Origin of the sequence: Streptomyces sp. NPDC048269, from assembly GCF_040652395.1 — a bacterium.
Lineage (GTDB): Bacteria > Actinomycetota > Actinomycetes > Streptomycetales > Streptomycetaceae > Streptomyces.
On sequence record NZ_JBEZLW010000025.1, the window covers coordinates 1 to 57,671 of the forward strand.

A 57,671-nucleotide genomic window follows, 5' to 3' on the forward strand; every position below is an offset into this window, starting at 1 on the left:
GCTCCTCGTCCGTCAGCACCAACTCGGCCTTCGGCCGCCCCATCGCCATACCGAAAGCCTACAACTGAACAGAACTCCAGACTCAGAACACTAGGACGGGGCCGTGCAGAAGCCGTCGGTCTCGACCCAGAAGCGGTAGAGGTCGCGGCCGCAGTACGTCTCCAGGTCCGACACGCCGAGCCCGGACAGCACATCGCGCACCACCTCGAAGAAGAACGCGTTGACCTCCGGGATCCACAGCAGCGCGAAGACCGCGATCAGGCCGAACGGCGCCAGCGGCGCCATTTCGCGGCGCACCTTGTACGACAGCCACGGCTCGATCACCCCGTAGCCGTCGAGCCCCGGCACCGGCAGGAAGTTCAGGATCGCCGCCGACACCTGGAGCAGGGCGAGGAACGCGAGTGCGAAACGGAAGGCCGGCGGGACGCCGTCGAGGGCGTCGAGCCAGAACGGGGCCGTGCACACCACGGCGAAGGCCACGTTGGTCAGCGGGCCCGCCGCCGAGATCAGGCTGTGCTTCCAGCGGCCCTGGATGCGGTCGTGCTCGATGTACACCGCGCCGCCGGGCAGGCCCAGGCCGCCCAGGATCACGAAGAGCACCGGCAGGACGATGCTGAGCAGCGCGTGCGTGTACTTCAGCGGATTCAGCGTCAGGTAGCCCTTGGCACCGACCGAGAGGTCGCCGCCGTGCAGGGCGGTCCGGGCGTGCGCGTACTCGTGCAGGCAGAGGGAGACGATCCACGCCGAGGTCACGAAGAGGAACACGGCGAGCCCGGTGCTCGTCGAGTACCCCGTCCACACGGCCCAGCCGGTGACCGCCATGACGGCGACGATGCCGAGGAACACGGAACTGATGCGCCGCTCGCCGCGGCTGCCCTGATGACCCATGCGGCGAAACCTATCCCGGCGCCCGGACACAAATGGGGTCGGGTCCGGGCCCGGCTCCGGCGACAATGGGCCGGTGCGTTACGCGATTCTCGGCACCACCCAGGTCATACGCGACGACGGGACCCCCGTCGCCGTCGGCGGAGCACGCCTGCGGGCGCTGCTGACCGGGCTCGCGCTGCGCCCCGGGCGGGCGGTCCCGGCGGACCTGCTGGTCGCCGAGGTGTGGGACGGCGATCCGCCGGCCGACGCGGTGGCCGCCCTGCAGGCGCTGGTCGCGCGGCTGCGGCGGGCGCTGGGACACGAGGCCGTACGGTCCGCCGAGGGTGGCTACCTGCTGGCCGCCGACCGCGAGGACATCGACCTGTACCGCTTCGAGCGGCTGGCCCGCGCCGGCGGCGCGGCCCTGGAGCAAGGCGACCCGGCCAAGGCCGCGGCCCTGTACGAGGAGGCCCTCGCCCTGTGGCGCGGGCCCGCCCTGACGGACCTCCCCGACCCGGCCGCGGAGTCCGCGCGCTGGGAGGCCGTACGGGGGGACGCGCGGCGGGGCCGGCTCGCCGCGGCCCTGGCCCTGGGCGGGGCGGAACAAGTACTGCCCGAGCTGACCGCGCTGTGCGCCCGGCAGCCGCTGGACGAGCCCCTCCAGGCCCTCCGCGTCCGGGCCCTGCGCGACGCGGGCCGCCCGGCGGAGGCCCTGGCGGCGTACGACGGCGTCCGCCGGGACCTCGCCGCCCGCCTGGGCACGGACCCGGGCCCGGCCCTGCGCGCCCTGCACGCCGAACTCCTGAACCCCGTGCCGGAACCGGAACCCGCACCCGCACTCGCTTCCGAACCCACCGCCGCCCCCCGGCCGGCTGCCCAGCCCCAGCTCCCGGGCGCCCGGACCCAGCCTGCGCACCCCGGCCGGCCATCGGCGCAGCCGGACCGGCAGCCGGGGCCGGGCGGAGGGAACCTGCGGGCTCGCCTCACCACCTTCGTCGGGCGCGAGGACGACATTCGCGCCATCGGCGACGACCTCGCCCGGGCCAGGCTCGTCACGCTGCTCGGACCGGGCGGGGCCGGCAAGACCCGGCTGTCCCAGGAGGCCGCCGAGGCACAGGACGAGGACGGCTGGCCCGACGGGGTGTGGCTCGTCGAGCTGGCCCCCGTCGACGGACCCGCCGACCCCGAGGACGTCGCCGAGGCCGCGCTCGCCGCGCTCGGCGCGCGCGAGACCAAGCTGCGCGGCGCCGCCGCCGAGGAGATGCGCGCCCTCACCGACCGCGCCGGGGACGCCCCCCTCGACCGCCTGGCCGAACACTGCGCACGACGGCGGCTCCTGCTGCTGCTCGACAACTGCGAGCACGTCATCGCCGCCGCCGCCGAACTCGCCGAACGGCTCCTCACCCACTGCCCCGGCGTCCGGATCCTGGCCACCAGCCGCGAACCCCTCGGCGTACCGGGAGAGACGCTGCGCCCGGTGGAACCGCTGCCCGACCCGGTCGCGCTGCGGCTGCTCGCCGACCGCGGCGCCGCCGCCCGCGCAGGGTTCACCGTGGCCGAGGACCCGGCCGCGGCTGCCGAGATCTGCCGCCGGCTGGACGGGATGCCGCTGGCCATCGAGCTGGCCGCCGCCCGGCTGCGCCTGCTCACCCTCCGCCAGATCGCCGACCGGCTCGACGACCGCTTCCGGCTCCTGACCGGCGGCAGCCGCACCCTGCTGCCGCGCCAGCAGACCCTGCGGGCCGTCGTCGACTGGTCCTGGGACCTGCTCGACGACCCCGAACGCGTCGTCCTGCGCCGCCTGTCCGTCTTCGCGGGCGGCTGCGACCTCGCCGCCGTCGAGACGGTGTGCGCCGAAGGAGGCCTCGACGTCGCCGACACGCTCGGCTCCCTCGTCGACAAGTCCCTCGTCGTGGCCGCCCCCGGACCCGACGGCTCCGGCATGCGCTACCGCCTCCTGGAGACGGTCGGCGAGTACGCCGCCGAACGCCTCGCCGAGGCCGGCGGGGACCGTGAGGCCACCGAGCGCCGCCATCTCGTCCACTACCGCGAACTCGCCCGCACCAGCGAACCCCTGCTCCGCGGCCACGGCCAGCGCGCGGCCGCCGACCGGCTCGCCACCGAGTACGAGAACCTCCGTACCGCCCTGCGCCGGGCCGTCGCCGCCGGCGACGCCGACGAAGTGCTGTGCCTCACCCACTCCTTGGGCTGGTACTGGCACATGCACGACCTGCGCTCCGAGTCCCGGCACTGGTCCGACGCGGCCGCCGCGCTCGGTCCCGACCCGTTCGCGCTGCCCGTCGTCCCCGCGGAGCCCGTGTACCAGCGGCTCGTCGACACGCCCCCGCCCTACAGCGGCGAACTGCTCACCGAGGCCTGGCGCGCCGTCCACCTGCTCCGGCTGGCATCCCGGGACCAGACCAACGACAGCTGGAACAGCCCGGCCGTCCGCGCCCGGGTCGACAGGGTGATCGCCACCTATCGCCCCGGACTCCCGCAGACCTGCCGGACGCCCTCCTCCCTCTGGATCTACGCCGTCATGATCGCGGGCGATCCGGGACTGCTCCGGCGGGTCATCGAGGCGACCGTCGATACCGCCCGCGAGCTCGGCTACCGCTGGGAGCTCGCCTCCGCCCTCCAGCTGCGCGCCAACATCCTTGCCAACAGGGCCGACTGGGCGGGCGACGCGTCGCGCGACGCCGACGAGAGCCTGGCCCTCTTCCGTGAACTCGGCGACGCCTGGGGCTGCGCCGAGGCGCTCTCCGCCCGCGCCGAGTCCCTGGAGAAGCGGGGTGAATACGGCCTGGCCGCCGCCGACTTCCGCGAGGCGATCGCGTACGCGGAACGCCTGGGCGCCAAGGCGCAGGTGACGGTCCTGCGCGTACGGATGGCCGGGACCCTCACCGAGTGCGGCCGGATGGAGGAGGCCGAGGAGATCCTCGCCGAGATCGTCGCCACGGTGCAGCAGTACGGCAACGAGGCCATGCCCGCCGCCCGGATGTTCCTCGCGGGGATCCTCGGCCGCACCGGCCGGATCGCGGAGGCTCGCGCCCAGTTGCAGGCACTGCGGGACGAGTTCGCCCTCGGCGCGTTCGCCATCTTCGACGGCTACCTGCTCGGCACGCTGGCCTGGCTGGCGAACCAGGAGGGCAACTACGAGGAGGCGCTCTCCCTGCTGCGCCAGGCCATGGGGACCGCCCAGGATCCGCTCGCCCGGATGGTGGCCCCGCAGATGCCCGCGGTCTACCTGTTGACCGCGGCGCTCTCCCTGGTCTCGCTCGGCGGCCCGCGGCGGGAGTACGACGCGGCCAGGCTGCTCGGCGCCCACCGGGCGCTGCTGCCGCCCGGGCACTTCCCCGTCACCACGGAACGCGAGGACTCCGCCCGGGCCGAGGAGCTGGCGCGGGCGGCGATGGGCGACGCCGTGTACGAGGCGGCGTACGCCGAAGGCGGCGGCCTCACCCTGGAGGAGGCCACCGCCCTCATCTGACCCGGCCCCCGGCCGGAGCCCGTCCGGGACGCGATCCGGAACGGACCGGTCCGCGGATCAGGTCTTCTGGCGGAACTTGCGGACCGCGATCGGCATGGTGATCGCCGTGATGCCGACCGACCAGGCCAGGGTGATCCACACCGAGTTGCCGAGCGGGGTGCCGTTGATCAGGGCGCGGGCCGCGTCGGCCAGGTTGGACAGCGGGTTGTAGTCCGTGAAGGCCTGGAGCCAGCCCGGCATCGTGATCGGCGGGGCGAAGATCGAGCTGCCGAACTGGAGCGGCATCAGGACGATCATCGCCATGCCTTGCACCGCCTGCGCGGTCTGCAGGGTGAGGCCGAGCAGGATGAAGATCCACATCAGCGAGGCGCCGAAGACCGCCGACAGCCCGATGGAGAGGAGCAGGTCCAGCACCGAGCCCTTGATCGACAGGCCGAGCAGGAAGCCCATGCCGAGCAGGATCGTGATGGCGACCATCATCCGGCCGAGCTCGACGACGATCTTGGCGATGAGCACCGAGGACCGGGCGATCGGCATGGACCGGAAGCGGTCCATCACTCCCTTCTTGAAGTCGTCGTTGACTCCGGTGCCCACCCCCATCGCGATGTTCATGCCCATCATGGCCATCAGGCCGGGGACCACGTAGTTGACGTAGTCACCCTGGTTGCCCTTGCCGGAGATCGCGCCGCCGAAGACGAACACGAACAGCAGCGTGAAGATGATCGGCATGAACAGGACGTCGAACATCGACTCCGGGTCCTGCTTGATCTGCAGGGCGTTGCGGCGCACGAGGGCGCCGATGTGCCGCAGGTTGGCCCGCAGGCCGATCCGGCCCTCGCCGGACAGGGTGTCCGCGGGGCCCGGGGAGGCAGCGGTACGGGTGGGCTTCGTGGTGGTTACGGTGCTCATGCCGCGACCTCCTCGGTCTTCTCGGTGGGAACGGAGTCCTCGGGGGAGGCCGGCTCCTTTCCGGTGATGGACAGGAACACCTCGTCGAGGCTGGGCAGGTACGTGCCGAGGTCGGCGATCGCGTACCCGCGGGCGGCCAGCAGACCGACCACGGCGGTCAGTTGCTCGTCGGTCAGGATCGGGACGAGCAGCACGCCCTCGTCCGGCACGGCCTGGGAGCCTGCCACACCGTCGAGCCCGGCCTCGGCCAGCGAGCGGGCCATGCCCGGCAGGTCCGAGGAGTCCACGGGGCGGATCTTCAGGGTCCGGCCGCCGACCCGGGCCTTGAGTTCGTCGACCTTGCCGTTGGCGATGACCTTGCCGTGGTCGATGACCGTCAGCTCGCTGGCGAGCTGCTCGGCCTCCTCCATGTACTGGGTGGTGAGCAGAACGGTGGCCCCCTCGGCGACCAGCCGCTGGACCTCGTCCCAGACCTCGTTGCGGGTACGGGGGTCCAGGCCGGTCGTCGGCTCGTCCAGGTAGAGCACGGCCGGGTTGCCGATCAGCGAGGCGGCGAGGTCGAGCCGCCGCCGCATGCCGCCGGAGTAGTTCATGGCGGCCTTCTTGGCCGCATCGGTCAGGGAGAACCGCTCCAGCATCTCGTCGGCGCGGCGGCGGGCGTCCTTGCGGGACAGGTCGAGCAGCCGCCCGATCATGTAGAGGTTCTCCCAGCCGGAGAGCTTCTCGTCGACCGAGGCGTACTGGCCGGTCAGGCCGATGGTGCGGCGCAGCTGCCGCGGCTGGCGGACCACGTCGTAGCCCGCGACGGTCGCGGTCCCGGAGTCCGGGACGATCAGGGTGGACAGGCAGCGCACCAGGGTGGTCTTGCCCGCGCCGTTGGGCCCGAGGACCCCGAGGACGGTGCCCTCGCGGACCTCCAGGTCGACGCCGTCGAGGGCCTTGGTCTCGCCGTAGTGCTTGACCAGCCCCCGTACTTCTACGGCGTTGGGATTCTTGTCGTTTCGCGTCATGTCCACCATGGGACCAGCCGGCACTGACAAACCACCGACAGCCGACCGACAGCCGACCGACAGGCAGCCGGCGGAGAAGCCGACAGCCCGCCGACTCCGTGTCGGCGGGCTGTCGGATCTGTCGATCACATACGCACGTCCGTGTCCGTGTCCGCGTCCGTGTCCACGTCACGGTCCGCGTCACACGTCCGGTCACACGTCCGCGTCAGTGGAAGGCGTGCTCCGGCTGCGGGAACGCTCCGCCGACCACGTCCTCGGCGAAGGCCTTCGCCGCGTCTCCCATGGTCTGGCGCAGGTTCGCGTACTGCTTCACGAACCGCGGCAGCTTCCCGCTGGTCAGCCCCATCATGTCGGTCCACACCAGTACCTGCGCGTCGCACTCCGAGCCCGCGCCGATGCCGACCGTCGGGATGTGCAGGGACCGGGTGACCTCGGCGGCCAGCTCGGCCGGGACCAGCTCCAGCACCACCGCGAAGGCGCCCGCGTCCTGCGCGGCCTTGGCGTCGCGGAGCAGCTGGTGCGCGGCCTCGTCACCGCGGCCCTGGACCCGGTAGCCCATGGCATTGACGGACTGCGGGGTCAGGCCCAGGTGGGACATGACCGGGATGCCGGACTGGACGATCAGCTCGGTCTGGTGCAGCGAGCGCTCGCCGCCTTCCAGCTTCACCGCTCCCACGCCGGCCTCCTTGACGAGGCGGGTGGCGCTGCGCAGGGCCTGCACGGCGCCTTCCTGGTACGACCCGAACGGCATGTCGCCGATGACGAGCGCGCGGCTCGTGCCCCGGACGACGGCCGCCGACAGCATGGTCATCTGGTCCATCGTCACCGGGACGGTGGAGTCGTAGCCGAGGTGGCAGTTGCCCATCGAGTCGCCGACGAGGATGACCGGGATGCCGGCCTCGTCGAAGACGGACGCGGTCATCGCGTCGTAGGCGGTGAGCATGGGCCACTTCTCGCCGCGTTCCTTGGCGAGGGTGAGGTCGCGGACGGTGATGCGCCGGGTGCCCGTGCCTCCGTACAGAGTGGGGGAGGCCGTCGAAGCGGGTTCGCGGGCAGGCGAAACGGCATGCGTCATTGCAACTGCTCCTTGTGTCATCTCGAGGCGCCCTCACGGCGTCCCCGGACTCACCCACCATGGTGGCATCCGCGTGGCCCGCGGCGGAAGTGGTGGAGGGCGCGCGCCCGGCCCGCGCGAGCGAATATGCGCGTTTCGTGACAACCGGAACCCCTGGCGTACGGCCGTTCGTCCTCCCGGACGTACGACCGCCACAGGAGGCGGTCGTGACGGAGAACACGTAAGGCTTCGTACATCGCCTAGGGTCAAGGGGCGGAGACGGAGCGCGAGCACGGCAGTGAGGGCAGTGGCATGGCACAGGCGTACATGACGGAAATGGGGAACGGCGGCTCGGAGCCCGAGCCCTCCGGATCCCGCTTCCGGCGCCGGCTGGCCGATCTGCGCGGTGACCGGGGCATCTGGCGGCGCGGGCTGGTGCTGACCGGGATCGCCGTGCTGATCGCGCTGGTCATGATCTTCCACGCGGAGCTGCCCAACGACGTGGGCAACCTCGGAAGCCTCACGGAGACCTTCCTGCCCTGGCTGGGCCTGGCCGTGCCGGTCCTGATGGCCGCCGCCGTGTACCGCCGCTCCGCGACCGCGCTCATCGCGATACTGCTGACGGCCGCGGTCTGGGTGAACCTGTTCGGCGGCCTGGTCACCGACAAGTCCGGCTCCGGCGGCAACCTCATGGTCGCCACCCACAACGTGGACGCCGACAACGCCGACCCGCGCGGCACCGCCGAGTCCGTGGCGAAGTCCGGGGCCGACGTGCTGGCCCTGACCGAGCTCAAGGGCAGCGCCGTCCCCGTCTACGAGAAGGCCCTGGCGGGCACGTACAAGTACCACGCGGTCGAGGGCACGGTCGGGGTGTGGAGCAAGTTCCCGCTGAGCGCCGCCCGGCCGGTCGACATCAGGATGGGCTGGACCCGGGCCATGCGCGCCACGGTGGACACCCCCTACGGCCAGGTCGCCGCGTACGTCGCCCACCTGCCCTCGGTCCGGGTCAAGCTGAACGCCGGTTTCACCGCCAACCAGCGCGACAACAGCGCCGACGCGCTGGGCGCCGCGCTGGCCGCCGAACCGCTGAAGAAGGTCATCCTGCTCGGCGACCTCAACGGCACCATGAACGACCGCGCCCTGTCCGAGGTCACCTCGCAGATGCGCTCCACGCAGGGCGCGGCCGGCGACGGCTTCGGCTTCAGCTGGCCGGCCCAGTTCCCGATGGCCCGGATCGACCAGATCATGGTCCGCGGGATCAGGCCGGAGGCCTCCTGGACCCTCCCGCGCACCGCCAGCGACCACCTCCCGGTCGCGGCCCGGGTCACCGTCAAGCCGTAGGACGCGCAGGTTCCGCAGGTCCCGCAGGTCCGTACGTGCCGCCGGGGGCCGGGCCACGGCCCCCGGCGCACGTACACGGGCGCGCTACGCCTGCTCGCGCCAGCCGTTCGTGATGGGCAGCCGGCGGTCCTTGCCGAAGCCCTTCGCGGAGATCTTCGTGCCCGGCGGGTACTGGCGGCGCTTGTACTCCGCCGTGTCCACCATCCGCAGGGTCCTGGCCACCAGCTCGCGGTCGAAGCCGGCCCCGACGATGGCCTCCATGCCCTGGTCGCGGTCCACGTACAGCGCGAGGATCGCGTCGAGCACCGGGTAGTCCGGCAGTGAGTCCGTGTCCACCTGGCCGGGGCGCAGCTCGGCGCTCGGCGGCTTCACGATCGAATTCTCCGGGATCGGCGGGGTCTCACCGCGCTCGGCCGCGGCCCGGTTGCGGTACTCGGCGAGCCGGAAGACGTCCGACTTGTAGACGTCCTTGATCGGGCCGTACGCGCCGACCGAGTCGCCGTACAGGGTGGAGTAGCCGACGGCCAGCTCCGACTTGTTGCCCGGGGCCAGCACGATGTGGCCCTCCTGGTTGGAGACCGCCATCAGCATGGTGCCGCGCAGCCGGGACTGGAGGTTCTCCTCGGCGAGGCCGGTGAGGCCCAGCGAGCCCATGTACGCGTCGAACATCGGCGCGATCGGCACGGTCCGGAAGTTCAGGCCGGTCCGCTCGGCCAGATCGGCCGCGTCGTCCTTGGAGTGGTCCGAGGAGTACTTCGAGGGCATCGAGATGCCGTGGACGTTCTGCGCGCCGATCGCGTCGCAGGCGATCGCGGCGACCAGCGCGGAGTCGATGCCGCCGGAGAGCCCGATCAGGACGGAGCGGAATCCGTTCTTCTTCACGTACGCGCGCAGGCCCACGACCAGCGCGTCGTAGACCTCCTCGTCGTCGTCGAGGCGGTCGGCGTAGCCACCGGTGACGACCGGCTCGTACGGCTCCACGGGCTCCTCGGAGAGGATGACGCGGTCGATGCGCAGCCCGTCGTCCACCACGCCCTCCGGGGCGTCGGCCCGCGCGGCGGGCAGGTCCAGGTCGACGAGGACACAGCCCTCGGAGAACTGCGGCGCGCGGGCGATGACCTCGCCGCCGGCGTCGACGACGATCGAGTCGCCGTCGAAGACCAGTTCGTCCTGGCCGCCGATCATGGCCACGTAGGCGAGGGTGCAGCCGGCCTCCTGGGCCCGCTTCCGGACCAGTTCGAGTCGCACGTCGTCCTTGTTGCGCTCGTACGGGGAGGCGTTGACCGAGATCAGCAGCCCGGCCCCGGCGGAGCGGGTGGCCGGGACCCGGCCGCCCTCCTGCCAGAGGTCCTCGCAGATGGCCAGGGCCACGTCGATGCCGCGCACCCGGATCACCGGCTGGGTGTTGCCCGGCACGAAGTACCGGAACTCGTCGAACACCCCGTAGTTGGGGAGGTGGTGCTTGGCGAAGCGCAGCACCACCTCACCGCGGTACAGAACGGCGGCCGCGTTCTCCGGCGAGCCGGCCGGCTTGCCGAGCCGGGGAATGGCCTTCTCGGTGCGGTCGAGGTAGCCGACGACGACCGGCAGCTCGCCGAAGCCCTCGGCCGCCAGCCGCTCCGCGAGCTCGCGCAGCGCGGTGCGGGAGGCTTCGACGAAGGAACCGCGCAGGGCGAGGTCCTCGACGGGATACCCGGTCAGCACCATCTCCGGGAACGCCACCAGGTGGGCGCCCTGCTCGGCGGAGTGCCGGGTCCAGTGGACGACCGAGTCGGCGTTGGCGGCGATGTTGCCGACGTGCGAGTCGATCTGATTCAGAGCGAGACGAAGTTGAGGCACGGGCCCAGTCTAATCGTCTTTCTGACGCGATGTCCTGGCGATGTCCTGGATCCGGCCTGATTCCGGGCCCGGCGGCTGCGCCTCACGGGCCTACAGCTGGTAGCCGAGGACCGTCATCATCCCGGACTCCGAGTGGTAGACGTTGTGGCAGTGCGTCATCCACAGGCCCGGGTTGTCCGCGTCGAAATCGGCCGTCAGCCTCCCGCCCGGCAGCAGGATGGCGGTGTCCTTGCGGGCCCCGCCGGCCTCGCCGCCGAGGGCGAAGGTGTGCCCGTGGAGGTGCAGCGGGTGCCACATCGGCGTCGCGTTCCTGAACTCCAGCCGGACCCGCTCGCCCGCCTTCACCGGATGCCGCTGGTCGGGTGTGTAGGGCGTGCCGTCGAAGGCCCAGTTGTACCGCCTCATGGAACCGGTCAGCCTGAGCCGGACCGTACGGTCCGGCTCGCGCGGCGCCAGCGCGGCCGATTCGGCGGGCCTGAGAGCGTCCGCCATCAGCGGGGGCCCGTCCAGCTCGGCCGGCCGGGTCGCGGCGGTGGGCGCCGCACCGCTGCCGGTGCGCAGGACCGCGAGCGCCGACCGGCCCTTGCCCTCGGCCAGCGCGGTGAGCGGGAACACCCCGTCCTTGGCGGTGACCAGGACGTCGTACCGCTCGCCCATGGCCAGCAGGAGCGAGCCCGTCGTCGCGTGCTCGACCGGGAAGCCGTCCGTGTGGGTGACCGTCAGTTCGTGGCCGCCGAGGGCGATCCGGAACGCGGTGTCCCCGCCGGCGTTGATGACGCGGAGCCGGATCCGGTCGCCGGGGCGGGCGGTGAAGACCGACGGGTCGTCCGCTGCCCTGCCGTTGACCAGGTAGTACGGGTAGGCGACGTCGCCCGCTTCCCTGCCGAGGACGTCGCTGTCGGCGCCCACGAGCAGGTGCGGCGGCCGGCCGGGGGCGCCCGGAGCGGCCGCGGGGCCGAGCGTGGCGGCGGGGGTGCCCGGGGCGCGCTCCGTGCCGTGGGCGTGGCCTCCGCCGGTCTGGCTCCTGCGGAGTCCGGCGAGGACGGCGTCCGGGGTGACGCCGTCGACCCCGTCGATCCAGTCGTCCAGCACCACCACCCACTCCTTGTCGTACGCGAGGGGCTCCTTGGGGTCCTCGACGATGAGCGGGGCGTACAGCCCGCGGTCCTGCTGCACACCGGAATGGGGGTGGAACCAGTACGTCCCCGGGTGCGTGACGGCGAACCGGTACGCGAAGGAGCCGCCCGGGGCGATGTCCCGCTGGGTCAGCCCGGGGACGCCGTCCATGTCGTTGCGCAGCGCGAGGCCGTGCCAGTGCAGGGAGGTGGCCTCGGGGAGGTTGTTGGCCAGCGTGAGGGCGAGGGTGCCGCCCGCGGTGACCCGTACCTCCTTGCCCGGCAGCCGGCCCTCGTACGCCCAGGAGCGGACGGTGTGGCCGCCGCCGAGGTCGAGCGTGGCGGCGGTGGCCGTGAGCTTGACCTCGGTGACCGGCCCGGTGGCCTTGCGGGCGGTCTCGGCGGCCTTGACCTCCGGTCCGGCCGGATCCACGTACCCCGGGGGCCCGTCGGCGGCGGAGCCACCGTGGGGCGCGGCGCCCTTTCCGGAGCCCGGGCCCGAGCCCCGTCCGGCGGAGCCCGCGCAGCCGGTGAGCAGCCCCGAACCGGCGACGGCGACGGCTGCGGCGGATGCGCCGAGCACGGCGCGACGGGTGGGAAGTGAACGCATGGGAGCACCTAACGGGTGGGGGAGGGCAGGCCGATGGCGAGGGCGGGGCCCGTCCGTTGCCCGCGCCGCCACCGGCGGAACGCGGGCCGCGCCCCCGAGCGGCGCGGCTCGCCGGTCACTGCCCGTCATGGCTCCGGACGCTACCCGGGGCGGGTATCCGATCCCAGGAGCGACGCCCCGGTCCGCATAGGATTAGTCACACCATGTCCACGAATGGCCGCTCTCTGCGCTCTCCGCGCTCCCGGAGCTCTCGGCGCCCGCGGCGCTCCCCGTGGGCGGCCCGGCCGGTCGCCGCGCTCCTCGGCCTGGGCGCCGCCGCCTACACCGCGTGGGTGCTCGAAGTCGTCCTCTCCACCGGCCTCAACCCCATCGAGACGTACGTCAGCGAGCTCGCCGCCCAGGACCAGCCGCTCGGCGGCCTGTTCCGGGCCACGGACTTCACCGCCGGGCTGCTCGCCTTCACCGGCGGGCTGCTCGCCCTGCTCCGGCTGGTGCGGCACGCCGAGTCCCGCCGCCCCTGGGCGGTCACGGGCTGGACCGGGGTCACCCTGTTCGGCGCGGCCACGGCCGCCGACGCCTGGCTGCCGCTGAGCTGCGCGCCCACCGTGGACCCCGTGTGCGCCGCCCGGGAGACCGCCGGACTGGTGCCCGCCACCCATCAGGCCCATGCCGTCAGCAGCAGTCTGGCCATGACGGGCGCCCTCGTCGGGCTGGTGGCCCTGACGGTCGCCGCCCGCCGCTACGGCTGGTTCGCCCCCCTCGCCCGCCACGGTCCGGCGCTCGTCGTCCTCGAACTGCTCGCCACCGTCTGGACCCTGTCCGCCATCGCCCTGTTCACCGCCGGCCGCGGGACCTGGGCCCTGGGCGCGGGGCAGCGGCTGCAGGTCCTCTTCGTCGCGCTGTGGCTGGGCGTGCTCGCGTACTCCGTCCACAAGGCGGGCCGCACGTGAGCATCCGGTACGGGGGAGGCGCCGGCCGGTTCGTCCGGGTGGACGGGGTCCCGCTGCACGTGGTCGTCGAGGGCCGCGGGCCCGTTGCCTTGCTCGATGCCGGGCTCGCCATGGCCTGGTTCGACTGGGACGCGGTCGCCGCGCTGCTGGTCGCGCAGGGCCGTACCGTCGTCCGCTTCGACCGCCCCGGGCACGGCCTCAGCGCCTCGGCCGCCGCGCCGCCGACCGCCGCCGGGGAGGCCCACCGGATCGCCGGACTGCTGGACGCCCTCGGCCTCACCGACTCCCCCACCCACCCCGTCGGCGGCCCCGTCACGGGCCCCGTTACCGGCCCCGTCACGGGCCCCGTCACCGTCGTCGGGCACTCGATCGCCGGGTTCCACGCCGAGGCCTTCGCCCGCCTGTACCCGCAGCGCACCGCCGCCCTGGTGCTGCTCGACTCCAGCGTGGAGGAGGCACCCCGTACGGTGCTGCCCGCCGCGCTGCGCACCGGGGCCGCCCGCGCGGTGGGCCGGGCGCTGACGGCCGCCGGACTGCCCGCCGCGCTGGGTCCGCTCGCCCGGCGGCTGACCGTACGGGCCTCACGCACCGGCGGCGGCGACCCGGCCGCGCGGGAACTCGTACGCCGCTGCTACCGAACCGGCCGCGTCTGGCGCGGCGCCCTGCTGGAGAACTCCCGCTACCCGGACATGGCCGCCGAGGTCCTCGCCCTGCGCGAGACGCACCCCCTGACCGCGCCCGCCACCGTCCTCGCGTGCCACGACGGCTCGTCCGGCCGCGGCGCCCTCCGCTGGCTCGCCCGCCAGGCGGACCTCGCCGCCCGGCTCGGCGCCCGCTTCGAGGTCGCCGAGCCCGCCGGGCACCTGGTCATGCTGGACCGCCCGGCCCAGGTGGCCCGGGCGGTCCGCACCGCCGCCGGTCAGCCGCGCGCGTAGACCATCTCCGCCCAGCCGGCCATCTGCTCCTCCGAGAGGTGCTTCGCGAGATCGGCCTCGCTGATCATGCCGACGAGCTTCTTGTTCCTGATCACCGGAAGCCGGCGGATCTGGTGGCTCTGCATCTCCTCCAGTACCTCGGAGACGTCCGCGCCCGCGTCGATCCAGCGCGGCGTGCCCTGGGCCATGTCGCCGGCCGTCACCCTCGACGGGTTGTGGCCCTTGGCCACACAGCCCACCACGATGTCGCGGTCGGTGAGGATCCCACAGAGCCGTTCCGTCTTGTCGCTGATGGGCAGCGCGCCCACGTTCAGCCGCGCCATCATCTGGGCGGCCCGGTCGAGGGTCTCGGTGGCGGGGATCCACTGGGCCCCGGCGTGCATGATCTCTCCGGCGGTGGTCATTGCGTAAACCTCCTGAGCGCCGTCCTCGGCGGGTGCGGATGCGCCCGCCTCGGCGTCCTCGTCCTCATTCGGCCGCTCGGCCCGCCGCGACCGCTCGCGGAGGCGTACACGCCCGTACGGGTGAGAGGGCGTCCACCCACCACCGTACGGGCGTGTCGCGTCACCCGCGCGGCGCGGCTCCGCGCTTGCCCAGCATGTCCGCCATCAGGGTGAGCTCGGAGCTCTGCGCGTCGGCCATGCCCTGCGCCAGGTCCCGCTCGACCGGGGTGCCGCACTGGCGCGCACAGCCCTCGGCCATCTCGACGCCGCCCTTGTGGTGGTCGGTCATCAGCTGGAGGTAGAGCACCTCCGCGTCCCGGCCGCTGGCCGCGGTGAGCTGTGCGAGCTCCTCCTTGGTGGCCATGCCGGGCATGAGCGCGCCGGGCTTGGCGGCCGCGGCGTGGCCGGAGTGGCCGCCGTTCTGGCCGTGGTCGCCGTGTCCGTCGTGGCCGGTGTGGCCACCGTGCTCGCCGTGCCCGCCGTCCTCGCCGGAGGTGCCCATCCAGGACATCGGCGGCTCGCCGGCCACCACCTTCGGCAGCCCCCACAGGTCCAGCCAGCCGAGCATCATGCCCCGCTGGTTGGCCTGGGTGTTGGCGATGTCGTACGCGAGGCTGCGCACCGCCTCGTCCTGGGTGCGGTCCCGCACGATGAACGACATCTCCACCGCCTGCTGGTGGTGCACCGCCATGTCGCGCGCGAAGCCCGCGTCCGGCGAGTGCAGCCCCGGCGTGCGGGCCGGCGTACCGGAGTCACCGCTCGCGGCGGCGACCGTGGCGGCCGCCGCGCACAGCAGCGCCAGCAGCACGGCCGTGCCGGCGGCCCAGTACGTACGAGGGGTACGGCTCACTTGCCTGTCACCCCGTTCGCGCAGGCCGCGCCCGGCTCGGGGGTCTGCGGGCCCTGCACGTACCGGGTGAAGAACTGCGCCACGCGCGGGTCGTCCGCCTTCTCCACCGTCAACTGCTTGCCCCACGCGCTGAGCATGATCGTGCCGGCTTGCTCCTTGACCGGGCTCATCAGCGTGTACGGGGTCTTGCCGACCGTGTCGGCGAGCTTGTCCAGCTCGGCCTTGCCGGCCTTCTCGTTGTACGTCACCCAGACCGCGCCGTGCTCCAGCGAGTGCACGGCGTTCACCTCGGGCACCGGATTGTCGTAGACGTCGCCGTTGCAGTTCATCCAGCGGGGGTGGTGGTCACCGCCGACCGGGGGGTTCATCTCGTACTTCACCGGGGTCTCGACGTGGTTGCGGCCGAACTTCGCCGCGTCCCAGGTCTGCTCGCCGTCGACCGGCGTCTTGCGGGCCAGTTCCGCGGCATCCTGCTTGCGCTGCTCGGTCTGCCTCTGGTCGATCATCACCCACGCGCCGAAACCGGCCAGACCGGCGACGACGACCACCGAGGCCGTGATCGCGATGGCCTTGTTGCGCCGGTCGCGCGCCTTGTCGGCCCGGCGCATCTGGGCTATGCGCGCCTGGCGTGAGTGCTGGTCGGTGGTGTTTCCGGACTTGCTGGCCATGGTGCCCTGGTTCCTTCTGCTGAGGGGGGTGGATGGACGCGAAACCGGACCCGTCAGGTCCGCAGCACCTGGAGGACATACGGGCCGGGGGCGCGGGCGAGCGGCTCGGGAGGCCGGATCCGGCCCGCCCCGCCGGTCACGGCGACGGGCGGCGGATCCCCGCCGGCCACGGTCACGGCGGGAGGCGGCACGGGCAGCACGCCCGGGATCACGTGCGCGAGCGGCGAGCAGCCCGGCTGGTGGTCCGGGGACACGCAGACGGCTTGCGCGGCGCCGTGCGCCCCGCTGTGCGCCCCCCTGTGTACCCCTGTTTGCGCCCCGCCCTGCGCCGCCGTGTACTCCGTCGGGACGTGGTGTTCACCCGGCCGCGCGCAGAGCAGGAGCACCCCGGCCAGCACACCGGAGGCCGCGAGGAGGACGGCGCGCAGCAGCCCGGGACGTGTCTGACGCCCCCGTCGCGTGTACTGCCGGCCCCCCATGGGCGCAGATGGTAATGCTCATGACGGGTCCGAGGTCAGTGCGGGGGTGCCGCGAGCTTTGCCAGGTGCGTAATCTGGCGGAAACCACCGCTGGCGATACTGGGTCCGCCCGACTGTGCCCGAGCCCTCGCGGCGGTGGTGCACAGGCCGTCTGAACTGCGAGGATGAAGGCATGGACAAGCAGCAGGAATTCGTCCTCCGGACGCTTGAGGAGCGCGACATCCGCTTCGTGCGCCTCTGGTTCACCGACGTACTGGGCTTCCTCAAGTCCGTCGCGGTCGCCCCCGCGGAGCTGGAGCAGGCCTTCGACGAGGGCATCGGCTTCGACGGCTCCGCGATCGAGGGCTTCGCGCGGGTCTACGAGTCCGACATGATCGCCAGGCCGGACCCGAGCACCTTCCAGATACTGCCGTGGCGCGCCGAGGCCCCCGGTACCGCCCGGATGTTCTGCGACATCCTGATGCCGGACGGCTCCCCGTCCTTCGCGGACCCGCGCTACGTCCTCAAGCGCATCCTCGCCAAGACCTCCGACCTGGGCTTCACCTTCTACACCCACCCGGAGATCGAGTTCTTCCTGCTGAAGGACAAGCCGCTCGACGGCACCCGGCCCACCCCCGCCGACAACTCCGGCTACTTCGACCACACCCCGCAGAACGTGGGCATGGATTTCCGCCGCCAGGCGATCACCATGCTCGAATCGATGGGCATCTCCGTCGAGTTCAGCCACCACGAGGGCGCCCCGGGCCAGCAGGAGATCGACCTCCGCTACGCCGACGCGCTCTCCACGGCCGACAACATCATGACCTTCCGCCTGGTGATGAAGCAGGTCGCCCTGGAGCAGGGCGTGCAGGCCACCTTCATGCCGAAGCCCTTCTCGGAGTTCCCCGGCTCGGGCATGCACACCCACCTCTCCCTCTTCGAGGGCGACCGCAACGCCTTCTACGAGTCGGGCGCCGAGTACCAGCTCTCCAAGGTCGGCCGCTCCTTCATCGCGGGCCTGCTGAAGCACGCGGCGGAGACCGCGGCCGTCACCAACCAGTGGGTCAACTCGTACAAGCGCATCTGGGGCGGCTCCTCCCGCAGCGCCGGCGCGGGCGGCGAGGCCCCCTCGTACATCTGCTGGGGCCACAACAACCGCTCGGCCCTGATCCGCGTCCCGATGTACAAGCCGGGCAAGACCGGCTCCTCGCGCGTCGAGGTCCGCTCGATCGACTCGGGCGCCAACCCGTACCTCACGTACGCCGTCCTCCTGGCCGCCGGCCTGAAGGGCATCGAGGAGGGCTACGAACTCCCGGCGGGCGCCGACGACGACGTCTGGGCCCTCTCCGACGCCGAACGCCGCGCGATGGGCATCGAACCCCTCCCGCAGAACCTCGGCGAGGCCATCTCCCTGATGGAACGCAGCGAACTGGTCGCCGAGACCCTCGGCGAACACGTCTTCGACTTCTTCCTGCGCAACAAGAAGCAGGAGTGGGAGGAGTACCGCTCGGAGGTCACGGCCTTCGAACTCCGCAAGAACCTCCCGGTCCTGTAAGAGCAGGTCAAAGCCCCTGCGGTCCGCGCGACACTCCGGGCCGGTGGTCACCGACCACCGGCCCGGAGTCGTCTCATTCCCCCTGGGCCGTCTGTGGGCCGTCGGCCGCAGATGTCGGCGGCGGGTGCGGCCCGCCGCTGGTCAGGGCGTCGTGGTGATCTTCTTGACGGTACGAGGGGAACCCCCTTCACCCCCCGGAACCTCCCCTGGCGAGCAGGCCAGCACCCCCGTCACCCCCGGAACCTCCCCAGGCGAGCAGGCCAGCACCCCCGTCACCCCCGGAACCTCCCCGTCCCCCGACGAGCACGCCAGAACCTCCCTTACCTCCGTCACCTCCACCTCCACCGATGAGGCCGGTGGGCTCGTCGGTGGACTGCTCGTTCTTGTGGATCGTCTTCACGGTCCTGGGCGTCTTGGTGATGGTCTTGACGGTGCGCGGGCTGTCGGTGTCGGTGGTGACGCCCGAAGGTGCCGAGGTGGGGGCGGCGAAGGCGGTGGAGGTGAGTGAGGCTGCTCCGCCGGCCAGGAGGGTGGCGATCAGGATGGAGGCGAGGCGTCGGGGCCGGGTGACGGTCATGGGGAGGGGCTCCTCGGGCCGGGGAATGTGGGGGTGGGATGTGGTGGGCCGGAGTTGCCCGTCCGCCGTTCTTCGGCGTCATCCGTCACTCCATTGCGCCCCACCCACGTTCCTGGGTCACGGCCCGGAAAGTCGGGACTTGACAAACCCGGAGGGCGGTCCTTCATGCCCTTCGCCGTGACGGTCAGCCGCCGGGCACCACCGGGCCGTCTGTGGGCCGTCGAAGGCTTGCCAATGGCTACAAATGGCGACCGCTGATGACCACTCGATCTCTGCTTCTCCGCAGTCATCGAGAGTCATCCCTGGTCCGGACGGAAGTCAGTGAGATCCTCCGCAACAAGAAGCAGGAGTGGGAGGAGTACCGGAGCGAGGTAACGGCCTTCGAGCTCCGCAAGAACCTTCCGGTCCTCTAACCGCAGGTCACAGCCCCTTGCGGGCCGCACACGACACTCCGGGCCGGTGGTCACCGACCACCGGCCCGGAGTCGTCTTGCGTCAGCTGCCGGGGAGCTGTTCCTGCAGCCAGTCGGAGACGACATCGCAGTGCTGCCCCGCTTTTCCTGCGAATGGCGCGACGCAGTGCCTGGTCAGCGGACCGCGCGGTGCCAGGGCGGGGTCGCGGGGGTGCGGGGGGTCGACGTGATGTGGAGCTGCGCGTCCAGGCCGAGGACCGCCGTGGTGGCGCCGGAGAGTTCGAGGACGGCCGCCGGCGCGCCCGCGTAGAGCATCGCGGACTCCGTCCAGGCGGGCGGCCCGCCCAGGCTCGTCGTGCTGATCGTGCCGCTGTCCGCGCGGCCCGAGATGAGCCGGCCCGCGACGCCGACCGCGCCGTAGCCGGCCCTGCCGCCCGCCTCCGCGACGCTGGACACCTGGAGCTTGCCGGAGCCTGCCGTGACCAGGGCGGTGCGGACGACCCCCGAGTCCGGGCGGCGGAAGTACAGGCGGACGCCCGCGCCGTCCGGGGCCGCCGAGAGGGGGACCGTCGTGGCGGGCAGGCCGGTCTCCGACGGCCCGGTCAGCGGGGCGCCCGGGGCGGACTGGGTCCAGGCCAGGACCGACGTGGTGGTGGTGGCGTACACGTGGCGGCGTCCGGCCGAGTCGACCGCCGTCACCGGATCGCCCTGCAGGTCCTCGCCGCCCAGGCGCCGCCAGGCGGAGAAGCGGCCGTCCGGCTGGCGGGTGGTGGCGCGCAGCGTGCGGCGGGCGTCGCGGATGTAGACGGTGAGCCGGCCGTCCGCGTCCACGCCCGCCGAGGGTGCGCTGATCGCCGAAGTCCCGTCCTCGTCCGTCACCTCGGGGGTGCCGAGCGACTGCCACGGGCCGAACGGGCCGTCGGGCGCGGACTGTACGGCGTACACGACCTCGCGCAGGTAGCCGGTCGGCACCGGGCCGAAGGTCGTACGGGTGGCGAGGACCGCGATCCGCCCGTCCGGGAAGCGGGCGGTGGCCGCCCCCGGGTCGATGCCCGTGCCCGGGAGGAGGGCCGGGCCCGCCCAGTCGCCGCCGGGGGCGCGGGTCCAGTACGCGGTCTGCCCGTCCAGCGTGGCGAACGCCCAGAGCCGGCCGGGCGTGCCCTCCACCAGCCAGGAGCTGTGGTCGGCGCGGGTGTAGCGCAGCGACTGGGCCCAGTTGTGGCCGGTCGGGTTGCCCGCGACCTTCCGGTCGCCGCAGCCCGAGGGGGAGCCGCAGTAGTCCTGGTGGTCGTGCCAGGCGTACGTCTTCAGGTAGCCGGTCTTCGTCTCGGCCGTCTGCGGGTCCAGCGCGTGCGGGAGGGTGCTGTTGTGGTAGCCGAGGTAGTTCTGGACCGAGAAGTGCGGGCGGTCCGTGACCTGGGCGGCGTACGCGGTGGTGGCGGCCTGCACGAAGCGGGCCCCGTACATGTGGTCCTGGTGGTCGGTGTACTTGCCGGTGCCGGCGTCCCCGTACCGGCCCGGTGTCGGGTCCTGCATCCGTATCGTCGTCGGGCGGTAACGGGCCAGGACCCCGGCTATCGCCTGTATCAGCTGGTCCTTCGTGTACGTGAACTGCTGCTTGACCGGGGTGCCGGAGGTCAGCTGGGCGCCCAGCGCGGCTATCTTGCCGTTCCACAGGCCGCGCAAGCTGTCGGGGGTGTCCCCGCCGGTGCTGCGCGCCTCGCGCAGCTGCAGCCACACCAGGCTGACCTGCGGCTTCGCTATGAGGACGTCGAGCTCGGCCTGGCCGCCGCCCGCGGTGGGCATGACGGAGCGCTTCCACGCGCTGGTCCGGTCACCGGTCGCCATCTGGGCGTAGGCGGAGCGGATGCCGTTCTGCCGGGCCTCCGCGTAGTGGGTGCGGTCGGCGGGCTGCTCAGGGTCCTTGACGCCGGCGCCGTTCGCCTCGTTGCGGCCGTCGGCCTCGCCGGAGGTGAGGTAGGCGGTGGTGACCGGGATGCCGGACACCAGCGACCGGCTGAGGTCCGGGTTCATGAAGAACAGGTCGTCGTCGGGGTGGGCGACGATCTGGACGACCGACCCGGCGGTGACGCTCGCGGGCAGGGCGGCCGTGGCCGGGTTCTTCTCCGGGGTGGCCTCGGCCGGCGTCTGCTGGCCGGAGGCCACGGCGAGCACGCCGGTGGTACCGGCCGTCAGCACGGTCAGCAGGGCCGCGAAGCGGCGACGGGTCAAAGGCATCGGTCACGCCTTGGGTTCGTTCGGGGTGCGGGGAAAACCGCTGAGCAGTCAGAGAGAGGCCAAATCGGGGAACTTGGTTCACCGATTTCGCCGAAGATGCCTGCTTTCCGAAAACGACCGGACGTGAATGTGCCGTGGGGAGCTTTTGGTCCGGGTATGTGACCTAAAAGTGGACTCTGTTCGTCCGCGACCGGGGTCAACCGGCTTACGGCTAGGGGGCGTCGGGGAGGAGCGTCGCTACGGAGCCGAGTTGCGCGGGCCCACCGGCTGCCACGGGGCCAGGTGCGCGTCCGGGGCGTCCGCCGACGAGGTCACGTACAGCCGCGCGTCGAGCCCCATCACGGCCAGACTGACCAGGTTCCTCCCGGTCATCGTCGAGGACGGTGCGCCGACGAACATCAGCGGCGACCGCTCCCACGGCCGCCCCCACCCGACGTCCGAGCCCAGCTGCCCGCCCGCTGTCCGGCCCGCCAGCACGTGCCCGCTCGCCGCCAGCGAGCCGAAGCCCTGGAGGCCGCCGAGGTCGGTCAGGTTGTTCAGCTTGAGCCCGCCGTCGGCCGTCATCAGGGCGGTACGGACGTTGCCGGACCCCGGCTTGCGGAACCACAGCCGCACCCCGCCCTCGCGGCCCTCCGCGGTGAGGGGGAGCGTGGTGTCGGGCAGCCCGGTGGCGGTGGCCGGTCCCAGCGCGGCGCCCGGCTTCGGCTGGACCCAGCCCACCACCGTCTTCGAGGTCGAGGCGAACACCATCCGCTGCCCGGCGCCGTCGGTCGCGGTGGCCGGGGTGCCGTGCAGGTCGGCCCCGCCGTACTTCTCCCACGGTCCCCAGCCGCCGCCCGGCTGCTGCACCCGACCGCGCAGGGTGCACGCGCCGTCGCGGACGTACACCGCCGGCTGCCCGCTGCCGTCGACCGAGACGGCGGGCGCGCTGATGTCGGAGGTCCAGTTCTCGTCCGCCGTCTCCGGGGTGCCCAGCGACTGCCACTCCCCGAACTCCTCGGCGCCCGGGCGCTGCTGGACCGCGTACACGACCTCGCGCCTGTAGTCGGCGGGCTTCGCGCCGAAGGAGGTACGGGTGCCGAAGGCGGCTATCCGGCCGTCCTTCAGGGTGACGGTGGAGATGCCCGGGTCCATGCCGGTGCCGGGGAGCAGGACCGGCCCGCTCCAGCGGCCGATCAGGCCGGTCCGGTGCCAGACGGCGACCTGGCCGTCGAGCACCTTGAAGGCCCACAGCCCGTGCTCCTTGTCGGACGTCAGCCAGGAGGTGCTGGTGCCGCGGGCGTAGTTGATGGAATCCGACCACCGGTTGCCCGCCGGATGGTCGGCGACCTTGAGGTCGCCGCAGCCGGCGTCGCTGCCGCAGTGGTTCTGTTTGTCGAGCCAGGCGTACGTGTCGAGGATGTCCAGCTTCTCCTTGGCCTCGTCCGGGTCCAGGGCGCTGGGCAGGGAGCCGTTGAAGTAGCCGACGTAGTTCTGCACCGCGAAGTGCGGGCGGTCCGTGACGTCCTTCGCGTACGCGGCGGTGGCCAGCTGCACGAAGCGGGCGCCGTAGAAGTGGTCCTGGTGGTCGGTGTACCGCTTGGTGTCGGGGTGCCGGCCGGGGGTCGGGTCCTGGGAGCGGACCGTGGTCGGCCGGTACTGCTCCAGGACACCGACCAGGGTCTGGACGACCTGGTCCTTCGTGTACTTGAACCTCTGCTTGACCGGGGTGCCGGAGGCGAGCATCGACTCCAGGCGGGGGACCTTGCCGTCCCACAGGCCGTGCAGGCTGTCAGGGGCGTCGTCGTACACGTTGCCGGCCTCGCGGAGCTGCAGCCAGACCAGGTTGACCTGGGGCTTGGCGACGAGGACGTCGACTTCGGCGTGGCCGCCGCCCTTGGTCGGAACGACGGTGCGCTTCCAGGCGCTGCTGCGGTCGCCGGTGGCCATCTTGGCGTAGGCGGCGCGGATGCCGTTCTGGCGGGCCTCGGCGTACGCGGGCTTGTTGGGCGGGGTGGTGGCCTCTTTGGCGGCGCCGGCGTTGATGCCGTCGGCCTCACCGGAGGTCAGGTAGACCGAGGTGACGGGGTGGCCGGCGGATATGGAGTAGCGCAGGTCCGGATTCATGAAGTAGAGGTCGTCGTCCGGATGCGCGATGACCTGGAGCACCCGGCCGGGGTCGGGCGCGTCGGCGGGGGCCGCGGGGGCGGTGGCCCTGCTGTCGGGGGCGGTGGGGGACTCCAGGCGGTCAAGGGCCTCGTTGCCGCGGAGTACGAGCATGCTGCCGGCGGCGGTGGCCGCGCAGAAGGCGACGACCTTGACGAGCCGGGCCCACCGCTTCGGTTGCGGCGCGGGGGACGACTCGGGGGCGGCGCCCGCGGCGCGGCGGCGCCCGCGTTTCGCCTCCGGCGCGGTGGACGGCTCGGCGGGGTGACGCCCGGGCTTCGCCTCCGGCGGGGCGGGGGGTCCGGCCGTGACGGGGGTTCCGGCGCGGCGGCGCCCGGGCTTCGCCTCCGGTGCCACCGGGGTCTTCGCGCGGCCCGGCCGGCCGCCGGTGTGCTCGGCCTCGCGGCCCCGCCGCGCGGCCCTGCGCCTGCCGGACGGGACGTGGGGGAGGTGCGGTTCCAGGGCCTCGGCCGTGGCGGGCTGCCGGGCCGCCGCCGACGGGGCCTGCGGGGTCGGGGCTCCGGCCCGGGGGTTTTGATGGGCCGGGCTCGGCGGGGTTGCCTGTTCCCAGGCGGGGTTGGCCGTTGGGACGTGCGGGGCCCAGGCTTCGGCCCCGGGGTTTTGATGGGCCGGGCTTGGCGTAGTTGCCTGCTGCCAGGCGGCGTTGGCCGATGGGGCCTGCGGTGCCCAGGCTTCGGACCCGGGGTCCTGCCACGTCGGACCGGGCGGGGGCGCCTGTTCCCAGGCGGGGTTGGACGATGGGACGTGCGGCGCCCAGACTCCGGTCGGGCCGGTGGACCGCTGGTCCCAGGCTCCGACTTCGGGGTTCTGCTGAGTCGGACCGGGCGGGGTTTCCTGCGTCCAGGCGGGGTCGGCCGACGGGCCCTGCGGGGCCCACGCTCCGGCCTCGGAAGGCTGCGGGGCCCAGGCTCCGGTCGGGCCGGCGGACCGCTGGTCCCAGGCGGCTTCGGACGGGCCGGGTCGCCAGGCCGGCGCCGGCGGGGTCGCCTGGCCCCGGACGGGGTCCGCCGGGCCATGGGGTTCGAGGGGCTGCCACGCCGGGCCGGGGCCGGGGTGTCCGTCGGACATGGGGCTCCTCGTCACCGGGGGTGCGGGGAGCAGGCCCCAATCACGCCATAAGTCTTCGGATAATCCGATAAGCCTCGTCATGATACGTGGCGGTGAGTCGAACGCCTGCTCCGGATAGGCTCGTACCAGGCACGCCAGGGCAGTGGCAGCAACAACCGCGGGAGGCGGCGGGATGACAGTCCCGGGACGCAGGAGCAGCACCTTCATCCGGCTGCTCCGCAGCGGCTTCACCGACCCCTCCGCCGCGGCCCGGCTGCTCGACGCCGACGCGCTGGCCGCCGTACGCACCGATCCGGTGCTCCTCGACGCCCTCGGCGCGACCGCCGACCCCGACCTCGCCCTCCTTGGGCTCGTACGGCTCGCCGAGGCGCAGCCCGCCGACGAACTGCCCGGCCTCCTCGACACCCTCGTCAGCGCCAAGCCGCTCCGCGACCGCCTCCTCGGCGTGCTCGGCGCCTCCGAGGCACTCGGCGACCACCTCGCCCGCCACCCCCACGACTGGCAGGCCCTCGTCACCTACGAGGCCGCCGACCTGCACCCCGGGCTCGCGGAGTTCGAGCGCGGCCTCGCCGACGCCCGCGACCCCGTCGGGCTCCGCGTCGCCTACCGCCGCTGCCTGCTCTCCATCGCCGCCCGCGACGTCTGCGGGACCATAGACGTCGCCCAGACCGCCGCCGAGCTCGCCGACCTCGCCACCGCCACCCTCCGCGCGGCCCTGCGCATCGCCTCCGCCGCCGCCCCGGACGACGCCGCCCAATGCCGCCTCGCCGTCATCGCGATGGGCAAGTGCGGCGGCAACGAGCTGAACTACGTCTCCGACGTCGACGTCATCTTCGTCGGGGAGGCCGCGAACGGAGTCGACGAGGGCAAGGGCATCCAGGCCGCCACCCGCCTCGCCTCCCACCTCATGCGGATCTGTTCCGAGATCACCGTCGAAGGCACCATCTGGCCCGTCGACGCCAACCTCCGCCCCGAGGGCCGCAACGGCCCCCTCGTCCGGACGCTCGCCTCCCACCTCGCCTACTACCAGCGCTGGGCCAAGACCTGGGAGTTCCAGGCCCTCCTCAAGGCCCGCGCCGTCGCCGGGGACGCCGCCCTCGGCGCCGAGTACATCGAAGCCATAAGCCCCCTGGTCTGGCAGGCGGCCGAGCGCGAGAACTTCGTCGCCGACGTCCAGAAGATGCGCCGCCGCGTCGTCGACAACATTCCCGCCGCCCAGGTCGACCGCGAGCTCAAACTCGGCCCCGGCGGCCTGCGCGACGTCGAGTTCGCCGTCCAGCTGCTCCAGCTCGTGCACGGCCGCAGCGACGCCACCCTGCACTCCGGCTCCACCCTCGACGCCCTCCACGCCCTCGCCGCCGGCGGCTACGTCGGCCGCGCCGACGCCGCCCAGCTGCACGACGCGTACCGCTTCCTGCGCGCCATGGAGCACCGGATCCAGCTGTACCGGCTGCGCCGCACCCACCTCGTCCCCGAGGACGAAGCCGACCTGCGGCGCCTGGGCCGTTCGCTCGGCCTGCGCACCGAACCCGTCGCCGAGCTCAACAAGGCCTGGCGCCGGCACGCCTCCGTGGTCCGCCGCCTGCACGAGAAGCTCTTCTACCGGCCGCTCCTCGACGCCGTCGCCCAGCTCACCCCCGGCGAGACCCGGCTCTCCCCGCGCGCCGCGGGCCAGCGCCTCGAAGCCCTCGGGTACGCCGACCCGGCCGCGGCCCTGCGCCACCTCGAAGCCCTCGCGTCCGGCGTCACCCGCAAGGCCGCCATCCAGCGCACCCTGCTGCCGGTGCTCCTCGGCTGGTTCGCCGACTCCGCCGACCCGGACGCCGGACTGCTGAACTTCCGCAAGGTCTCCGACGCCCTCGGCAAGACCCCCTGGTACCTGCGGCTGCTGCGCGACGAGGGCGCCGCCGCCGAGAACCTCGCCCGCGTCCTGTCCGCCGGACGCCTCGCCCCCGACCTCCTCATGCGCGCCCCCGAGGCCGTCGCCCTGCTCGGCGACCCCGAAGGCCTCCAGCCCCGCACCCGCGAGGCCCTGGAACAGGAGGTCCTCGCCGCCGTCGGCCGCGCCGAGAACGCCGAAGCCGCCGTCGCCGCCGTCCGCGGGGTGCGCCGCCGCGAGCTCTTCCGTACCACCGCGGCCGACATCATCCGCTCCTACGGTACGGAGGACAGCCCCGCCGAGGAGGACCTGGGAGCCCTCGTCGACCGGGTCGGCGGAGCCGTCTCCGACCTCACCGGCGCCACCGTCGCCGGCGCCCTGCGCGCCGCCGTCCAGTCCCACTGGGGCGACACCCTGCCCACCCGCTTCGCGGTCATCGGCGTCGGCCGGTTCGGCGGCCACGAGCTGGGCTACGGCTCCGACGCCGACGTCCTGTTCGTCCACGAACCCCGCGAAGGCGTCGACGAACAGGAGGCCGCGAAGGCCGCCCAGGCCGTCATCGCCGAGATGCGCCGGCTGCTCCAGCTGCCCACCGCCGACCCGCCGCTGCTCATCGACACCGACCTGAGGCCCGAAGGCCGCTCCGGCCCTCTGGTGCGCACGCTGGCCTCGTACGCCGCGTACTACCGGCGCTGGTCCCTGACCTGGGAGAGCCAGGCCCTGCTGCGCGCCGAACCGGTCGCGGGCGACGAGGAGCTGGGCCGCCGCTTCATCGATCTGATCGACCCGCTGCGCTACCCGATGGAGGGCCTCGGCGAGGACGCCGCACGGGAGATCCGCAGGCTCAAGGCCCGTATGGAGTCCGAGCGGCTGCCGCGCGGCGCGGACCCGACCCTGCACACCAAACTCGGGCGCGGCGGCCTCAGCGACGTCGAGTGGACCGTCCAGCTGATCCAGATGCGGCACGCCTGGGCCGAACCGGGCCTGCGCACCACACGGACCCGCGAAGCGCTGGCCGCCGCCCACGCGGCCGGGCTGATCCCGACCGAGGAGGCGCAGATCCTGGACGAGGCCTGGGTACTGGCCACCCGGGTGCGCAACGCGGTGATGCTGGTCCGCGGCCGCGCCGGGGACACGTTCCCGTCCGAGGCCCGCGAACTGGCGGCGGTGGGCCGCTACCTCGGCTACGCGGAGGGCACGGTCGGCGAAATGCTGGACGACTACCGGCGCATCACCCGCCGGGCCCGGGCGGTCGTGGACGAGCTGTTCTACGGGGCCTGAGCGGTCCCGGGCCCGGCGGTGGCGTCAGCGCGCCGCGCCGAAGTCCTGCGTCCAGTAGTGGTTCGGCTCGGCCAGGCCGATGCCGATCTCCTTGAAGGAGCAGTTCAGGATGTTCTGCCGGTGGCCGGGGCTGTTCATCCAGCCCTCCATGACCTTCTCGGGAGTGCTGTAGCCGTAGGCGACGTTCTCGCCGTACGTGCTCCACGTGTATCCGGCGCGGGTGATGCGCCGGCCAGGATCGGAGCCGTCGGAGCCCGTGTGGGACATGTTGCCGTGGGCGGCCATGTCCGCGCTGTGGTCCTGAGCGGCCTTCGTGAGCTTCGCGTTGAGGCTGAGGGCCGGGCACCCGGCGGCGGCGCGCTCCTGGTTGACGAGCGAGAGGACCGCGGCGGCGGCGCCGGAAGCCGGCGGGGCCGAGGTCTTCGGGGGCTCGGGTGCCTGCGGCTTCTTGGTGACGGCCGGCGGCTTCGTCGGCTGCGGCTGCGGGGGCCTGGACGTCTGTACGACCGGCTGCGCGGGCGCCGCCGGGCTGCTGGGGGAGGCGGCCGGGGGGCTGCTCGGGGGCTGGACGTCCACGGGTGCCACGGGTGCCACGGGTGCCTCGGAGGTCGGGGCGGCCGTGGGCGCGTAGTGCCAGGGGCGCTTCTCCTGCTGGCTCGCGGCCCGCGTCCGACCGCTGTCCTGGGTGTCGAAGCAGGCCATGGCGGCAGTGGGAACAGCCACGATTCCCAGAGCGCCGACGGCTATGGCTACTTTCTTGAAGGGCTTCTTCTTCCGATGCTTCTGCATGCGTGACCTCATTCGGTGATCGCGAAGCTTCCGGCGCCCGAATCGCGAGGCGCCGGAGGAGCCGCCATTCTTAAAAGCCGCCAACGGCCTGGCAAGTTTCCGCTGCTCATCCGCTCAGGGGCGGCGAGGCACGGCTTGAAAAGGGTCCTTGATCGTGCATGGTCACGATTCGGTCACTGCCGCAACCGCCTGATGGGTATTCAGAAAAGGTTGTGACCAGGCGGGTCGGGGGCGGTTCCAGCGGTACCGCGGATTCCGTTCCCACCGGAGAGGGGAATGTCGATCCCAAAACAGACAAATATCGAAATGTCGAGGAAGTGACGCGCCGTCAGGGACGGGCCGCACCGACGTGCGTGCCGTGACGCATGTCACGCGCTCGCGGTCGGACGGACTCGCCGCCCGGAGCGTTGCCAGGTGCCACGGCTCGGGACCGTCCGGCCGGAAGCCGTCGGCGGTCGCGTCGGGGCTGCCCCCACGCCGGTCCGGGCCCCGCCGCCCCGACGTGTAGGCCCGCTTCGCCGAAGAGCCCGCCCACGAAGGAGAAGAACAGCCGTGCCCGCTGCCGACACCGTCCTCACCGGAGCCCGCGTCCGCACCCTCGTCCCCGGCCGCCCCGAGGCCCGCGCCGTAGCGGTCGGCGACGGCCAGATCGTGGCCGTCGGCGAGGAGTCCGACGTACGCGACTGGCGCGGCCCCGGCACCGAGGTGATCGACCTCGGCGGCGCCACCCTCACCCCGGCCTCACCGACGCCCACAGCCACCCCGTCCGGGGCATCGAGACGGCCACCGGCACCGACCTCTCCGCGGTCCGCGACCTCGACCAGCTGCGAACCGCCCTGCGCGCCGCGGAGCGCACCAGGGGCTGGGTGGTCGGCTTCGGCCTGGACCACAACGCCTTCGGCGGACGTCCCGTCGACCGGGCCCTGATCGAGGACGCGCCGGCCGGCGCCCCCGCCTTCCTGCGCCTCTACGACGGCCACTCCGCCCTAGCGAGCGGGCCGGCCCTGGCCGCCGCCGGCATCACCGGCCCCCGCGCCTTCGGCCAGCGCTCCGAGATCGTCTGCGACCCCCAGGGTCGTCCGACCGGCCACCGCGTCGAACACGCGGCGATGGGCCTCGTGGGCGCGCTGGTCCCCAAGGCCTCCTCCGCGGAGCGCCGCGCCCGTCTCGTCGAGCTGCTCGGCGCCATGGCAGCCACCGGCCTCACCGGCGCCCACGTCATGGACCTCGGCGACGGCGACGTACCGGCCCTCCTCGCCACCGTCGAGTACCAGGGCCGTCTGCCGCTACGGCTGAACCTCGCCCCCTGGTGCATGCCGGCGCGACTGACGGCCTTCACCCTCGACCCGGTCACGGCCCCGCCGGCCGAACTGGCCGAGGCCCCGGTCCGCCTCACGATTCGGGCGGCCGGATCACGTACCAGGAGGTCCAGCGCCCTAGCGGCGGAAGCGGCCCAGCAGCGCCGCAGCCGGGTGCGGGCCCGTGTACTCGGGGTGGCGGGGCAGCCGGTGCGGCAGCGAGCCGTACCAGCTGCGCGAGAGGGTGTAGCCGAAGGTCAGGCAGAGCATGCCGCCCACGGCGTCGAGCCAGAAGTGGTTGGCGGTGGCCACGATGACGACGAGGGTCGCCGCCGGGTAGAGCAGGCCCAGCATCCGGGCCCAGGGGGCGGAGGCGACCGCGAAGATCGTCAGCCCGCACCAGAGCGACCACCCTATGTGCATGGAGGGCATGGCGGCGTACTGGTTCGACATGTGCTTGAGGTTCCCCGACGCCATGGATCCCCAGGTGTGGTGGACCAGCACGGTGTCGACGAAGTGCTGCCCGTTCATCAGCCGGGGCGGCGCGAGCGGGTAGCAGTAGTAGCCGACCAGGGCCACGCCCGTGGTGGCGAAGAGGACGAGGCGCGTGGCGGCGTAACGTCCCGGATGGAAACGGTAGATCCACACCAGCACGCCGATGGTCACCACGAAGTGGAGCGTGGCGTAGTAGTAGTTCATGCCCACGACCAGCCACGTCACCGAGTTCACGGCGTGGTTGACGGACTGTTCCACGGCGATGCCGAGGGTGCGTTCGGCGGACCAGATCCAGTCGGCGTTCGCGAGGGCGGCCGTCTTCTGTTCGGGCACCGCGTTGCGGATCAGCGAGTAGGTCCAGTAGCTGACCGCGATGAGCACGATCTCGAACCAGATCCGCGGCCGGCGCGGGGACCGCAGCCGCGTCATCAGGGTGCGTTCGGACTCCGGGCGGGTCTCGCTCCCGGTCACAGGGGGTGACGAGACGTCCGTCCGGGTTTCCAGTGTCTTCACGCTCGCTTCACCCATGGGAAAAGAGTCTGCCAGATGCCATCTCGCCTTCGATCATCCCTCGGGACGGTCTTCGGCGCCTCCGCTCAACCCTACGGACGAGTCCGACCCCGAGCTTGCCCGGGGCCGGAGGCCGTGGAGCCGCGGACCACCAGCTCGGGCAGGAAGACGAACTCGCTGTGCGGGGCCGGCGTACCGCCGATCTCCTCCAGCAGGGTCCGCACCGCCGCCTGACCCATGGCCTGGACGGGCTGGCGGATGGTGGTGAGCGGCGGATCGGTGAACGCTATGAGAGGGGAGTCGTCGAAGCCGACCACCGACACGTCCTGCGGCACCCGCAGCCCCTGCTGCCGGGCGGCCCGGATCGCGCCGAGCGCCATCATGTCGCTCGCGCACACCACCGCCGTGCAGCCCCGCGCGATCAGCGCGGTCGCGGCCGCCTGGCCGCCCTCCAGGGTGTAGAGGGAGTGCTGGATCAGCTCCTCGGTCTCGGTCTCGTCGAGTCCGAGCCGTTCCTTCATCCCGAGCCGGAACCCCTCGATCTTGCGGACCACCGGTACGAAGCGCTTGGGCCCCACCGCGAGGCCGATCCGGGTGTGCCCCAGCGCGGCCAGGTGGGTCACGGCGAGCTGCATCGCGGCGCGGTCGTCGGGGGAGACGAAGGGGGCCTGCACCTTGTCGGAGAACCCGTTGATGAGGACGTACGGGACGCCCTGGCCGCGGAGTTGGTCGTACCGGCCCATGTCGGCCGTCGTGTCGGCGTGCAGACCGGAGACGAAGATGATGCCGGAGACCCCGCGGTCGACCAGCATCTCGGTCAGCTCGTCCTCGGTGGACCCGCCCGGTGTCTGGGTGGCCAGCACGGGCGTGTAGCCCTGCCGGGTCAGGGCCTGGCCGATGACCTGGGCGAGCGCGGGGAAGATGGGGTTGTCCAGCTCGGGGGTTATCAGCCCGACGAGCCCCGCGCTGCGCTGGCGCAGCCGCACGGGCCGTTCGTAGCCGAGCACGTCGAGCGCGGCCAGGACTGATTCACGGGTGCCGGCGGCCACACCGGGCTTGCCGTTGAGCACGCGGCTGACTGTGGCTTCGCTGACCCCCGCCTGGGCTGCGATGTCGGCTAGCCGTGCGGTCACGGGATTGGACTGTACCGGTCGCACGTTTAAATTGCCCACCACGTGCACGAATCCGCGGGAAGCCGGACCGTGCGGCCGTCCGTCTCCGCCGGGGCGCTGGAGAGTACGGGGCGGCCGGGCGCGGGGAGTTCGACCGCGGCGGGCCGGGTGTTGAGGCTGCAGGCGAAGCCGGGCCGGGTGAAGAGGAGCACGCCCTCGGGCGCCGGCAGCCAGGTCAGCGGGCCCGCGTCCGGGGAGCCCAGACCCGGCAGCGCGCGGCGCAGTTCCAGGGCCGCCCTGTAGAGCTCCAGGGTGGAGTGCGGGTCGCCGGTCTGGGCGGCGACGCTGAGGTCGCCCCAGCCGGCGGGCTGCGGCAGCCAGGTGCCGGCCGGCCCGAAGCCGTACGGCGGCTCCGCGCCGGACCAGGGGAGCGGCACCCGGCACCCGTCGCGCAGCCCCTCCTGTCCGGCGGTGCGGCGGAAGGCCGGGTCCTGGCGGGCCTCGTCCGGGAGGTCGGTCACCTCCGGCAGGCCCAGCTCCTCGCCCTGGTAGACGTACGCCGAGCCGGGCAGGGCCAGCATCAGCAGGGCGGCCGCCCGCGCCCGGTCCAGGCTGCCGAACCGGGTCCGGTGCCGGACGACGTCGTGGTTGGACAGCACCCACGTGGTCGGCGCGCCCACCGAGGAAGTGGCGGCCAGCGACTCGTCGATCACGGTCCGCAGGACGGCGGTGTCCCACCGGGAGTTCAGGAACCGGAAGTTGAAGGCCTGGTGCAGTTCATCGGGGCGGACGTAGAGGGCGAGCCGCTCGGAGGTCGGGGCCCAGGCCTCGGCGACGCCGATGCGCGGGCCCTCGTAGGAGTCGAGGAGCCGCCGCCAGGAGCGGAGGATCTCGTGGACCCCGTCCTGGTCGAAGAAGGGGAGCGGCTCGGTGCCGATGAGGGTGGCCTGCGCGCCGTGGCCGATGTCGGGGAGGCCGGGGGCCTTGACCATGCCGTGGGCGACGTCGACGCGGAAGCCGTCGACGCCGAGGTCGAGCCAGAAGCGCAGGACGGAGGCGAACTCCGCGGCGACCTCGGGGTGCTCCCAGTCCAGGTCGGGCTGCTGGGGGGCGAAGAGGTGCAGGTACCACGCGCCGTCCGCGACCCGGGTCCAGGCGGGGCCGCCGAACACGGACTCCCAGTCGTTGGGCGGCTCGGCGCCGCCGGCCCCGCGGCCGGGGCGGAAGTGGTAGCGCTCCCGCATCCCCGGGTCCCCGGCGAGGGCGCCGATGAACCAGGGGTGCCGCTCGGAGGTGTGGTTCGGGACCACGTCCACGATGACCCGCAGCCCCAGCGCGTGGGTGGCGCGGACGAGCTCGTCGGCGTCGGAGAGGTCGCCGAAGAGAGGGTCGACGGCCCGGTAGTCGGCGACGTCGTAGCCGCCGTCCGCCTGGGGGGACACGTAGAAGGGGGTGAGCCACACGGCATCGACCCCGAGCCGCGCCAGGTGGGGGAGCCGCTTGCGCACCCCGCGCAGGTCCCCCACGCCGTCTCCGTCGCTGTCCGCGAAGGACCGCACGTACACCTGATAGATGACGGCATCGCGCCACCAGCCGACGCTCGCGGTCGCGTTGCTGGAAGCGCTTGCAAGCCGGGACGCGGTCAGCTCATGGGTCATATCGGGGTCAACGCGAGCACACGCCCCCTGGTTGCGGGCCCGGACAGTCGAAGCTGACTCGAACTAACAGCAAGGTGCGGCAACCGTCCGGACACACGGATGTAACGATCCCCGCGTCTTGCAGAAAATTGCCGCAAGCTCTTTCGGTCGGCTTTCAGTCTTGTTACGTTCCTGGCAACTCGGGACCGCGAGGGCGCGGCCGGGATCATCGAAGGAGTTCATATGCGGCGTGGCATAGCGGCCACCGCGCTGGTCGCGGCCCTGGCGCTCGCGGCGACGGCTTGCGGTGGTGACACCAAGGACGACGGCGGCGAGACCAAGGCCGGCGGCGAGCTTTCCGGCACGGTCACCTGGTGGGACACCTCGAACGACGCCGAGAAGGCGAGCTTCCAGAAGATCGCCGAGGCGTTCACCGCGAAGCACCCGAAGGTGACCGTCAAGTACGTCAACGTCCCGTACGGCGACGCGCAGAACAAGGTCAAGAACGCCTTCAGCAGCGGCTCCGACGCCCCCGACGTGATCCGCGCCGACGTCGGCTGGGTCGCCGACTTCGCCTCGCTGGGCTACCTCGACGAGGTACCGGCCGAGACCGCGAAGAAGGTCGACACCGAGTTCCTGCCGCAGGCCGCGGCCAGCGGCAAGTTCGAGGGCAAGACCTACGCCGTGCCGCAGGTCATCGACACCCTCGGCCTCTTCTACAACAAGAAGATGCTCGCCGACGCCGGTGTCCAGCCCCCCAAGACCCTGGAGGAGCTGAAGACCGCCGCCGCGGCGATCAAGGCGAAGTCCGGCAAGGCCGCTCTCTACCTGCGCGGCGACGACTCCTACTGGTTCCTCCCGCTGATCTACGGCGAGGGCGGCGACCTGGTCGACGCGAAGAACAAGACGGTCACCGTCGACAACGCGGCGGGCGTCAAGGCCTTCAAGACCGCCCGTGACCTGGTCACCTCCGGCGCGGCGGTCACCAACGCCACCGACGGTTACACGAACATGCAGACGGCCTTCAAGTCCGGCGAGGCCGCCATGATGATCAACGGTCCGTGGGCCGTCGCCGACACCTACGCGGGTGACCAGTTCAAGGACAAGGCCAACCTCGGCGTCGCCGCGGTCCCGGCCGGCTCGGTCAAGGCGGGTGCCCCGCAGGGCGGCCACGACCTCGGCGTCTACGCCGGTTCCAAGAACCGCGCCGCCGCGCACGCCTTCGTCGAGTACATGACCTCGCAGGAGGTCCAGGTGCAGTCCGCCAAGGAACTGAGCCTGCTCCCCACCCGTACCGCCGCCTACGAGCAGCCGGACGTCAAGGGCAGCGAGATGGTGCAGTTCTTCAAGCCGGCCGTGGACAAGGCCGTCGAGCGCGCCTGGATCCCGGAGAACGGCTCCCTCTTCGAGCCGCTGAAGGTCGAATACACCAAGGCGATCACCGGGGTGTCGAGCCCCGAGGACGCCGCCAAGGCGACCGGTGCCGAGTTCCGCAAGATCCTCAAGGGCTGGAAGTAACGAAAACATGGCTGCTCACACCAGCCAGTCGGTGGCGAAGGCCGCGGGTGACGACGTCGAGAACGACGTCGCCGCCCGCGGCCGGAGCCGCAGGACTGACAGCGGGAACAACGGTGGACTGAGGCGTGCCCTCACCACCCACTGGTACGCCTGGGCCATGATCGCCCCGGTCGTGCTCGTCCTCGGCGTGATCATCGGCTGGCCGCTCGTCCGCGGCGTCTACCTGTCGCTGACCGACGCCAACGAGCGCAACGTCGCCCGGACCATCGGCGCGCGTCACATCGACGCCACGTACGAGTTCGTCGGACTCGACAACTACACGGCCGTGCTGGGCGACCCGGTGTTCCTGCAGCGGCTGGTGTGGACGGTGGTGTGGACCGTCGCCTGCGTGTCGATCACCTTCACCCTCGGCCTGGTGCTGGCCAACATGCTCAACCGGGACTTCCGCGGCCGCGCCGGCTACCGGATGGCGCTCATCCTGCCCTGGGCCGTCCCCGGCTTCGTCTCGGTCTTCGCCTGGCGATTCCTCTTCAACCGTGACAACGGCATCCTCAACAAGGTCCTCGACGGCGGCGGCATCGCGGCGATCCCGTGGCTCGACGACCCGACCTGGGCCAAGTTCTCGGTCGTCGCCGTCAACGTCTGGCTCGGCGTCCCCTTCATGATGGTCGCCCTGCTCGGCGGGCTGCAGTCCATCCCCGGCGAGCTGTACGAGGCAGCCGAGATGGACGGCGCCAGCGCCTGGCAGCGCTTCCGGCACATCACGCTGCCCGGGCTGCGCGCGGTGAGCATGACGGTGATCCTGCTCTCCACCATCTGGACCTTCAACATGTTCCCGGTGATCTTCCTGCTCACCCGCGGCGGACCCGGTGACTCCACCGAGATCCTGGTGACGCAGGCCTTCCGCGAGGCGTTCATCGCGAGCCCGCGCGACTTCGCCGGCTCCGCCACGTGGGGCGTACTGATCCTCGCCCTGCTCATGATCTTCGCGCTGGTCTACCGGCGCTCGCTGCGCAAGCAGGGAGAGGTGTGGTGACCATGTCCACTGCGAACACCGCCCGTACCCGGGGCAGCCGTTCCCCGCTCGCCTCCGTCGGCCTGCACCTCACCCTGCTCGTCGCGTCCGTCATCGCCGTCTTCCCGGTGCTGTGGATCCTGCTGACCTCGCTCAAGCCCGCCGAGTACGCGATCACCACCGACTTCGTCAAGGAACCGTCCCTCGGGAACTACGAGTACCTGCTGGAGTCGAGCCACTTCCTCAGCTGGTTCGGGAACTCCGTCCTGGTCGCCGGCGTCACCACCGTCCTCGGTGTGTTCATCGCCGCCACCACCGGATACGCGGTCAGCCGGTTCAAGTTCCCCGGTATGAAGCCGCTGATGTGGACCCTGCTCATCACGCAGATGTTCCCGATGGCGATCCTCATCGTCCCGCTCTACAACCTGATGGGCGACCTCGGCCTGCTCAACCAGCCGATCGGCCTGATCATCACCTACCTCACCATCGCCGTGCCGTTCTGCGCCTGGATGATGAAGGGCTTCTTCGACACCATCCCGGTGGAGATCGACGAATCCGGCCGCGTCGACGGGCTCAACCCCTTCGGCACCTTCTGGCGGCTCATCCTGCCGCTCGCCAAGCCCGGCCTCGCCGTCACCGGCTTCTACGCCTTCATCACCGCCTGGGGCGAAGTCGCGTACGCCTCGGCCTTCATGGTCGGCGAGGAGAACCTCACCCTGGCCGGCGGACTGCAGACCTTCGTCACGCAGTACACCTCCAACTGGGGTGCGATGAGCGCCGCCTCGGTCCTCATCGCCATCCCCGCGGCGATCTTCTTCGTTTTCGCCCAGCGTCACCTCGTCGCCGGAATGACGGCAGGCGCCACCAAGGGCTGACCACCCCTTGCCTGCCCCCTCTCACCCCCGGCCCGATCTTCCCAAGGACGACATGACCCAGCACCTCGCCGACGCACTTCCCACCTCCACCGGCACTCTGCCCGGCTGGTGGAGAGAAGCGGTGATCTACCAGGTCTATCCGCGCAGCTTCGCCGACTCCAACGGGGACGGCATGGGGGACCTCGAAGGCATCCGCAGCCGCCTGCCGTACCTCAAGGAACTGGGCGTCGACGCCGTCTGGCTGAGCCCCTTCTATGCCTCCCCGCAGGCCGACGCGGGCTACGACGTCGCCGACTACCGGGCCATCGACCCGATGTTCGGCACCCTGCACGACGCCGACGCCGTGATCCGCGAGGCCCACGCCCTGGACCTGCGGATCATCGTCGACCTCGTCCCGAACCACTGCTCGGACCAGCACGAATGGTTCAAGCAGGCGCTGCGCGAAGGCCCCGGCACCCCGCTGCGGGAGCGCTTCCACTTCCGCCCCGGACAGGGCGAGTCCGGCGAACTCCCGCCCAACGACTGGGAGTCCATCTTCGGCGGCCCGGCCTGGACCCGCGTCGCGGACGGCGAGTGGTACCTGCACCTCTTCGCCCCCGAGCAGCCCGACTTCAACTGGGAACACCCCGCCGTCCAGGACGAGTTCCGCTCCATCCTGCGCTTCTGGCTCGACCTCGGAGCCGACGGCTTCCGCATCGACGTCGCCCACGGCCTGGTCAAGGCCCCCGGCCTGCCCGACCTCGGCCGCGACGAGCAGCTCAAGCTGCTCGGCAACCAGGTGCTGCCGTTCTTCGACCAGGACGGGGTCCACGAGATCTACCGCTCCTGGCGCCGGGTCCTCGACGAGTACGCGGGCGACCGCATCGGCGTCGCCGAGGCGTGGACGCCGAGCGCGGACCGCACCGCGCTCTACCTTCGCCCCGACGAGCTGCACCAGGCCTTCAACTTCCACTACCTGAACACCGGCTGGGACGCCGAGGCGCTGCGCGGCGCCATCGACGACTCGCTCGACTCGATGCGCCCGGTGGGCGCGCCGACCACGTGGGTGCTGTCCAACCACGACGTCGTCCGGCACCGGACCCGGTTCGGCAGCCTGGACCGGGCGCGGGCGGCCGCCCTGCTGATGCTGGCCCTGCCCGGGTCGGCGTACGTCTACCAGGGCGAGGAGCTGGGCCTGCCGGAGGTGACCGACCTCCCGGACGAGGTCCGCCAGGACCCCTCGTTCTTCAAGGCGAACGGCCAGGACGGGCTGCGCGACGGCTGCCGGGTGCCCATTCCGTGGTCCGGCGACCAGGCCCCGTACGGCTTCGGCAGCGGGGGCAGCTGGCTCCCGCAGCCCGCCGAGTGGGCGGGCCTGAGCGTGGAGGCGCAGACCGGCGACCCGGATTCCACGCTGGAGCTGTACCGCTCGGCGCTGCGGATCCGCCGGGAGCGTGCGGACCTGGGCGCGGGCGACGCCGTGGAGTGGCTGGCCGCTCCGGCCGGCGTGCTGGCCTTCCGGCGCGGCGGGTTCGTGTGCACGGTCAACACGACGCCCGGGGCCGTACGCCTGCCCGCGCCCGGCACGGTGCTCCTCGCGAGCGGCCCGCTCGCCGAGCCGGACGTCCTGCCCGCCGACACGGCGGTGTGGTGGCAGGGGTGACGTCCCCCCTCCGGCTGACGGACATCGCCGCGCAGGCCCAGGTCAGCGAGGCGACCGTCAGCCGCGTGCTCAACGGCAAGTCGGGCGTGGCGGCCGGCACCCGGCACAAGGTGCTGGCCGCGCTCGACCTGCTGGGCTACGAGCGGCCCGTACGGCTGCGGCGGCGCAGCAACGGCCTGGTGGGGCTGCTGATCCCGGAGCTCACCAACCCGATCTTCCCGGCGTTCGCGCAGGTCATAGAGCAGGCGCTGGCCGGACACGGGTACACGCCGGTGCTGTGCACGCAGACCCCGGGCGGGGCCACCGAGGACGAGCTGGTGGAGCAGCTGGAGGAACGCGGGGTCACGGGGATCGTGTTCCTGTCGGGCCTGCACGCGGACTCGTCGGCGGATCCGTCGCGCTACCAGCGGCTGGCCGCCCGTGGCACCCCCTTCGTCCTGATCAACGGCTTCAACGAGCAGATCAGCGCGCCGTTCGTGTCGCCCGACGACCGGGCGGCGGCCGACATGGCGGTACGGCATCTGGAGGACCTGGGGCACCGGCGGATCGGCCTGGCGATCGGGCCGACGCGGTACGTGCCGTCGGCCCGCAAGGAGCAGGGCTTCGTCGCCGCGTGCCCTTCGGCGGATGCCGAGGGGCTGATCCAGCGGACCCTGTTCACGGTGGAGGGCGGCCACGCGGCGGGCATCGCCCTGCTGGACCGCGGCTGCACGGGCATCGTGTGCGGCAGCGACCCGATGGCGCTGGGCGTGATCCGGGCGGCGCGGGAGCGGGGGCTGCGGGTGCCGGAGGACGTGTCGGTGGTGGGCTTCGACGACTCGCCGCTGATCGCGTTCACGGATCCGCCGCTGACGACGGTGCGCCAGCCGGTACGGGCGATGGCGACGGCCGCGGTGGGCGCCCTGCTGGAGGCGGTGGGCGGCACCCCGGTCCAACGCACGGAGTACGTCTTCCAGCCGGAACTGGTGGTCCGGGGCTCGACGGCCCAGGCACCGTAAGCCTCCCGGCGGGGCGGTGCGGGCCCGTTCCGCCCCGCCGGGGCCGGTCTCATGGCGTCCGTGCCGGTCCGGGCCCTTGGGGCGCGGACCGGCTCACGCCGTCGATCGGGTCCCTCAGTGGCCGTTGCCGTGCCCGTGGCCGCCGCCGTCGCCCCGTTCGCCGTCCGGGCCGACGATCGTCCACGGCCGCATCAGGTCGTCGTCCTCATGTTCGAGCAGGTGGCAGTGGTGGACGTACTCCGCCGGGAACTCGGTTCCGCTGCCCGGGATCGACGCGATCGTTTCCGTCGGCGGGGTGAATTCCCGGCAGATGATTCTGGTCACCGTCTCCGGATAGGATTTGACCGTGTCCTTTTCGGACTGCGCTTCGTCCGGGTCCGGCGGAATCGGTGGGCCGGTGAAGTAATTCTCCAGCACCGGAAGGTCCTCCGGCCGGCGGCCGCCGTCGATCCACTTTTCGTAGTCCGCCTGGTAGGCGGCCGCGTCGATCGGCTGCCTGTTCAACACCTGGAAGTTGACGAGGTGGACGTGCATCGGGTGCGCGTCGTGATTGGGGTTGATGTACTCCCAGACCTCGGTCGAGCCCGCCTCGATGAAGTCCTGGGACGGCTCCATGAACGGCACCGCGTTGAAGGTCATGGTGCCGAAGAGCTTGTGCTGGTACACGACCCATTGCCGCCGACGGGTGTCCGGCTTCGGCACGATCGGCGGGGCCACGGGCAGCTTGAGTTCCTTGGGTGGCGTCGTGCCGTCACCGCGTCCGGACAGTCGTTTGGTGACCCGGAACTGCATGACTTCCGAGATCTGCGGTCCCTGGCCCGGCATGCCGGGGTAGTGGACCGGTGCGTGGTAGTTCGTCATCGTGATCTTCGCGCCCATGGGCATCTGACCGAAGTCGACGATCAGGTCGTACCGCTCCGCCGGCCCGATCAGGAAGTTCAGCATCTGCAACGGAGGCCGGAAGCCGCCGTCGGTGCCGATCAGCCAGAACGGCAGGTTGGGCTGGAGCACCACGTCCCTGGGAACGTCGAACCTCAGCCGCCAGAAACGCTCGTTCGAGCCGTTGAGGATGCGCAGCCGGTAGCGTCGCGGCTCCACGTCCAGGTAGGGGTACGCCTTCCCGTTGACGACCGGGGTGTCCTCGCCTTCCTGGAGGGTCATGGTGTAGGCGAGCGAGCCGTCCGGGTGGAAGGTCCGGTCCTGCAGGATGAGCGGGACCTCGAACTCGCCGCGCGGCAGTTCGAGCCGCTCGTCCTCGGGGTCGTTGACGAGCCAGAGACCGGCCAGGCCCGCGTAGACGTTGAGGCTGGTCATCCCCATGCCGTGATCGTGGTACCAGAGCATGGACGAACGTTCGTGGTTGGTGTAGGCGCAGATCGCTTCGTTGCGTCTGACCCGGTCCGGAAGCAGTGTGGTGTAGGCCTCGGCGTGGATGCCGTCCGGGCTGAACGAATGCAGCGGCATTCCGTCGGACTGGGGCGCTGTGAAACCTCCGTGCTGGTGTACGACGTTCCACACGTTGACGTTGTCGGGGAAAGGCAGTTCGGCCTTGTAGGGAGGCGGAGGCGTCGGGGTGAGCTCCGGGTCCCCGCTGCGAATGGCGTCGATCACGGACTGGAACAGGTGGGTGGTCGGCAGGTGGTTGCGGTATTTGACGACCGTCGGGTGGTCCTTGTCCACGCTGATCGTCGGCCCGAGATAGCCCATGCCGATCGCCCGGCGGCGATCGTGCGGGTTCGTGGCCCAATAACCCCACACGTCCGCCGGCCCGAGATCCCGGTGGAATTGCCACGAGCCCTGCCGCATCGTGAACTCGTAGTAGTCGGCGCCCGGATGGACGGAAGGATCCGGGACGGCCGTCGCCGGTGTGGGCAGCGGGTCGACGTACTTCTCCAGCGGAGGGGTCCGGGGAATCGGGGTGCCGTCAGCCCCTCCCCCGCCCCCATGACCATGGCCGGGGCCAGGATCCGCGAACGCCTGCGCCCCCGGACCGCTCCCCGAAAGCACGGCCGCACCCCCGAATGCACCGGCCATGAGGAAATTCCTTCGTCCCACCACAGTCTTCAGCCTTTCGCCGACGCGTCGCCTCACTCGAAGGCATACAGGGCCGGTTCCTGGGGATGTTGACGCAGCGCGCCGGTCCGGTCCGAGAAGCCCTCATTGAGCCCATCTCGGCAGTGATACGGCAGGAATTATGGTCGAATTATTGTCGCCCGCCCGTGTAAAGGCATCTCGCCTGGTGTGACCGAACTGGTTCATCCCGTCCGAGCCGCGCGTGAGGCCGGCCGCGGAACCCCTGCCCGTACGGCAGGCGGTCGTCGCCGGTACGGGGCAGTGTCGCCGTCGGATCCCGAGGGGGGCGAACTCGCCACGCAGGGGCTGGTGTCCAGAGGCCCTGTCCAGCAGGACACGCCTCGGAAACAATTCTGCAATCTCTTGCGCAAACTCTTGCAGCGCTCCTACCTGGCCCCTACGGTCGCTCCAATCCCCACCTCTTCCGCCAGGAGGCCCCCCGCATGCCTGCCAGAGCCGTCAGAGCTGCAACTCTTTGCGCCACCGCCGCACTTGCCGCCGCCACCCTCACGGCCGTCGGGCCGCAGGCCGCCGCCACGCCCCCCGGTGAGAAGGACGTGACCGCCGTCCTGTTCGAGTGGCGCTTCGACTCCGTCGCCAAGGCCTGCACCGATTCCCTCGGGCCCGCCGGGTACGGGTACGTCCAGGTCTCGCCTCCCCAGGAGCACATCCAGGGCCCCCAGTGGTGGACCTCGTACCAGCCCGTCAGCTACAAGATCGCCGGCCGGCTCGGCGACCGGACCGCCTTCAAGAGCATGATCGACACCTGCCACGCCGCCGGGGTGAAGGTCGTTGCCGACTCCGTCATCAACCACATGGCATCCGGCGACGGGACGGGGACGGGCGGGAGTTCGTACACGAAGTACAGCTATCCGGGGGTCTACTCCGGCTCCGACATGGACGACTGCCGGGCGACGATCTCGAACTACCAGGACCGGGCCAACGTCCAGAACTGCGAGCTCGTGCAGCTCGCCGACCTCGACACCGGCGAGGACCACGTACGCGGAAAGATCGCCGGGTACCTCAACGACCTCCTCTCCCTCGGCGTCGACGGGTTCCGCATCGACGCCGCCAAGCACATGCCCGCCGCCGACCTCGCCAACATCAAGTCCCGGCTGACGAACCCCGGCGTCTACTGGAAGCAGGAGGCGATCCACGGCGCGGGCGAGGCCGTCTTGCCGAGCGAGTACCTCGGCAACGGCGACGTGCAGGAGTTCCGCTACGCCCGTGACCTCAAGCGGGTCTTCCAGAACGAGAACCTCGCCTACCTGAAGAACTTCGGCGAGGCCTGGGGCCACATGCCCTCGGCCCAGTCGGCCGTCTTCGTCGACAACCACGACACCGAGCGCGGCGGCGACACCCTCAACTACAAGAACGGCTCCGCCTACACCCTCGCCAGCGTCTTCATGCTGGCCTGGCCCTACGGCTCCCCGGACGTGCACTCCGGCTACGAGTGGACCGACAAGGACGCCGGCCCGCCGAACGGCGGCTCGGTGAGCGCCTGTTACGCCGACGGCTGGAAGTGCCAGCACGCCTGGCGGGAAATCTCCTCCATGGTCGGCTTCCGCAACGCGGCCCGCGGGCAGTCCGTCACCAACTGGTGGGACAACGGCGGCGACCAGATCGCCTTCGGGCGCGGGGTCAAGGCGTACGTGGCGATCAACCACGAGGGCTCGGCCCTGACCCGTACCTTCCAGACCTCCCTCGCGGCCGGCGACTACTGCGACGTGCAGAACAACCGCACGGTCACGGTGAACGCCGGCGGCCAGTTCACCGCCACCCTCCCCGCCGGGACGGCCGTCGCCCTGCACACGGGCGCCCGTACCTGCTCCGGCGGTACGACCCCGCCGCCGTCGGCCACCTCCGGCGCCTCGTTCGCCGTCAACGCCACCACCGTCCTCGGCGAGAACATCCACGTCACCGGCGACCGCGCCGAGCTCGGCGGCTGGAACACCGCCAGCGCCCCCAAGCTCGACCCGGCGGCCTACCCCGTCTGGAAGCTCGACGTGACGCTTCCGGCCGGGACCGCGTTCTCGTACAAGTACATCCGCAAGGACGCCGCCGGAAACGTCACCTGGGAGAGCGGAGCCAACCGCACCGCCACCGTCCCCGCGAGCGGCAAGGTCACGCTGAGCGACACCTGGCGCAGCTGAGCCGCAGCCCCACCGACCAGGGCCGCCCGGCACCGTCATCCCCGCCACGCCGGGCGGCCCTCATCCATGCGACACGTACACAAGGAGACCTGCCTTGATACGCCCTGCCGCAGGAGTGCTCGCCGCCGCTCTGGCCGTGACGCTCCTGCCCGCCCTTCCCGCCGCGGCCGCACCGGCCGGGCCGCCCGCCCCGCCCTCGGACGCGAAACTCGCCGCCGAACCGGCCCGTCACGACCTGACCCGGGAGCAGTTCTACTTCGTCCTCCCGGACCGGTTCGCGAACGGCGACCCGCGCAACGACCGGGGCGGCCTGACCGGCTCCCGCCTGGAGACCGGCCTGGACCCGAAGGACAAGGGCTTCTACCAGGGCGGTGACCTCAAGGGGCTCACCGACCGGCTCGACTACATCAAGGGGCTCGGCACCACGGCCATCTGGATGGCGCCGATCTTCAAGAACCAGCCGGTGCAGGGGAAGGGCGCCGACGTGTCGGCGGGCTACCACGGCTACTGGATCACCGACTTCACCCAGGTCGACCCGCACTTCGGCACCAACGCCGATCTGGAGCGGCTGATCGACAAGGCGCACGGCAAGGGGATGAAGGTCTTCTTCGACGTCATCACCAACCACACCGCTGACGTCGTGGACTACCGGGAGGCGTCCTACTCGTACCTCTCGAAGGGGGCGTTCCCGTACCTGACGAAGGACGGCGTGCCGTTCGAGGACAAGGACTATGCCGACGGGAAGGGGAAGTTCCCGAAGACCGACGGCGAGTCCTTCCCCAGGACCCCCTTCGTGCCGGACGCGAAGAAGAACCTCAAGTCGCCGGCCTGGCTCAACGACCCGGCGATGTACCACAACCGGGGCGACTCCACCTTCGCCGGTGAGTCCTCCGACCAGGGCGACTTCTTCGGACTCGACGACCTGTGGACCGAGCGCCCCGAGGTCGTCAGCGGGATGGAGAAGATCTATGAGAAGTGGGTCAAGGACTTCCGCATCGACGGCTTCCGCATCGACACGGTCAAGCACGTCAACACCGAGTTCTGGACCCAGTGGGCGACCGCCCTCGACGCGTACGCCGCCAAACGCGGCCGCGACGACTTCTTCATGTTCGGCGAGGTCTACTCCGCCGACACCGCCGTCACCTCCCCGTACGTGACGCGCGGGCGGCTCGACGCCACCCTGGACTTCCCGCTCCAGGACGCGATCCGCTCGTACGCCTCCCAGGGCGCGGCGGCCGGCCGGCTGGGCTCCGTCCTCGCAGACGACTACCGGTACACCACCGACAAGGCCAACGCCTACGAGCAGGTGACCTTCCTCGGCAACCACGACATGGGCCGGTTCGGGACGTTCCTGAAGCAGGACCGGCCGGGCGCGGGGGGGCAGGAGCTGCTGGACCGCTACCGGCTCGCCAACGAGCTGATGTTCCTTTCGCGCGGCAACCCGGTGATCTACTCCGGCGACGAGCAGGGCTTCACGGGCGCGGGCGGCGACAAGGACGCCCGCCAGCCCCTCTTCGCCACGCAGGTGGCCGACTACCTGGACGACGACCAGCTCGGAACGGTGCGCACGCACGCGAGCGACGCTTACGATCCGGGGCACCCGCTCTACCAGCAGATCAGTGCTCTCTCGAAGCTCACCAAGGCCCACCCGGCCCTGCGCGACGGCGTCCAGAGCGAGCGCCTCGCCGACGGGTCCGTCTACGCCTTCGCCCGCACGGACACCCGCAGCCGCACCGAGTACCTGGTCGCCGCCAACAACGCGGCCGAGTCCCGCACCGTCGAGATCGACGCCCCGGCGGGCGCCCAGTACCGCACCCTCTACGGAGGGACCGCGCCGATCCGCGCCTCCGCGGCCGGCAAACTCGCCGTCACCGTTCCCGCCTTCGGCTCGGTGGTGCTCCAGGGCACCGCCCCGCTCGCGGCCCCCGCCGCCAAGCCCGCCCTGACCCTCAAGGCCCCGGCCCCCGGCGCCACCGGCACCGTCGAGCTCAGCGCCGACGTCACCGGCGGCGGCCTGAACCGGGTCGTCTTCGCCGCGCAGAGCGGCAACGACAAGTGGCAGGTACTCGGCTCCGCCGACCACGCCCCGTACAAGGTCACCCAGCACGTCACCGCCCCGGCGGGCACCGCCCTGCGCTACAAGGCCGTCGTCGTGGACGCCGCGGGCCGGACCGCGAGCGCGCTCGCCGCAACCACGGCCGGGCAGGCCCCGCCCGCCGAGGTCCCCACCGCCACCCAGCGCGACTACGCCGTCGTCCACTACAACCGACCCGACGGCGACTACACGAACTGGCGGCTCTACGCCTGGGGCGACCTCGCCGACGGTGAAGCCACCCCCTGGCCGGCCGGACACGACTTCACCGGCCGCGACGCCTACGGCGCCTTCGCGCACGTCAGGCTCAAGCCCGGTGCCTCCTCCGTCGGCTACCTCGTCATCGACAAGGACGGCAACAAGGACGTAGCCGCCGACCGCACCATCGACGTGACCAAGACCGGCGAGGTCTGGCTGGAGCAGGGCAAGGAACCCGCCCGCACCGACCGCCCCGTCTACCCGCCGCAGGACACGGCCAAGGCCGTCCTGCACTACCAGCGCCCCGACGGCGCCTACGACGGCTGGGGCCTGCACGTCTGGACCGGCGCCGCCAACCCGACCGACTGGTCCAAGCCGCTGCTCCCCGCCCGTACCGACGCCTACGGCGCGGTGTACGAGGTCCCGCTCGCGGCCGGGGCGACCAGCCTCAGCTACATCCTCCACAAGGGCGACGAGAAGGACCTCCCCACCGACCAGTCCCTGGACCTGAAGGCCACCGGCCACGAGGTGTGGATGCTGGGCGGCAAGGAGAAGTACCTCCTCCCGCAGCCCGCAGGAACCGGCGCCGCCCTCGACCTCACCAAGGCCCAGGCCGTCTGGATCGACCGCGACACGCTCGCCTGGAACGCCCCCGCGGCCGCCGCCTCCGCCCAGCTCCTCGCCTCCCGCGAAGGCGCCGTCAAGGCCGAGAACGGCACCCTGACCGGCCGGGCCCAGTGGCTGCGGCTGAACCGGTCCGAGCTCACCGCCGCCCAGAAGCAGAAGTTCCCGCACCTGGCGGCGTACACCGCGTTCACCGTCGACCCCCGCGACCGGGACCGCGTCCGCGAAGCCCTGCGCGGCCAGCTCGTCGCGAGCGCCCGCGCCGCCAATGGCGCCGTTCTCGCCGCGACCGGCGTGCAGCTCGCCGGCGTCCTGGACGACCTGTACGCGACGAACACCCCGCTCGGCCCCGTCTTCAAGGACGGCCGCCCCACCCTCTCCGTCTGGGCCCCGACAGCCCAGCAGGTCGCCCTCGAACTCGACGGCCGCACCGTCGCCATGCGCCGCGACGACGCGACCGGCGTCTGGTCGGTGCGCGGCGAACGCTCCTGGACCGGGAAGCCCTACCGCTACGCCGTCACCGTCTGGGCGCCGAGCACCGGCCAGGTGGTCCGCAACCTCGTCACCGACCCGTACTCCACGGCCCTGACCACCGATTCCGCCCACAGCCTGGCCGTCGACCTGGCCGACCCGAAGCTCGCCCCGCCCGGCTGGCAGCAGCTGCGCAAACCCGCACCCGTGCCCTTCACCTCCGCGCAGATCCAGGAGCTGCACATCCGCGACTTCTCCGTCGCCGACCGCACCAGCACCCACCCCGGGCAGTACCTGGCCTTCACGGACACCGGCTCGGCGGGCATGCGGCACCTGCGTGACCTGGCCGCCGCCGGGACCTCGTACGTCCACCTGCTGCCCGCCTTCGACATCGGCACGATCCCGGAGAAGCCCGCGGACCGCACCGAGCCCGCCTGCGACCTGAAGGCGTACGCGCCGGACTCGCAGGAGCAGCAGGCCTGCGTGGCCGCCGCGGCCGCGAAGGACGCGTACAACTGGGGCTACGACCCGCTGCACTACACCGTTCCCGAGGGCAGCTACGCGAGCGACCCGAACGGCACGGCCCGTACGGTCGAGTTCCGCAAGATGGTCCAGTCGCTGAACGGGGCCGGGCTGCGCACGGTCATGGACGTGGTCTACAACCACACCGTGGCGTCCGGGCAGTCGGACAAGTCCGTCCTGGACCGCATCGTCCCGGGCTACTACCAGCGCCTGCTGGCCGACGGCAGCGTCGCCACCTCCACCTGCTGCTCCAACACCGCCCCCGAGAACGCCATGATGGGCCGCCTCGTCGTGGACTCCGTCGTCACCTGGGCGAAGGAGTACAAGGTCGACGGCTTCCGCTTCGACCTGATGGGCCACCACCCGAAGGCCAACATCCTGGCCGTGCGCGCCGCCCTCGACGCGCTGACGGTGGCGAAGGACGGGGTCGACGGCAAGAAGATCGTCCTCTACGGGGAGGGCTGGAACTTCGGCGAGGTCGCCGACGACGCCCGCTTCGTACAGGCCACACAGAAGAACATGGCCGGCACCGGCATCGCCACCTTCTCCGACCGGGCGCGCGACGCGGTCCGCGGCGGCGGCCCCTTCGACGAGGACCCGCGCGTCCAGGGCTTCGCCTCCGGCCTGTTCACGGCGCCGAACGGATCCCCGGCCAACGGCACCCCCGCCGAGCAGAAGGCCCGCCTCCTGCACGACCAGGACCTGATCAAGGTCGGCCTGTCCGGCAACCTCGCCTCCTACGCCTTCACCGACACCGCCGGCCGCCGGATCAAGGGCTCCGAGCTCGACTACAACGGCGCCCCGGCCGGTTACGCGGCCGCCCCCGGCGACGCCCTCGCCTACGCGGACGCCCACGACAACGAGACCCTCGCCGACGCCCTGACCTACAAACTCCCGCCGGCCACCACCGCACAGGACAGGGCCCGGATGCAGGTCCTGGCCTTGGCGACGGCCGCCCTCTCCCAGGGCCCGGCGCTCTCCCAGGCCGGTACGGACCTGCTCCGCTCGAAGTCCCTGGACCGCAACTCCTACGACAGCGGGGACTGGTTCAACGCAGTCCACTGGGACTGCCAGGACGGCAACGGCTTCGGCCGTGGCCTGCCCCCGGCCGCCGACAACGCCTCGAAGTGGCTCTACGCGAAGCCCCTGCTGACCGGCCCGGCCCCTGGCTGCGCCGAGATCACCGGCACCTCGGCGGCCTACCGCGACCTGCTGAAGATCCGCACCACCGAACCGGAGTTCGCCCTCACCACGGCGGAGGCGGTCCAGTCGCGGCTGGCCTTCCCCCTCTCGGGCAAGGACGAGACCCCGGGCGTGATCACCATGACCCTGGGCGATCTGGTGGTGGTCTTCAACGCCACTCCCACCGCGCAGGCCCAGCGCGTCCCCGGCCTCGCGGGCACCGCGTACGCCCTGCACCCGGTCCAGGCCGCGGGCGCCGACGCCACGGTCAAGCGGTCCGCCTACGACACCACGACAGGAGAGTTCACCGTCCCCGCCCGCACCGTCTCGGTCTTCACACGACGCTGAGCCGGTCGAGCCGCTTCTCCAGCAGGATCACTCCGTAGACCCTGCCGTCCTTCCCCACCTTGTTGGGGAGCTCCCCGACCACCCGGTAGCCCGAACCCTGGTAGTACGCGAGCAACCGGGGGTTGGTGGAGACGCAGTCCAGCCGCGCCCGCTCCCGGCCGGTCCTGGCGATGCGCCGCTCGGCGTGTTCGAGCAGGCGCCGCCCGGCCCCGGCGGGCGCGGTCGCGCGCTCCACCATCAGCCGGTGCACGTATCCGGCGACCGGCGGCTGGACGCCCCAGGCCTCCTCGTCGGACCACCACAGCTCGTACGCCCCGACGACCCGCCCGTCGCAGTCCCCGCCGAGCCACACTTCGCCGTCGCCCATCCGCGCACGGAAGTGGTCGGCGTCCTTGTCCCCGGGCTTCCACTGGTCGATCCCGCTGGCCCGCATCCACCGGGCCGCCTGGTCGTACAGCGCCACCAGGGTGCCGGCGTCCTTCTCCACGGCCGGCCGGAACAAGATCCCGTCGTCAATGATCACGCGAGCATTATCGATGATCACGCCGGGCCGCCGGAGGCGGGATCACCGCGGGTCCGGCACCCCGCTCGGGACGAGCGCGCCCAGCCGCCCGACCAGCTCCCCGAAGGGGCCGTCGGCCGGCTCGTGGGCCAGGATCCGTACGAGGATGCCCGCCATCTCCGCGTCGTACGCCGCGCTCACGGCGGCCAGCGCGGCAAAATCGTGCACCAGCTGCAACTCCAGCTCCGCCCGCGGGATCTTCCGCCCGTCCAGCCAGATCAGCGCGGTGGACTCGGCGAGCGACACCCAGGAGCGCACCACGAGTTCCAGCCGGGCCGGGGGCTCGTCGACGCCGAGGTCCAGGTGCGCCAGGATCTGCTCGTACGCCGCCTGCCGCACCTCGTCGATCATGGCGTTGGTCTGACTGCTGCCCACCGCCGGGCCGCCGCGCATCAACGCGGAGAAGCCCGGCCCGTGGTCGTCGACGAAGGAGAAGAACCGCCCCATCACCCGCAGCAGCCGGGCTCCGAGCGGCCCCTCGTGAGGCTCCACGAACCGCAGCGCCAGCTCATCGGCCGCCCGCCGCAGCGCGGCCTCGTACAGACTGAGCTTGCCCGGAAAGTAGTGGTAGACGAGCGGCCGCGATATCCCCGCGGCCGCCGCGATCTCGTCGATCGACACATCGTCGGGCGACCGGTTGCTGAACAGCTCCAGGGCAACCCCGATCAACTGCTGCCGCCGCTCCTCGACACCCATCCTGCGCCGCACCCCGGTTGTCATGCGGACACCCTACTTCCACATCCGCCACCCCTCACCAGGGCGTTGCCGACCCGGCGGGTGCCCGGAACGGCAACGGAAGGCGCTGCGGCGGCTCGTGTTGCGCCGGAGCCGTGCAGGACGCTGAGCCGTCTTCGCATCGCATGCGGGCGGGGAGCGATCGCCACCCGTATCCATGGGCGGGGAGCCGGCGCCAGGGGCTAGAGGTCCAGGGTGAGGTGGTCGCCCTTCGCGCGGGAGACGCACAGGAGCATCGAGTCCTCGCGCTCCTGGTCCGTGAGGAGGGTGTCGCGGTGGTCCACCTCGCCCGACAGGAAGCGGTGTTGGCAGGTGCCGCAGAAGCCCTGTTCGCAGGAGTACGGGGTGTTGGGGAGGACGCGGCGGACCGCGGCCAGCGTGGTTTCCGACGGGCCGACCTCCAGGGTGCGGCCCGAGCGCTGGAGTTCGACGGTGAAGGCCTCGGCCGGGCCGGGGGCCGCCGGGGTGAAGCGTTCCAGGTGGACCGGGATGCCGGGCGGGGCCGCAGTGGTCACGGCCTGCATCAGGGGTTCCGGGCCGCAGCAGTAGACCAGTGTGCCCGGGCGGGCTCCGGCGAGCGGGGACAGGTCCGGCAGGCCCACCTCGTCCTGCGGGAGGAGCGCGACCCGGTCGCCGTAGGGCGAGAGTTCGGGGAGGAAGGGCATCGACGCGCGCGAGCGGCCCCCGTACAGGAGGGTCCAGTCGGCGCCGGCCGCCGTGGCCGCCCGGAGCATGGGCAGGATCGGGGTGATGCCGATGCCGCCCGCGACGAACACGTACGAGGACGCCGGGACCAGCTCGAAGCGGTTGCGCGGCGGGCGCAGTTCCAGCTCGGCGCCCTCGACCAGCTGGGCGTGCGCCTCGCGGGAGCCGCCGCGGCCGTCCTCGACCAGCCGGATCGCGATCCTGTACGTACCGGCGTCCGCCGGATCACCGCACAGCGAATACTGGCGGACCAGCCCCGACGGCAGCGTGACGTCCACGTGCGCGCCCGGGGTCCACGCCGGGAGCCCGGGGGATTCCACGGTCAGCTGCAGCACGCCCTCCGCCGGCTCCGTACGGGAGACGATCAGCGCGCGCAGCGGGCGGCGCGGGGAGTGGCCCGAGACGGGGGTCTCCAGAGCCGGCAGGGGCCAGAGCGGGGACTTCCCGATGCGGCCGTGCAGGGCCCGCTTCGCCACCCAGGCCGCCCCCGCGACTCCCGCGACCGCCGTGACCTTCAGCGCGCGCCTCATGCCTTCATCCCGCCGTTCGCGCCGGGGGAGGAGGCCAGATAGGCGACCGCCTGGGCGGTGGAGCCCTCCTGCGAGGGGTGGTACGTACGGGAGAGGTACTTCGGTATGGACTTCAGCATCGCGCCCGTCGACGGGAGCACGCCCTGCTGCCCGGCCCGGAAGAACTGCCCGAAGGAGGCCTTGCCGTCCACCAGGTGCGGGTCGTTCTCCATGAAGAAGCGGACACCGCGCTGCCACAGGAAGACCAGCGCGGAGAAGCCGGTCGCCCAGGTCCGTGCCCGGCGCCGGTAGCCGCCGTCCACGTGCATGAAGAGGTCGAAGGCCACCGAGCGGTGCTCGACCTCCTCCGCGCCGTGCCAGCGCAGCAGATCCAGCATGGTGGGGTCGGCGCCCCGCCGGTCCAACTCGTCGGCGTTCAGCACCCAGTCGCCCAGGAACGCCGTGTAGTGCTCGATCGCCGCGATCATCGCGACCCGCTCCATCAGCCACCAGTGCCGGGCCCGGCCCGGCGGCAGGGTCCGGTCGCCGAGCAGCTTCTCGAAGAGCCAGTCCACCTGCGCCGTGTACGGGGTCGGGTCCAGCCCCAGCCGCTTCAGGTGGGGGAGTACGTCGTCGTGCGCGGCGGCGTGCATGGCCTCCTGGCCGATGAAGCCGACGACGTCCGCGCGCAGCCGCTCGTCCTCGATGTACGGGAGCACCTGCTTGTAGACGTGCACGAACCACCGCTCACCCGCCGGGAGCAGCAGGTGCAGCACGTTGATCATGTGCCCGGTGAACGGGTCGTCGGGCAGCCAGTGGAGCGGAGTGTCCTCCCAGCCGAAGGACACGTTCCGGGGCCTCAGGTCGATGTGTTCCGACGCCACGGGGGCGGGCGCGAGCGGCCTATTAGACATGGCGTCAATGTACTGATGGGTACACGCCAGGAAAACCCCTCGGCGGCCACTTCCTAACGCAGCGCCCCGGCCTTCGTCCCGTCCGTCAGCTTGCCCGACAGGTCCACCTGCGCCCCCGCCGGCGCCTTGACCGCCAGCCGGTTCCCGTTCGCTGCCCCGCTCACCCCGCCGCCCGACACCGACAGCGAGGCGAACTGCGCACTGCCCGCCGCGAGTACGTACCACTGGCCCGCGCGCGACTTCCACAGCACGCCCGCCAGCACCCGCGGCTCCCGCGGACCGCACGCCGGCGACCCCTCCGACCTGGCCGCCTGTGCCGCGAGCGGGGCGCCCGGCGCCAGGAACTGCGCCTGCACCCGGTCCGCCGTGCCCCGCCAGGTCTCGGCCCGCGTGCACAGCCAGGCCGCCGTCCCGTCGCCCTCGGGCAGCGGCTGCTTCGCGTACGTCCAGGCGTTCACGGTGCGGACCCCGTGCGAACGCACCGAGGGAAGCAGGCAGGCGATCCTCGACCAGTCTCCGAGCTCCGCGGCCTCCGTCACGTCCCGCTCGGCACCCGGCGCGCCCGAGGTGAGCCGGGCCGGGGTGAGTTCGCCGAGGTCGGTGATCAGCCGGGTGGCTCCGTCGCCCGTCAGGGCCAGGGCGTTCCAACTGGTGCAACTGCCCGCCGGAGCCGGGCTCGGCACCGGCGGAGTGACCCCGTCCGGGGCCGGCTTCAGCGGTACGGGAGCTCCGCCCGGCTTGAGCAGGTCCCGCAGGGCGGCGCCGGTGACCCAGGGCGCGGTGAGGTAACGGACGTTGCCGTCGACCCGGCTGAGCACGAGGGCGGTCGCCGTGTCCGCCGAGGCGCCGTCGGTCCGCGCGAAGTCGAGGGCCGCGCCGGTGGTCCCGGCGCGCGGTTCGGCGTACCGGACCACGCGCAGGCCGTCGTAGAGCAGGACGACGACGGCCTGGTCGACGACGCCCGCGAACAGCAGCTGGGCCGGTCCCATCGGCGGTCCGGCGGGGGTGCCCGGGGTGGCCGAGACGACCACGGAGGAGCCCGGCCGGGCCCAGACGGCCAGCGCCCGGCGCAGCAGTTCGCCGTCGTCGGCGCGGTCGCCGCGGGCGGGCCAGGTGGAGAAGTCCGTACGGGAGGACGTACGCCACAGCGACGGCGCGGCCCGGACCAGCTTCCCGGGATCCAGGGCCTGTTCGGCCGAGGCGTTACGGGTGTAGAGCGGGGCGGCGGCCCCGTCCGCGCCCCAGCCCCCGCCGGGAAGCGCGAGCAGCGCCCCGCAGACGGCGAGGGCCGCCCCGGCGGCGAGGGCGGCCCTCGCGAGCCGGCGCCTGCGCAGCAGGTCGGTGGGCCGGGCCTGGAGGACGCACGGGTCGAACTCGGGGGAGGCGAACAGGGAGTCGTTCGCCGGATCCCCCGACTCCGCGACCGCGGCGGCCGGATCGGCGACCCCGGCCTCGTCGAGCACCCGGAGCACCTCCGGCTCGGACAGCCGCTCCAGGGCCCGCAGGACGCAGGCGGCGCGGCCGGGCCCGCCGAGGGTGGCCAGCCACTGGTCGAGGGCGAGTTCCTCGGCCCCGCCGGAGCGCGGGAACAGCCGCAGCCCCCACACCTGCGGCAGCGCGGGCGGGAGCTGCGCGCGCCGGGGCAGGGCGCGGAAGGTCAGCGGGATCCCGGCCTCCAGGGCGGCGCGCAGCACGCGCAGCCGGACGTACGCGTACCCGGCGTCACCCTCGCCGCCGCGCTGGCCCGGCACCCCGCCCCGCACGGCTGCCGCCGCGTCCCGCCGCCCCCGCGGCAGCGCACGCTGGACCAGCGAGTGGGCGGTGAGCACCCGCCGGTTGCGGCCGAGGGCGGGCGGCAGCACCAGGTAGGCGAGCCGCACCAGCCGCGGGTAGTGCTCGACGATGGCGGCCTCGGCCTGCTCGACATCGGGAGACAGGGGGCGGGTGGTGGTATCCGGCGCAGTCACGTTCAGCAGAACGAGGGAATCGTCGGATGGTCACTCGTCAACGGCGCAGCATCCCCCGGCTACCGCCGGGAGGGCCCCCGGGGGCGCCATCGGACCCGCGGCTCAGGCCACCAGGTGGGCGCGCAAGGCCTCGACCGTTTCGTCGGAGACGCCGAGTCCCTCGCGCACGTACTTCTCCACGGAGCCGTAGCGCGTTTCGACCTCGTCCAGCGCGGCCTCCAGGTAGGAGGGGAAGACGCCGATCAGCGCGAGAGCTATGTCCGGGTCGCCGCCGGCCGCAGTGAAGCCCTCGATCATCGGGGCGAAGGCCTGCTTGACCGCCGGATTCACCGACAGGTATTCGGCCGTCAGGGTCGCGTCGTCGGCGCCGAGCAGCGACAGGATGACCGTCGCGCCCCAGCCGGTGCGGTCCTTGCCGGCCGTGCAGTGGAAGAGCAGCGGACCCGCGCCGGGGTCGGCGGCCTCGGTGAGCAGCATCCGGTACGCGGCCTGCGCGGAGGCGGAGTGCACGAAGGACCGGTAGATGTCGCCGAACAGCGCCTGCGCCTTGCCGCCACCCAGGTGCTCCTCGGCGACGACCGGGTCGGACAGCAGGTCCTTGAGCTGGGCCGCGGCGGGCATCCGGCCCGAGTTCATCTTGTCCGCCAGGACATCGCCGACCAGGAGCCGGGCGTCGGCCGGCACCCGGTCGGGATGGGCGGTGCGCTCGATCTCGGTGCGGAAGTCGATGACGGTACGCAGGCCCAGCGCGGCCACCGCCGGGTCGGCGTCGAGGTCGAGCCGGTCGAGCTGGCCGGAGCGCAGCACCAGGCCGGGGCGGACGGTGCGGCCGCCGGAGAGCGGGGTGCCACCGAGGTCGCGCAGGTTGGCGACGGTGGTGGAGGGGGTGGCGGTCATCGTGGCTGCTCCAGCGGTTCGTACCGTTCGGTGATTCATGTAATTTTCTGATGTTTTGGGCCGGAAAGACAATCGACGGCCAGGGAGACCCCGATGCCCATGCCGAGCGCCGCCAGGTGTCCGGCGTCCGTGAAGGTCCGGCCGCGCTTGAGCACGGGCAGTGCGGCGAGCGCCAGCAGCCCCGCCCGCGCGGCCGTGCGGACCGCCCCGCGCGGCAGGGCCGAGGTCAGCGCGCCGAGCACGGCGTTGAACCCGTAGCTGGTCCCCACGTCCAGGGCGCGACGGGTCTGCGGATCGGTTGTCCTGCGCAGGGCGCCGTACACCAGGAGGGTCGCTGCGGCGTGCCCGAACAGGAACACCGCGGCCGTCCACCAGGCGCCGTACGCGTACTCGGCGTAGCCGAGGACCGCGACCAGCAGCAGCGCGTACGGCAGGGGCATGGGCTCTTCGACGACCAGCGCACTGGTCAGCAGCGTCTCCCAGCGCCCGGCGGCGAGATTGTCGACATTCGTCGAGCAGTCCCGGAGCAGCCGCTCCCGCTCCTTCGGCTCCATCCGTTCCAGGGCGTACGCCCCGAACTGGACCCCGCCGGCGTACGCCGCTCCCAGTGGAATCGCATTCACCCGCCCATGATCGGATACGGCCCTCCGGCGGACCCCACCGGGCCCCGTGGGAACATGTTCCGGCCATGTCACAACACCCCGCGCCGATGCGCGCCACTCGCGCCGCGATGTTCGCGGCGGTGGGTACCGCCCTGGGCGCGGTGGGGCATGCGCACATATCCGGTACCGGCATTCCCCTGACGGGCCTTCTGGGTGCCTTCGGGATGACCGCGGGACTGGCCTGGCTCGCCGCCGGCCGGCGCCGGGGGCCGGTGGGGATCGCCGCGGCGGTGCTCGCCGTACAGGCAGTGCTGCACCTCGTCTTCTCCGGGAGTCGGACGGCGGCGCCCGAACCCGGGGCGATGCCCCTGTCCGGGCACCACGACATGCCGGGCATGGAGATGGGCGCGGGCGCCGGTACGGCGGGCATGGCGGGCATGGCTCCCATGGCAGACATGGCCGGGGCCGGGCACGGCGTGGCCGGGATGATCGCCGCGCACGTGCTCGCCGGGCTGTTCTGCGCCGCCTGGCTGGCCCGGGGCGAGGCCGCCGTCTTCCGGCTGGCCCGGACCGTGGGGGCCGTCGCGCTGCACGCGGCCCGGCCCCTCTCCCGCGCGCTCGCCCTGCTCCGGGCGCGGGTGGTGCCGCCGACCGCTCCGGCCGCCGTCCGCCCTCCGTCCGTACGGCCGCGCCGCCTGCGCGGAGCCGTGCACGCCCATGCCGTGGTGCGGCGCGGGCCGCCCGCCGACAGAGCCTTCCGCACCACGGTCCCCGGCCGTCCTGCCCGCGCCTGAACCGGCGCACCCTCTTCGGCGAGGGGGCGAGACCTGGGGCCGCCTCCCATGTCTTCGCCAACACCTAGGACCACCATGTCCCTTGACAAGGTTCAGGACGTCCGGACCCCGGACGCCGATCCCAGCGACATCACCGACACCACCGGCACTACGGGCACCATAGGCACCACCGACACGTCCGAGCGCCGCGGCGGCTGGGCCGCCCTGCGCCCGCTGCTCCTGCGCACCCACTTCTACGCGGGCCTGCTCATCGCCCCGCTGCTGTTCCTCGCCGCCGCCACGGGGCTGCTGTACGCCGGCTCCTGGCAGGCCGAGAAGATCGTCTACTCCGACGAGCTGACCGTCGCCAGTGTCGGCGAGAACGCCCTGCCGCTCAGCGCCCAGGTCGCGGCGGCCAAGGGCGCCGCTCCCCAGGGCGAGATCGTCTCGGTGTGGCCCGCGCCCGACGCCGACGCCACCACCCGCGTGATCATGGAGAGCAAGGGGCTCCCGGAGGGCGAGACCCTCACCGTGTTCGTCGACCCGTACACGGCCGAGGTGCGCGGGCAGCTCACCACCTCCGGCGACGCGCTGCCGCTGCGGGCCTGGCTGAGCGAGTTCCACTCCAGCCTCCAGCTCGGCGACTTCGGCCGGAACTACAGCGAACTCGCCGCGAGCTGGCTGTGGGTGGTCGCCCTCGGCGGACTCGCCCTGTGGATCGGCCGTCGCCGCAAGCGGAA

Annotated in this window: 41 protein-coding genes and 1 pseudogene (1 of these 42 running past the window's edge); 17 read left to right on the forward strand and 25 right to left on the reverse strand. The window is 72.2% G+C overall.

Features of this window, described 5'->3' with window-relative positions; genetic code table 11:
• Positions 1-90: 90 nt before the first annotated feature.
• Positions 91-888, reverse strand: a complete 798-nt coding sequence (locus AB0D48_RS24290) for a site-2 protease family protein (protein WP_362400609.1) — start codon at positions 886-888, stop codon at positions 91-93.
• A 73-nt stretch (positions 889-961) separates the two neighbouring features.
• On the opposite strand from AB0D48_RS24290, the gene AB0D48_RS24295 reads away from it, so the two are divergent.
• On the forward strand, positions 962-4,357 hold the full coding sequence (locus tag AB0D48_RS24295) for a BTAD domain-containing putative transcriptional regulator (protein ID WP_362400612.1): 3,396 nt from the start codon (positions 962-964) through the stop codon (positions 4,355-4,357).
• A gap of 57 nt (positions 4,358-4,414) precedes the next feature.
• On the opposite strand, the gene AB0D48_RS24300 is transcribed toward AB0D48_RS24295, so the two are convergent.
• The 3 genes from AB0D48_RS24300 to panB all read right to left on the reverse strand — a co-directional run bounded on the left by AB0D48_RS24300 (position 4,415) and on the right by panB (position 7,351).
• Complete coding sequence (locus AB0D48_RS24300) at positions 4,415-5,266, reverse strand: ABC transporter permease (protein ID WP_362400614.1); 852 nt, start codon at positions 5,264-5,266, stop codon at positions 4,415-4,417.
• Positions 5,263-6,285 carry an ATP-binding cassette domain-containing protein gene (locus AB0D48_RS24305; RefSeq protein ID WP_362400617.1) on the reverse strand — a complete coding sequence of 341 codons (1,023 nt, stop codon included), beginning with the start codon at positions 6,283-6,285 and terminating at the stop codon, positions 5,263-5,265. The genes AB0D48_RS24300 and AB0D48_RS24305 overlap by 4 nt, the downstream gene beginning before the upstream one ends.
• Positions 6,286-6,481: 196 nt before the next feature.
• Entirely contained in the window at positions 6,482-7,351 is an 870-nt protein-coding gene (gene panB / locus AB0D48_RS24310; protein ID WP_362400620.1) for a 3-methyl-2-oxobutanoate hydroxymethyltransferase, read from the reverse strand.
• Positions 7,352-7,642: 291 nt separating this feature from the next.
• Here panB and AB0D48_RS24315 point away from each other — a divergent pair, with 291 nt between their 5' ends.
• Complete coding sequence (locus AB0D48_RS24315) at positions 7,643-8,671, forward strand: endonuclease/exonuclease/phosphatase family protein (RefSeq protein WP_362400623.1); 1,029 nt, start codon at positions 7,643-7,645, stop codon at positions 8,669-8,671.
• A gap of 84 nt (positions 8,672-8,755) precedes the next feature.
• Here the strand turns inward: AB0D48_RS24315 and AB0D48_RS24320 are convergent, their stop codons facing one another.
• Positions 8,756-10,510, reverse strand: a complete 1,755-nt coding sequence (locus AB0D48_RS24320) for an NAD+ synthase (RefSeq protein WP_362400626.1) — start codon at positions 10,508-10,510, stop codon at positions 8,756-8,758.
• A 90-nt stretch (positions 10,511-10,600) separates the two neighbouring features.
• Entirely contained in the window at positions 10,601-12,235 is a 1,635-nt protein-coding gene (locus tag AB0D48_RS24325) for a multicopper oxidase family protein (protein ID WP_362400629.1), read from the reverse strand.
• A gap of 203 nt (positions 12,236-12,438) precedes the next feature.
• Between AB0D48_RS24325 and AB0D48_RS24330 the strand changes: the two genes are divergently transcribed.
• Positions 12,439-13,185, forward strand: coding sequence for a DUF998 domain-containing protein (locus AB0D48_RS24330; RefSeq protein WP_362400632.1), 747 nt, complete (start codon positions 12,439-12,441; stop codon positions 13,183-13,185).
• Positions 13,182-14,120, forward strand: a complete 939-nt coding sequence (locus AB0D48_RS24335; protein ID WP_362400635.1) for an alpha/beta hydrolase — start codon at positions 13,182-13,184, stop codon at positions 14,118-14,120. Before AB0D48_RS24330 ends, AB0D48_RS24335 begins: the two co-directional genes overlap by 4 nt.
• Here the strand turns inward: AB0D48_RS24335 and AB0D48_RS24340 are convergent.
• The 4 genes from AB0D48_RS24340 to AB0D48_RS24355 all read right to left on the reverse strand — a co-directional run bounded on the left by AB0D48_RS24340 (position 14,105) and on the right by AB0D48_RS24355 (position 16,560).
• Entirely contained in the window at positions 14,105-14,524 is a 420-nt protein-coding gene (locus AB0D48_RS24340) for a CBS domain-containing protein (protein ID WP_362400638.1), read from the reverse strand. The two genes, AB0D48_RS24335 and AB0D48_RS24340, sit on opposite strands and share 16 nt — an antisense overlap.
• A gap of 160 nt (positions 14,525-14,684) precedes the next feature.
• Positions 14,685-15,413: a DUF305 domain-containing protein gene (locus AB0D48_RS24345; RefSeq protein ID WP_362400641.1), complete on the reverse strand. Its 729-nt coding sequence runs from the start codon at positions 15,411-15,413 to the stop codon at positions 14,685-14,687.
• Positions 15,410-16,081 carry a DUF3105 domain-containing protein gene (locus AB0D48_RS24350; protein ID WP_362400644.1) on the reverse strand — a complete coding sequence of 224 codons (672 nt, stop codon included), beginning with the start codon at positions 16,079-16,081 and terminating at the stop codon, positions 15,410-15,412. Before AB0D48_RS24350 ends, AB0D48_RS24345 begins: the two co-directional genes overlap by 4 nt.
• Before the next feature lie 53 nt (positions 16,082-16,134).
• Positions 16,135-16,560 (reverse strand): hypothetical protein, encoded by a 426-nt coding sequence (locus AB0D48_RS24355; protein ID WP_362400647.1) that lies wholly within the window; start codon positions 16,558-16,560, stop codon positions 16,135-16,137.
• Between the two features lie 172 nt (positions 16,561-16,732).
• Between AB0D48_RS24355 and AB0D48_RS24360 the strand changes: the two genes are divergently transcribed.
• Complete coding sequence (locus AB0D48_RS24360; RefSeq protein ID WP_362400650.1) at positions 16,733-18,094, forward strand: glutamine synthetase family protein; 1,362 nt, start codon at positions 16,733-16,735, stop codon at positions 18,092-18,094.
• Between the two features lie 187 nt (positions 18,095-18,281).
• On the opposite strand, the gene AB0D48_RS24365 is transcribed toward AB0D48_RS24360, so the two are convergent.
• Entirely contained in the window at positions 18,282-18,671 is a 390-nt protein-coding gene (locus tag AB0D48_RS24365; protein WP_362400653.1) for a hypothetical protein, read from the reverse strand.
• Positions 18,672-18,928: 257 nt separating this feature from the next.
• On the opposite strand from AB0D48_RS24365, the gene AB0D48_RS24370 reads away from it, so the two are divergent.
• Positions 18,929-19,084 carry a hypothetical protein gene (locus tag AB0D48_RS24370; RefSeq protein WP_362400656.1) on the forward strand — a complete coding sequence of 52 codons (156 nt, stop codon included), beginning with the start codon at positions 18,929-18,931 and terminating at the stop codon, positions 19,082-19,084.
• A 173-nt stretch (positions 19,085-19,257) separates the two neighbouring features.
• Here AB0D48_RS24370 and AB0D48_RS24375 read toward each other — a convergent pair whose 3' ends face one another.
• Together AB0D48_RS24375 and AB0D48_RS24380 are read right to left on the reverse strand one after the other, a co-directional pair.
• The gene (locus AB0D48_RS24375; RefSeq protein ID WP_362400659.1) at positions 19,258-21,321 is read right to left on the reverse strand and encodes a PIG-L family deacetylase; all 2,064 of its coding nucleotides are present in this window, start codon (positions 21,319-21,321) and stop codon (positions 19,258-19,260) included.
• Positions 21,322-21,558: 237 nt separating this feature from the next.
• Positions 21,559-24,555, reverse strand: coding sequence for a PIG-L family deacetylase (locus AB0D48_RS24380; protein ID WP_362400662.1), 2,997 nt, complete (start codon positions 24,553-24,555; stop codon positions 21,559-21,561).
• A 172-nt stretch (positions 24,556-24,727) separates the two neighbouring features.
• On the opposite strand from AB0D48_RS24380, the gene AB0D48_RS24385 reads away from it, so the two are divergent.
• On the forward strand, positions 24,728-27,715 hold the full coding sequence (locus AB0D48_RS24385) for a bifunctional [glutamine synthetase] adenylyltransferase/[glutamine synthetase]-adenylyl-L-tyrosine phosphorylase (protein ID WP_362400665.1): 2,988 nt from the start codon (positions 24,728-24,730) through the stop codon (positions 27,713-27,715).
• 24 nt (positions 27,716-27,739) lie between these two features.
• On the opposite strand, the gene AB0D48_RS24390 is transcribed toward AB0D48_RS24385, so the two are convergent.
• On the reverse strand, positions 27,740-28,504 hold the full coding sequence (locus AB0D48_RS24390) for a CAP domain-containing protein (RefSeq protein ID WP_362400668.1): 765 nt from the start codon (positions 28,502-28,504) through the stop codon (positions 27,740-27,742).
• Between the two features lie 552 nt (positions 28,505-29,056).
• On the opposite strand from AB0D48_RS24390, the pseudogene AB0D48_RS24395 reads away from it, so the two are divergent.
• A pseudogene (locus AB0D48_RS24395) lies at positions 29,057-29,823 on the forward strand (amidohydrolase family protein); the annotation flags it as partial.
• A 117-nt stretch (positions 29,824-29,940) separates the two neighbouring features.
• Here the strand turns inward: AB0D48_RS24395 and AB0D48_RS24400 are convergent.
• From AB0D48_RS24400 to AB0D48_RS24410, 3 genes are all read right to left on the reverse strand, one after another.
• Positions 29,941-30,825 (reverse strand): phosphatase PAP2 family protein, encoded by an 885-nt coding sequence (locus AB0D48_RS24400; RefSeq protein WP_362400671.1) that lies wholly within the window; start codon positions 30,823-30,825, stop codon positions 29,941-29,943.
• Between the two features lie 74 nt (positions 30,826-30,899).
• On the reverse strand, positions 30,900-31,940 hold the full coding sequence (locus tag AB0D48_RS24405) for a LacI family DNA-binding transcriptional regulator (RefSeq protein WP_362400674.1): 1,041 nt from the start codon (positions 31,938-31,940) through the stop codon (positions 30,900-30,902).
• Positions 31,941-31,966: 26 nt separating this feature from the next.
• Positions 31,967-33,577, reverse strand: coding sequence for a glycoside hydrolase family 13 protein (locus AB0D48_RS24410; RefSeq protein WP_362400677.1), 1,611 nt, complete (start codon positions 33,575-33,577; stop codon positions 31,967-31,969).
• A 222-nt stretch (positions 33,578-33,799) separates the two neighbouring features.
• On the opposite strand from AB0D48_RS24410, the gene AB0D48_RS24415 reads away from it, so the two are divergent.
• Genes AB0D48_RS24415 through AB0D48_RS24435 form a run of 5 tightly spaced genes read left to right on the forward strand, consistent with a single transcriptional unit; the run spans position 33,800 to position 39,604 of the window.
• Positions 33,800-35,074: an extracellular solute-binding protein gene (locus AB0D48_RS24415; RefSeq protein ID WP_362400680.1), complete on the forward strand. Its 1,275-nt coding sequence runs from the start codon at positions 33,800-33,802 to the stop codon at positions 35,072-35,074.
• A gap of 7 nt (positions 35,075-35,081) precedes the next feature.
• The gene (locus AB0D48_RS24420; protein ID WP_362400683.1) at positions 35,082-36,110 is read left to right on the forward strand and encodes a sugar ABC transporter permease; all 1,029 of its coding nucleotides are present in this window, start codon (positions 35,082-35,084) and stop codon (positions 36,108-36,110) included.
• Positions 36,111-36,112: 2 nt separating this feature from the next.
• Entirely contained in the window at positions 36,113-36,964 is an 852-nt protein-coding gene (locus AB0D48_RS24425; protein WP_362400686.1) for a carbohydrate ABC transporter permease, read from the forward strand.
• A gap of 52 nt (positions 36,965-37,016) precedes the next feature.
• Entirely contained in the window at positions 37,017-38,606 is a 1,590-nt protein-coding gene (locus AB0D48_RS24430) for a glycoside hydrolase family 13 protein (protein WP_362400689.1), read from the forward strand.
• Positions 38,594-39,604 (forward strand): LacI family DNA-binding transcriptional regulator, encoded by a 1,011-nt coding sequence (locus tag AB0D48_RS24435; RefSeq protein ID WP_362400692.1) that lies wholly within the window; start codon positions 38,594-38,596, stop codon positions 39,602-39,604. Before AB0D48_RS24430 ends, AB0D48_RS24435 begins: the two co-directional genes overlap by 13 nt.
• Positions 39,605-39,718: 114 nt before the next feature.
• Here the strand turns inward: AB0D48_RS24435 and AB0D48_RS24440 are convergent, their stop codons facing one another.
• Positions 39,719-41,638, reverse strand: coding sequence for a multicopper oxidase domain-containing protein (locus AB0D48_RS24440; protein ID WP_362400695.1), 1,920 nt, complete (start codon positions 41,636-41,638; stop codon positions 39,719-39,721).
• Positions 41,639-42,120: 482 nt separating this feature from the next.
• On the opposite strand from AB0D48_RS24440, the gene AB0D48_RS24445 reads away from it, so the two are divergent.
• Entirely contained in the window at positions 42,121-43,830 is a 1,710-nt protein-coding gene (locus AB0D48_RS24445) for a carbohydrate-binding module family 20 domain-containing protein (RefSeq protein ID WP_362400698.1), read from the forward strand.
• 94 nt (positions 43,831-43,924) lie between these two features.
• Positions 43,925-49,267 (forward strand): pullulanase-type alpha-1,6-glucosidase, encoded by a 5,343-nt coding sequence (pulA, locus tag AB0D48_RS24450; RefSeq protein ID WP_362400701.1) that lies wholly within the window; start codon positions 43,925-43,927, stop codon positions 49,265-49,267.
• Here the strand turns inward: pulA and AB0D48_RS24455 are convergent.
• The 7 genes from AB0D48_RS24455 to AB0D48_RS24485 all read right to left on the reverse strand — a co-directional run bounded on the left by AB0D48_RS24455 (position 49,254) and on the right by AB0D48_RS24485 (position 56,179).
• Complete coding sequence (locus tag AB0D48_RS24455; RefSeq protein ID WP_362400704.1) at positions 49,254-49,790, reverse strand: GNAT family N-acetyltransferase; 537 nt, start codon at positions 49,788-49,790, stop codon at positions 49,254-49,256. The two genes, pulA and AB0D48_RS24455, sit on opposite strands and share 14 nt — an antisense overlap.
• 42 nt (positions 49,791-49,832) lie before the next feature.
• Positions 49,833-50,549 carry a TetR/AcrR family transcriptional regulator gene (locus AB0D48_RS24460; RefSeq protein WP_362400707.1) on the reverse strand — a complete coding sequence of 239 codons (717 nt, stop codon included), beginning with the start codon at positions 50,547-50,549 and terminating at the stop codon, positions 49,833-49,835.
• A gap of 197 nt (positions 50,550-50,746) precedes the next feature.
• Complete coding sequence (locus tag AB0D48_RS24465) at positions 50,747-51,799, reverse strand: PDR/VanB family oxidoreductase (protein WP_362400709.1); 1,053 nt, start codon at positions 51,797-51,799, stop codon at positions 50,747-50,749.
• Complete coding sequence (locus AB0D48_RS24470) at positions 51,796-52,692, reverse strand: metal-dependent hydrolase (RefSeq protein ID WP_362400712.1); 897 nt, start codon at positions 52,690-52,692, stop codon at positions 51,796-51,798. The genes AB0D48_RS24465 and AB0D48_RS24470 overlap by 4 nt, the downstream gene beginning before the upstream one ends.
• Positions 52,693-52,745: 53 nt before the next feature.
• Positions 52,746-54,659 (reverse strand): hypothetical protein, encoded by a 1,914-nt coding sequence (locus tag AB0D48_RS24475; RefSeq protein ID WP_362400715.1) that lies wholly within the window; start codon positions 54,657-54,659, stop codon positions 52,746-52,748.
• Between the two features lie 102 nt (positions 54,660-54,761).
• Positions 54,762-55,556, reverse strand: coding sequence for a tyrosine-protein phosphatase (locus AB0D48_RS24480; protein ID WP_362400718.1), 795 nt, complete (start codon positions 55,554-55,556; stop codon positions 54,762-54,764).
• Between the two features lie 35 nt (positions 55,557-55,591).
• Entirely contained in the window at positions 55,592-56,179 is a 588-nt protein-coding gene (locus AB0D48_RS24485) for a rhomboid-like protein (RefSeq protein WP_362400721.1), read from the reverse strand.
• A gap of 65 nt (positions 56,180-56,244) precedes the next feature.
• Here AB0D48_RS24485 and AB0D48_RS24490 point away from each other — a divergent pair, with 65 nt between their 5' ends.
• Entirely contained in the window at positions 56,245-56,952 is a 708-nt protein-coding gene (locus tag AB0D48_RS24490; RefSeq protein ID WP_362400723.1) for a hypothetical protein, read from the forward strand.
• Between the two features lie 75 nt (positions 56,953-57,027).
• Positions 57,028-57,671, forward strand: the start of a protein-coding gene (locus AB0D48_RS24495) for a PepSY domain-containing protein (protein WP_362400726.1). Its footprint extends 850 nt past the window's final position; only the first 644 of its 1,494 coding nucleotides appear in the window; it begins with the start codon at positions 57,028-57,030; its stop codon lies beyond the right edge, outside the window.

What these genes read in the sequence shown, in the direction of transcription:
- AB0D48_RS24290 (WP_362400609.1), bottom strand. Translation starts at nt 888, where the DNA reads ATGGGTCATCAGGGCAGCCGCGGCGAGCGGCGCATCAGTTCCGTGTTC.
- AB0D48_RS24300 (WP_362400614.1), bottom strand. Translation starts at nt 5,266, where the DNA reads ATGAGCACCGTAACCACCACGAAGCCCACCCGTACCGCTGCCTCCCCG.
- AB0D48_RS24305 (WP_362400617.1), bottom strand. Translation starts at nt 6,285, where the DNA reads ATGGTGGACATGACGCGAAACGACAAGAATCCCAACGCCGTAGAAGTA.
- panB (WP_362400620.1), bottom strand. Translation starts at nt 7,351, where the DNA reads ATGACGCATGCCGTTTCGCCTGCCCGCGAACCCGCTTCGACGGCCTCC.
- AB0D48_RS24315 (WP_362400623.1), top strand. Translation starts at nt 7,643, where the DNA reads ATGGCACAGGCGTACATGACGGAAATGGGGAACGGCGGCTCGGAGCCC.
- AB0D48_RS24325 (WP_362400629.1), bottom strand. Translation starts at nt 12,235, where the DNA reads ATGCGTTCACTTCCCACCCGTCGCGCCGTGCTCGGCGCATCCGCCGCA.
- AB0D48_RS24330 (WP_362400632.1), top strand. Translation starts at nt 12,439, where the DNA reads ATGTCCACGAATGGCCGCTCTCTGCGCTCTCCGCGCTCCCGGAGCTCT.
- AB0D48_RS24340 (WP_362400638.1), bottom strand. Translation starts at nt 14,524, where the DNA reads ATGACCACCGCCGGAGAGATCATGCACGCCGGGGCCCAGTGGATCCCC.
- AB0D48_RS24350 (WP_362400644.1), bottom strand. Translation starts at nt 16,081, where the DNA reads ATGGCCAGCAAGTCCGGAAACACCACCGACCAGCACTCACGCCAGGCG.
- AB0D48_RS24355 (WP_362400647.1), bottom strand. Translation starts at nt 16,560, where the DNA reads ATGGGGGGCCGGCAGTACACGCGACGGGGGCGTCAGACACGTCCCGGG.
- AB0D48_RS24360 (WP_362400650.1), top strand. Translation starts at nt 16,733, where the DNA reads ATGGACAAGCAGCAGGAATTCGTCCTCCGGACGCTTGAGGAGCGCGAC.
- AB0D48_RS24365 (WP_362400653.1), bottom strand. Translation starts at nt 18,671, where the DNA reads ATGACCGTCACCCGGCCCCGACGCCTCGCCTCCATCCTGATCGCCACC.
- AB0D48_RS24370 (WP_362400656.1), top strand. Translation starts at nt 18,929, where the DNA reads ATGACCACTCGATCTCTGCTTCTCCGCAGTCATCGAGAGTCATCCCTG.
- AB0D48_RS24375 (WP_362400659.1), bottom strand. Translation starts at nt 21,321, where the DNA reads ATGCCTTTGACCCGTCGCCGCTTCGCGGCCCTGCTGACCGTGCTGACG.
- AB0D48_RS24380 (WP_362400662.1), bottom strand. Translation starts at nt 24,555, where the DNA reads ATGTCCGACGGACACCCCGGCCCCGGCCCGGCGTGGCAGCCCCTCGAA.
- AB0D48_RS24385 (WP_362400665.1), top strand. Translation starts at nt 24,728, where the DNA reads ATGACAGTCCCGGGACGCAGGAGCAGCACCTTCATCCGGCTGCTCCGC.
- AB0D48_RS24390 (WP_362400668.1), bottom strand. Translation starts at nt 28,504, where the DNA reads ATGCAGAAGCATCGGAAGAAGAAGCCCTTCAAGAAAGTAGCCATAGCC.
- AB0D48_RS24400 (WP_362400671.1), bottom strand. Translation starts at nt 30,825, where the DNA reads ATGGGTGAAGCGAGCGTGAAGACACTGGAAACCCGGACGGACGTCTCG.
- AB0D48_RS24410 (WP_362400677.1), bottom strand. Translation starts at nt 33,577, where the DNA reads ATGACCCATGAGCTGACCGCGTCCCGGCTTGCAAGCGCTTCCAGCAAC.
- AB0D48_RS24415 (WP_362400680.1), top strand. Translation starts at nt 33,800, where the DNA reads ATGCGGCGTGGCATAGCGGCCACCGCGCTGGTCGCGGCCCTGGCGCTC.
- AB0D48_RS24420 (WP_362400683.1), top strand. Translation starts at nt 35,082, where the DNA reads ATGGCTGCTCACACCAGCCAGTCGGTGGCGAAGGCCGCGGGTGACGAC.
- AB0D48_RS24425 (WP_362400686.1), top strand. Translation starts at nt 36,113, where the DNA reads ATGTCCACTGCGAACACCGCCCGTACCCGGGGCAGCCGTTCCCCGCTC.
- AB0D48_RS24430 (WP_362400689.1), top strand. Translation starts at nt 37,017, where the DNA reads ATGACCCAGCACCTCGCCGACGCACTTCCCACCTCCACCGGCACTCTG.
- AB0D48_RS24440 (WP_362400695.1), bottom strand. Translation starts at nt 41,638, where the DNA reads ATGGCCGGTGCATTCGGGGGTGCGGCCGTGCTTTCGGGGAGCGGTCCG.
- AB0D48_RS24445 (WP_362400698.1), top strand. Translation starts at nt 42,121, where the DNA reads ATGCCTGCCAGAGCCGTCAGAGCTGCAACTCTTTGCGCCACCGCCGCA.
- AB0D48_RS24460 (WP_362400707.1), bottom strand. Translation starts at nt 50,549, where the DNA reads ATGACAACCGGGGTGCGGCGCAGGATGGGTGTCGAGGAGCGGCGGCAG.
- AB0D48_RS24465 (WP_362400709.1), bottom strand. Translation starts at nt 51,799, where the DNA reads ATGAGGCGCGCGCTGAAGGTCACGGCGGTCGCGGGAGTCGCGGGGGCG.
- AB0D48_RS24470 (WP_362400712.1), bottom strand. Translation starts at nt 52,692, where the DNA reads ATGTCTAATAGGCCGCTCGCGCCCGCCCCCGTGGCGTCGGAACACATC.
- AB0D48_RS24480 (WP_362400718.1), bottom strand. Translation starts at nt 55,556, where the DNA reads ATGACCGCCACCCCCTCCACCACCGTCGCCAACCTGCGCGACCTCGGT.
- AB0D48_RS24490 (WP_362400723.1), top strand. Translation starts at nt 56,245, where the DNA reads ATGTCACAACACCCCGCGCCGATGCGCGCCACTCGCGCCGCGATGTTC.